Source organism: Neobacillus kokaensis (genome assembly GCF_014656545.1).
Lineage (GTDB): Bacteria > Bacillota > Bacilli > Bacillales > Cytobacillaceae > Neobacillus > Neobacillus kokaensis.
Window position 1 is genome coordinate 70,288 of sequence record NZ_BNDS01000002.1, and the last position, 57,671, is coordinate 127,958.

General features: G+C 38.9%; 58 protein-coding genes and 4 pseudogenes (1 of these 62 running past the window's edge). 10 read left to right on the top strand and 52 right to left on the bottom strand.

Translation table 11 applies throughout. The annotated features are described in order from the left end of the window. Positions 1–22: 22 nt before the first annotated feature. From IE222_RS02815 to rpsU, 25 genes and pseudogenes are all read right to left on the bottom strand, one after another. Positions 23–406 (bottom strand): annotated as a pseudogene (locus IE222_RS02815) (transposase); the annotation flags it as partial. A gap of 246 nt (positions 407–652) precedes the next feature. Continuing rightward, entirely contained in the window at positions 653–1,768 is a 1,116-nt protein-coding gene (locus IE222_RS02820) for a Nif3-like dinuclear metal center hexameric protein (RefSeq protein ID WP_191269503.1), read from the bottom strand. Further along, positions 1,755–2,477 carry a tRNA (adenine(22)-N(1))-methyltransferase gene (locus IE222_RS02825; RefSeq protein ID WP_191269504.1) on the bottom strand — a complete coding sequence of 241 codons (723 nt, stop codon included), beginning with the start codon at positions 2,475–2,477 and terminating at the stop codon, positions 1,755–1,757. The genes IE222_RS02820 and IE222_RS02825 overlap by 14 nt, the downstream gene beginning before the upstream one ends. A 132-nt stretch (positions 2,478–2,609) precedes the next feature. Further along, complete coding sequence (gene cccA / locus IE222_RS02830; protein WP_191269505.1) at positions 2,610–2,978, bottom strand: cytochrome c550; 369 nt, start codon at positions 2,976–2,978, stop codon at positions 2,610–2,612. A 192-nt stretch (positions 2,979–3,170) separates the two neighbouring features. Beyond that, positions 3,171–4,310 carry an acyl-CoA dehydrogenase family protein gene (locus IE222_RS02835; RefSeq protein ID WP_191269506.1) on the bottom strand — a complete coding sequence of 380 codons (1,140 nt, stop codon included), beginning with the start codon at positions 4,308–4,310 and terminating at the stop codon, positions 3,171–3,173. A 307-nt stretch (positions 4,311–4,617) separates the two neighbouring features. Further along, positions 4,618–5,748 (bottom strand): RNA polymerase sigma factor RpoD, encoded by a 1,131-nt coding sequence (gene rpoD, locus IE222_RS02840; protein WP_191269507.1) that lies wholly within the window; start codon positions 5,746–5,748, stop codon positions 4,618–4,620. A 39-nt stretch (positions 5,749–5,787) separates the two neighbouring features. Then, positions 5,788–7,596 (bottom strand): DNA primase, encoded by a 1,809-nt coding sequence (gene dnaG / locus IE222_RS02845; protein WP_191269508.1) that lies wholly within the window; start codon positions 7,594–7,596, stop codon positions 5,788–5,790. A 689-nt stretch (positions 7,597–8,285) separates the two neighbouring features. Then, positions 8,286–9,095, bottom strand: coding sequence for a pyruvate, water dikinase regulatory protein (locus IE222_RS02850; RefSeq protein WP_191269509.1), 810 nt, complete (start codon positions 9,093–9,095; stop codon positions 8,286–8,288). A gap of 34 nt (positions 9,096–9,129) precedes the next feature. After that, a complete protein-coding gene (gene ccpN, locus IE222_RS02855; RefSeq protein ID WP_275671424.1) occupies positions 9,130–9,762 on the bottom strand; it encodes a transcriptional regulator CcpN in 633 nt (210 codons plus the stop codon). Between the two features lie 27 nt (positions 9,763–9,789). Further along, positions 9,790–11,172, bottom strand: coding sequence for a glycine--tRNA ligase (locus tag IE222_RS02860; RefSeq protein ID WP_191269512.1), 1,383 nt, complete (start codon positions 11,170–11,172; stop codon positions 9,790–9,792). A 277-nt stretch (positions 11,173–11,449) separates the two neighbouring features. After that, positions 11,450–12,202, bottom strand: a complete 753-nt coding sequence (gene recO, locus IE222_RS02865; RefSeq protein ID WP_191269513.1) for a DNA repair protein RecO — start codon at positions 12,200–12,202, stop codon at positions 11,450–11,452. 190 nt (positions 12,203–12,392) lie between these two features. Continuing rightward, a complete protein-coding gene (locus IE222_RS02870; RefSeq protein WP_191269514.1) occupies positions 12,393–12,536 on the bottom strand; it encodes a YqzL family protein in 144 nt (47 codons plus the stop codon). 160 nt (positions 12,537–12,696) lie between these two features. Further along, on the bottom strand, positions 12,697–13,620 hold the full coding sequence (gene era / locus IE222_RS02875; RefSeq protein WP_240009756.1) for a GTPase Era: 924 nt from the start codon (positions 13,618–13,620) through the stop codon (positions 12,697–12,699). Then, the gene (locus IE222_RS02880) at positions 13,610–14,011 is read right to left on the bottom strand and encodes a cytidine deaminase (RefSeq protein WP_191269515.1); all 402 of its coding nucleotides are present in this window, start codon (positions 14,009–14,011) and stop codon (positions 13,610–13,612) included. The genes era and IE222_RS02880 overlap by 11 nt, the downstream gene beginning before the upstream one ends. Positions 14,012–14,184: 173 nt before the next feature. Then, positions 14,185–14,580, bottom strand: a complete 396-nt coding sequence (locus IE222_RS02885) for a diacylglycerol kinase family protein (protein ID WP_191269516.1) — start codon at positions 14,578–14,580, stop codon at positions 14,185–14,187. Then, positions 14,558–15,028 carry an rRNA maturation RNase YbeY gene (gene ybeY, locus IE222_RS02890; RefSeq protein WP_191269517.1) on the bottom strand — a complete coding sequence of 157 codons (471 nt, stop codon included), beginning with the start codon at positions 15,026–15,028 and terminating at the stop codon, positions 14,558–14,560. Before ybeY ends, IE222_RS02885 begins: the two co-directional genes overlap by 23 nt. After that, on the bottom strand, positions 15,012–17,177 hold the full coding sequence (locus IE222_RS02895; protein ID WP_191269518.1) for an HD family phosphohydrolase: 2,166 nt from the start codon (positions 17,175–17,177) through the stop codon (positions 15,012–15,014). Before IE222_RS02895 ends, ybeY begins: the two co-directional genes overlap by 17 nt. A gap of 188 nt (positions 17,178–17,365) precedes the next feature. Next, complete coding sequence (locus tag IE222_RS02900; protein WP_191269519.1) at positions 17,366–18,328, bottom strand: PhoH family protein; 963 nt, start codon at positions 18,326–18,328, stop codon at positions 17,366–17,368. Next, on the bottom strand, positions 18,325–19,521 hold the full coding sequence (yqfD, locus tag IE222_RS02905; protein WP_191269520.1) for a sporulation protein YqfD: 1,197 nt from the start codon (positions 19,519–19,521) through the stop codon (positions 18,325–18,327). Before yqfD ends, IE222_RS02900 begins: the two co-directional genes overlap by 4 nt. Then, the gene (gene yqfC, locus IE222_RS02910; RefSeq protein WP_191269522.1) at positions 19,518–19,820 is read right to left on the bottom strand and encodes a sporulation protein YqfC; all 303 of its coding nucleotides are present in this window, start codon (positions 19,818–19,820) and stop codon (positions 19,518–19,520) included. Before yqfC ends, yqfD begins: the two co-directional genes overlap by 4 nt. Positions 19,821–19,916: 96 nt before the next feature. Next, entirely contained in the window at positions 19,917–20,369 is a 453-nt protein-coding gene (locus tag IE222_RS02915) for a YqfB family membrane protein (protein ID WP_191269524.1), read from the bottom strand. A gap of 36 nt (positions 20,370–20,405) precedes the next feature. Continuing rightward, positions 20,406–21,401 carry a flotillin-like protein FloA gene (gene floA / locus IE222_RS02920; RefSeq protein ID WP_191269526.1) on the bottom strand — a complete coding sequence of 332 codons (996 nt, stop codon included), beginning with the start codon at positions 21,399–21,401 and terminating at the stop codon, positions 20,406–20,408. A 24-nt stretch (positions 21,402–21,425) separates the two neighbouring features. Further along, entirely contained in the window at positions 21,426–22,061 is a 636-nt protein-coding gene (locus IE222_RS02925) for an NfeD family protein (RefSeq protein WP_191269528.1), read from the bottom strand. Positions 22,062–22,183: 122 nt separating this feature from the next. Next, complete coding sequence (locus IE222_RS02930; protein WP_191269529.1) at positions 22,184–22,630, bottom strand: GatB/YqeY domain-containing protein; 447 nt, start codon at positions 22,628–22,630, stop codon at positions 22,184–22,186. 13 nt (positions 22,631–22,643) lie between these two features. Then, entirely contained in the window at positions 22,644–22,817 is a 174-nt protein-coding gene (gene rpsU, locus IE222_RS02935) for a 30S ribosomal protein S21 (protein ID WP_003152957.1), read from the bottom strand. 229 nt (positions 22,818–23,046) lie between these two features. Here rpsU and IE222_RS02940 point away from each other — a divergent pair, with 229 nt between their 5' ends. Beyond that, positions 23,047–23,994: a Na/Pi symporter gene (locus IE222_RS02940; protein ID WP_191269531.1), complete on the top strand. Its 948-nt coding sequence runs from the start codon at positions 23,047–23,049 to the stop codon at positions 23,992–23,994. A 226-nt stretch (positions 23,995–24,220) separates the two neighbouring features. Here IE222_RS02940 and mtaB read toward each other — a convergent pair whose 3' ends face one another. The 12 genes from mtaB to gpr all read right to left on the bottom strand — a co-directional run bounded on the left by mtaB (position 24,221) and on the right by gpr (position 38,398). Then, a complete protein-coding gene (gene mtaB / locus IE222_RS02945; RefSeq protein ID WP_191269533.1) occupies positions 24,221–25,594 on the bottom strand; it encodes a tRNA (N(6)-L-threonylcarbamoyladenosine(37)-C(2))-methylthiotransferase MtaB in 1,374 nt (457 codons plus the stop codon). Positions 25,595–25,601: 7 nt separating this feature from the next. Next, entirely contained in the window at positions 25,602–26,351 is a 750-nt protein-coding gene (locus IE222_RS02950; RefSeq protein WP_191269535.1) for a 16S rRNA (uracil(1498)-N(3))-methyltransferase, read from the bottom strand. Between the two features lie 122 nt (positions 26,352–26,473). Beyond that, a complete protein-coding gene (gene prmA, locus IE222_RS02955; protein ID WP_191269537.1) occupies positions 26,474–27,415 on the bottom strand; it encodes a 50S ribosomal protein L11 methyltransferase in 942 nt (313 codons plus the stop codon). 17 nt (positions 27,416–27,432) lie between these two features. Then, complete coding sequence (gene dnaJ / locus IE222_RS02960; protein WP_191269539.1) at positions 27,433–28,569, bottom strand: molecular chaperone DnaJ; 1,137 nt, start codon at positions 28,567–28,569, stop codon at positions 27,433–27,435. Positions 28,570–28,744: 175 nt separating this feature from the next. Continuing rightward, positions 28,745–30,574: a molecular chaperone DnaK gene (dnaK, locus tag IE222_RS02965; RefSeq protein WP_191269541.1), complete on the bottom strand. Its 1,830-nt coding sequence runs from the start codon at positions 30,572–30,574 to the stop codon at positions 28,745–28,747. A 29-nt stretch (positions 30,575–30,603) separates the two neighbouring features. After that, positions 30,604–31,218, bottom strand: coding sequence for a nucleotide exchange factor GrpE (grpE, locus tag IE222_RS02970; protein ID WP_191270177.1), 615 nt, complete (start codon positions 31,216–31,218; stop codon positions 30,604–30,606). 106 nt (positions 31,219–31,324) lie between these two features. Continuing rightward, positions 31,325–32,356 carry a heat-inducible transcriptional repressor HrcA gene (hrcA, locus tag IE222_RS02975; protein WP_191269542.1) on the bottom strand — a complete coding sequence of 344 codons (1,032 nt, stop codon included), beginning with the start codon at positions 32,354–32,356 and terminating at the stop codon, positions 31,325–31,327. Between the two features lie 78 nt (positions 32,357–32,434). Further along, a complete protein-coding gene (gene hemW, locus IE222_RS02980) occupies positions 32,435–33,577 on the bottom strand; it encodes a radical SAM family heme chaperone HemW (RefSeq protein ID WP_191269543.1) in 1,143 nt (380 codons plus the stop codon). A gap of 103 nt (positions 33,578–33,680) precedes the next feature. Beyond that, on the bottom strand, positions 33,681–35,516 hold the full coding sequence (lepA, locus tag IE222_RS02985) for a translation elongation factor 4 (protein ID WP_191269545.1): 1,836 nt from the start codon (positions 35,514–35,516) through the stop codon (positions 33,681–33,683). A gap of 117 nt (positions 35,517–35,633) precedes the next feature. Next, positions 35,634–35,960: a DUF3679 domain-containing protein gene (locus IE222_RS02990; RefSeq protein ID WP_191269547.1), complete on the bottom strand. Its 327-nt coding sequence runs from the start codon at positions 35,958–35,960 to the stop codon at positions 35,634–35,636. A gap of 17 nt (positions 35,961–35,977) precedes the next feature. Then, entirely contained in the window at positions 35,978–37,177 is a 1,200-nt protein-coding gene (gene spoIIP, locus IE222_RS02995; protein WP_191269549.1) for a stage II sporulation protein P, read from the bottom strand. 102 nt (positions 37,178–37,279) lie between these two features. Then, entirely contained in the window at positions 37,280–38,398 is a 1,119-nt protein-coding gene (gene gpr / locus IE222_RS03000; protein ID WP_191269551.1) for a GPR endopeptidase, read from the bottom strand. A gap of 203 nt (positions 38,399–38,601) precedes the next feature. Between gpr and rpsT the strand changes: the two genes are divergently transcribed. Further along, entirely contained in the window at positions 38,602–38,862 is a 261-nt protein-coding gene (rpsT, locus tag IE222_RS03005) for a 30S ribosomal protein S20 (RefSeq protein ID WP_191269553.1), read from the top strand. Between the two features lie 275 nt (positions 38,863–39,137). Here rpsT and holA read toward each other — a convergent pair whose 3' ends face one another. Continuing rightward, complete coding sequence (gene holA / locus IE222_RS03010; RefSeq protein ID WP_191269555.1) at positions 39,138–40,154, bottom strand: DNA polymerase III subunit delta; 1,017 nt, start codon at positions 40,152–40,154, stop codon at positions 39,138–39,140. Between the two features lie 342 nt (positions 40,155–40,496). Between holA and IE222_RS03015 the strand changes: the two genes are divergently transcribed. After that, positions 40,497–40,631, top strand: coding sequence for a YqzM family protein (locus IE222_RS03015; RefSeq protein WP_191269557.1), 135 nt, complete (start codon positions 40,497–40,499; stop codon positions 40,629–40,631). A 62-nt stretch (positions 40,632–40,693) separates the two neighbouring features. On the opposite strand, the gene IE222_RS03020 is transcribed toward IE222_RS03015, so the two are convergent. The 3 genes and pseudogenes from IE222_RS03020 to IE222_RS03030 form a co-directional block, all read right to left on the bottom strand. Continuing rightward, positions 40,694–43,018 (bottom strand): DNA internalization-related competence protein ComEC/Rec2, encoded by a 2,325-nt coding sequence (locus tag IE222_RS03020; protein ID WP_191269559.1) that lies wholly within the window; start codon positions 43,016–43,018, stop codon positions 40,694–40,696. 91 nt (positions 43,019–43,109) lie between these two features. Beyond that, positions 43,110–43,556: pseudogene (locus IE222_RS03025) on the bottom strand (ComE operon protein 2); the annotation flags it as partial. A 72-nt stretch (positions 43,557–43,628) separates the two neighbouring features. After that, a complete protein-coding gene (locus IE222_RS03030) occupies positions 43,629–44,276 on the bottom strand; it encodes a helix-hairpin-helix domain-containing protein (RefSeq protein ID WP_191269563.1) in 648 nt (215 codons plus the stop codon). Between the two features lie 88 nt (positions 44,277–44,364). Here IE222_RS03030 and comER point away from each other — a divergent pair, with 88 nt between their 5' ends. Then, positions 44,365–45,195, top strand: coding sequence for a late competence protein ComER (gene comER / locus IE222_RS03035; RefSeq protein ID WP_191269565.1), 831 nt, complete (start codon positions 44,365–44,367; stop codon positions 45,193–45,195). A gap of 366 nt (positions 45,196–45,561) precedes the next feature. Next, positions 45,562–46,075 (top strand): annotated as a pseudogene (locus IE222_RS26295) (transposase); the annotation flags it as partial. 208 nt (positions 46,076–46,283) lie between these two features. Here IE222_RS26295 and IE222_RS03050 read toward each other — a convergent pair. From IE222_RS03050 to IE222_RS03085, 8 genes are read right to left on the bottom strand one after another with little or no spacing between them, the layout of a single operon-like run. Continuing rightward, positions 46,284–47,051, bottom strand: coding sequence for a class I SAM-dependent DNA methyltransferase (locus tag IE222_RS03050; RefSeq protein WP_191269569.1), 768 nt, complete (start codon positions 47,049–47,051; stop codon positions 46,284–46,286). Beyond that, positions 47,048–47,404, bottom strand: coding sequence for a ribosome silencing factor (rsfS, locus tag IE222_RS03055; RefSeq protein ID WP_191269570.1), 357 nt, complete (start codon positions 47,402–47,404; stop codon positions 47,048–47,050). The genes IE222_RS03050 and rsfS overlap by 4 nt, the downstream gene beginning before the upstream one ends. Before the next feature lie 3 nt (positions 47,405–47,407). Next, complete coding sequence (gene yqeK, locus IE222_RS03060; RefSeq protein WP_191269572.1) at positions 47,408–47,974, bottom strand: bis(5'-nucleosyl)-tetraphosphatase (symmetrical) YqeK; 567 nt, start codon at positions 47,972–47,974, stop codon at positions 47,408–47,410. Continuing rightward, complete coding sequence (locus IE222_RS03065; RefSeq protein WP_191269574.1) at positions 47,964–48,533, bottom strand: nicotinate-nucleotide adenylyltransferase; 570 nt, start codon at positions 48,531–48,533, stop codon at positions 47,964–47,966. The genes yqeK and IE222_RS03065 overlap by 11 nt, the downstream gene beginning before the upstream one ends. Positions 48,534–48,546: 13 nt before the next feature. Continuing rightward, entirely contained in the window at positions 48,547–48,837 is a 291-nt protein-coding gene (gene yhbY, locus IE222_RS03070; protein ID WP_191269576.1) for a ribosome assembly RNA-binding protein YhbY, read from the bottom strand. After that, positions 48,824–49,669 carry a shikimate dehydrogenase gene (gene aroE / locus IE222_RS03075; protein WP_191269578.1) on the bottom strand — a complete coding sequence of 282 codons (846 nt, stop codon included), beginning with the start codon at positions 49,667–49,669 and terminating at the stop codon, positions 48,824–48,826. The genes yhbY and aroE overlap by 14 nt, the downstream gene beginning before the upstream one ends. A 24-nt stretch (positions 49,670–49,693) precedes the next feature. Next, the gene (yqeH, locus tag IE222_RS03080; RefSeq protein WP_191269580.1) at positions 49,694–50,806 is read right to left on the bottom strand and encodes a ribosome biogenesis GTPase YqeH; all 1,113 of its coding nucleotides are present in this window, start codon (positions 50,804–50,806) and stop codon (positions 49,694–49,696) included. Between the two features lie 3 nt (positions 50,807–50,809). Then, positions 50,810–51,325, bottom strand: a complete 516-nt coding sequence (locus tag IE222_RS03085) for a YqeG family HAD IIIA-type phosphatase (RefSeq protein ID WP_191269582.1) — start codon at positions 51,323–51,325, stop codon at positions 50,810–50,812. A 454-nt stretch (positions 51,326–51,779) separates the two neighbouring features. Here IE222_RS03085 and IE222_RS03090 point away from each other — a divergent pair, with 454 nt between their 5' ends. After that, on the top strand, positions 51,780–51,920 hold the full coding sequence (locus tag IE222_RS03090; protein ID WP_191269584.1) for a sporulation histidine kinase inhibitor Sda: 141 nt from the start codon (positions 51,780–51,782) through the stop codon (positions 51,918–51,920). A gap of 66 nt (positions 51,921–51,986) precedes the next feature. Here the strand turns inward: IE222_RS03090 and IE222_RS03095 are convergent, their stop codons facing one another. Further along, positions 51,987–52,775 carry a phosphatidylserine decarboxylase gene (locus tag IE222_RS03095; protein ID WP_191269586.1) on the bottom strand — a complete coding sequence of 263 codons (789 nt, stop codon included), beginning with the start codon at positions 52,773–52,775 and terminating at the stop codon, positions 51,987–51,989. A 124-nt stretch (positions 52,776–52,899) separates the two neighbouring features. Between IE222_RS03095 and pssA the strand changes: the two genes are divergently transcribed. Both pssA and sigK read left to right on the top strand, forming a co-directional pair. Next, positions 52,900–53,439 carry a CDP-diacylglycerol--serine O-phosphatidyltransferase gene (gene pssA, locus IE222_RS03100; protein ID WP_191269588.1) on the top strand — a complete coding sequence of 180 codons (540 nt, stop codon included), beginning with the start codon at positions 52,900–52,902 and terminating at the stop codon, positions 53,437–53,439. 179 nt (positions 53,440–53,618) lie between these two features. Further along, complete coding sequence (sigK, locus tag IE222_RS03105) at positions 53,619–54,335, top strand: RNA polymerase sporulation sigma factor SigK (protein WP_007087829.1); 717 nt, start codon at positions 53,619–53,621, stop codon at positions 54,333–54,335. A gap of 38 nt (positions 54,336–54,373) precedes the next feature. On the opposite strand, the gene IE222_RS03110 is transcribed toward sigK, so the two are convergent. After that, a complete protein-coding gene (locus tag IE222_RS03110; protein WP_191269590.1) occupies positions 54,374–55,345 on the bottom strand; it encodes a F510_1955 family glycosylhydrolase in 972 nt (323 codons plus the stop codon). 160 nt (positions 55,346–55,505) lie between these two features. On the opposite strand from IE222_RS03110, the gene IE222_RS03115 reads away from it, so the two are divergent. Both IE222_RS03115 and IE222_RS03120 read left to right on the top strand, forming a co-directional pair. Next, the gene (locus IE222_RS03115; RefSeq protein ID WP_191270227.1) at positions 55,506–55,673 is read left to right on the top strand and encodes a hypothetical protein; all 168 of its coding nucleotides are present in this window, start codon (positions 55,506–55,508) and stop codon (positions 55,671–55,673) included. A gap of 110 nt (positions 55,674–55,783) precedes the next feature. Continuing rightward, positions 55,784–57,583: pseudogene (locus IE222_RS03120) on the top strand (M3 family oligoendopeptidase). A 40-nt stretch (positions 57,584–57,623) separates the two neighbouring features. Here IE222_RS03120 and IE222_RS03125 read toward each other — a convergent pair. Next, positions 57,624–57,671 carry the 3' portion of a PaaI family thioesterase gene (locus IE222_RS03125; protein ID WP_191269592.1) on the bottom strand. It continues 375 nt past the right edge of the window, so only the last 48 of its 423 coding nucleotides appear in the window; its start codon lies off the right edge, out of view; it ends in the stop codon at positions 57,624–57,626.

Below are 57,671 nucleotides of genomic sequence, written 5' to 3' on the forward strand. Positions count from 1 at the left end.
TATATTTATTGGCATTGGCTTAAATTTTGGTTCCATCGAAAAAGTAATCTTCGAGTTTTACGAGCACTTCTTAGCAAAGTAAATCGACAAGGGAAAAAAACGTCTCGTAAGTAACGTCCTTAATACGTTTAGAACGGAAACGATTTATTGTACGAAAATCTGGAGTTTGGCTGCCAGATAGCCACATAAAATAAATTTTTTCACGCAGTTGTTTTGCCATTTGGCGAGATGAATCAATACGATTGATATAGGAATAGAGGACCACTTTTAACATCATTTTGGGATGGTAGGGAGGACGGCCTCCACCTGGATGAAGAGAGCTAAGGATGTTTGGATTCATCTTTTCAACAGCCAAGTCAACGATTCGGCAAAGATGGTGTTCGGGGATCAAGACTTCAATATCCATAGGTAGAACTAATTGGCCGGTCGTGGTATATTCATGTACATAAGAAAATCATTCCTTTTAGTTAATGTGGTGTGGTAACTTCATTATACCAAATGGGATGATTTTCTTATTTTTTTGTACAAAGAATAATGACTTATTTTTTCCACTCTGTTGATTGGAGCGGAAATCAACAGACCAATTTTAGAGTACATAAACAAAAGAGGGAATGTCCCTAAAAGTTATCTACTTTTGGGACACACCCTCTTTTTATATAAATTGAAACGGATTTGTCTCTGCTTCGGAAGGGAAAATTTCTATTTCATACCCTGCATTCCTACACATATTCTGCAATGTTTTCGTTAACCCCTTCTTCATGACCTTTTCAACATTGTGGCCCGGGTCAACAATATTTAAGCCTTGCATCATTGCGTCATGTGCAGTGTGATAATAAATATCACCTGTTACATACACATCTGCTCCCTTAATTTTAGCAGTGCTGAAATACTTGTTGCCGTCTCCTCCTAACACCGCCACCTTTTTAATCTTTGCTGTTAAATCGCCAACAACACGGACTCTGTCTACCTCTAGGTCTGTTTTTACCTTCTCAGCAAACTCCGCTAAAGTCATTTCAGCAATTTTTCCAATTCTGCCTAGTCCTAAGACTTCTCCTTTATTATCTATAGGATAGATATCATAGGCTACCTCTTCGTACGGGTGGGCTTTGATCATTAAGGATAGTGTTTTTTTCAACAACGGTTCAGGCACAATTGTTTCAATCCGAACCTCATCCACTGCCTCCAGCTCTCCAGACTTCCCGATATAAGGGTTTGTTTCTTCCCCAGGCATAAACCTGCCTGTACCCTCTGCAGTGAACGAGCAATGGCTGTAACCGCCGATAAATCCAGCCCCTGCATCCCCTAGAACTTGTCGAATTTGATTAGCATGGCTGGCAGGTACAAAAACAACCAGTTTCTTAAGCTTTGTATCATATGTTGGCACCAATACTTCAGCACCTTCGAGCCCCAATGCTTCAGCCAGCCAATCGTTCACTCCGCCTTTAGCCACATCAAGATTTGTATGGGCAGCGTAAACCGCAATATCATGTTTTAACAATTTTTCAATCATCCGTCCCTGCGTCGTGTCCGTGACAATATTTTTTAACGGCCGGAAAATCGGCGGATGGTGGGCAATGATTAACTGAACATCTTTTTCAATCGCTTCATCGATGACATTTTCAAGAACATCAAGTGCAATCATTACCCGCTCGATCTTCTTGTTTAAGCGTCCAATCTGCAGGCCGATTTTATCCCCTTCCATTGCCAATCCTTTTGGTGCAAACTGTTCAAATAATTGAATGACTTCATGACCGTTAGGTATTTTCAACTTTAAGAACCTCCCCTACTAATTGCATTTTATGTATTAGTTCTTGCTTTTTTTCCATGGCATCAGTCGTCTCAGCCGCGTTTTCAAGCTGTTGATAAATACGCTCCCAGTTTTTCTTTTCATGGAGCCACTTTTTTTTAAAAACAGCATTTTGCTCTTTTACAAGATATGGGCCTAACAATAAACCAGCTTCAATATCAGAATCATACGGCATCAATGGCGATTCGCCTTTTTCACCGACTAACACCTCATAAATTTTTCCATCTTCTTCAAGGATCTCTTCTGCTGTCAGCATCCAGCCGTTATCCAAAAACCACTTTCGTATTGAAACAGCACTAATATTTGGTTGTAAAATCAGTCTTTTTACCGAGCCCAGCTTATCCTTACCGTTCTCTAAAATACTTGCGATTAAGGCTCCGCCCATTCCGGAAATTGTTATACAGTCAACCTCTCCAGGCCGCACAACTTCAAGTCCGTCACCTAAACGGACAGAAATAGTTTCTGATAACCCTTCTGCCGAAACATTCCGTACAGCAGATTGGAACGGGCCAGCTGCTACTTCCCCAGCAATAGCAAAAGCTATTCCTTTGTTTTTCGCCAGATAGCAGGGTAAATAGGCATGATCTGAACCGATATCCGCAACTTTTGCATTTTTTGGGACATATTGTGCTACTTTCGCCAGCCTGGCTGATAATTTATCAGTATTCAAGAAATACACCACTCTTTTTACTTCTATTATAAAAAAGGTCCTTTACAGATGCAAAGGACCTCGGGTAGTAAAATATTTTTTACATGTAAAACTGAATAGAAACAGAGCACAAAGGCACTATTTAGCTTGATCTTATTTAAGTTTGGAAATCCAATCTGCCATTGCATCAGCTTGTTCTGGTTTTACAAGACCTGGCGGCATGTTTCCTTTACCATTTTGAATAACATCTTTGATTTCGCCTTTTGAAACCTTGCTGCCAATTCCTTTTAATGCAGGACCTACTCCGCCTTGATATTGATCGCCATGACAACCAATACAAGTAGATTTATAAATATCTTCTGGGTTTGTTGCAGCTACTTCTGTCTTTTCTGCACCCTTACCCTCACCTTGATCCTTTGCCATTTCTTTCATATCGCCAACACCTTTGAAGGACAAAATGAAGATTAGTCCAATTCCAAATACCATAACGAGAATGAAAGGAATAACCGGATTTCGTTTCATGATAAAACCTCCCTTATGTACGTAAACATGTTATTTAAATAAAAATCATCCCACAAACAACTTCTATTTTACTTGAAAATCAACAGAAGGAAAAGCCCTAAACTTATTTTATTACGATAATCTTTTAAAAAAGATAAAAGAGACTAAATTACTTAAGTTTAGTCTCCTCTTATCTTCCCCATTTTCAATTTTTTAACAACCTATTAAACGTGAAATCACTACTCTTTGTACTTCTGATGTCCCTTCTCCAATTTCAAGCAGCTTGGCATCACGCATCATTCTCTCCACATGATAATCCTTCATATAGCCATTTCCTCCATGGATTTGTACTGCCTGACTCGTAACCTCCATACAAATTTCAGAGGCATATAGTTTACACATGGCCGCTTCCTTAGAAAAAACCCTTCCTTGATCTTTTAACCAAGCCGCTTTATAAACCATATTCCGTGCTAATTCTATTTTCATCGCCATATCCGCGAGCTTAAATTGAATCGACTGAAAAGATGAAATAGATCTTCCAAACTGTTTTCGCTCTTTAGCATAGATAAGAGCCTTCTCATAAGCTCCCTGAGCAATCCCTACAGCCATTGCACCGATTCCAATACGACCGCCGTCAAGAGTTATTAAAAATTGTTTAAACCCCTCCCCTGCCTTTCCTAAAAGGTTTCCGAGCGGCACTTTCACATCCTCTAATACCAGCTCTGTTGTATTAGAGGAATGCAGCCCCATTTTTTCATAATTATCAAATATCGAAAAGCCCATTGCATTAGTTGGAACAATAATAGCGCTAATCTCTTTCTTCCCGTCCTTTTCCCCAGTTATAGCTGTCAAAGCTAAATATTTAGCATAGCTGGCATTTGTAATAAAGCATTTATTCCCGTTAATGACGTATTCACCGTTTACTTCTTTAGCTGTTGTTTTTGTCCCACCGGCATCCGACCCGGCATTTGGTTCTGTCAGTCCGAATGCACCAAATGATTCACCGGTACAAATTGGGGTTAGATATTTCTGCTTTTGTTCTTCGGACCCAAACAAGTATAATGGTGCCCCGCCCAAAGAAATGTGGGCAGAATATGTAATCCCAGTTGAACCGCAGAATCGGCTTAATTCCTCTACTACAATCGCAAAGCTAACCGTATCTGCACCGCCCCCGCCATATTCCTCCGGAAATGGAAGCCCCATCATCCCCATATCAGCTAATTTCTTAAAAATATCTAAAGGAAATTGTTTTGTTCTGTCACGCTCGATTGCACCGGGTGCCACCTCTTCCTCGGCAAATTCACGAATGGTCCGTTTGATCATTTCCTGTTCAGTCGTTAAATCAAAATTCATTTCCATCCTCCTCGAGCCTTTGTATACGCTTACATTTATATTATAAAAGGATTAGAATAAAATTCTCAACATTTAAAAATTTCTTAAAACAAAACGCTATTTAAATATATTTATTTAAATTTAATAACACAATCATATGAAGCAACTAGCTTAAAAATTCCTTTATTTAAAAACCAAATTTCCAAAAAAAGTTTATTAGACCATTTGCAAAGTGAGAGACAATTCAGTAAAATAATTAAAAAGCAGGATAAAGAAACAAAAAAATAGTTTACTCCTTTATGGAATAAACTATTTTGTAAAATCCGATTTATTCTAAGAAATCCTTTAAGCGTTTGCTGCGGCTAGGATGACGCAGTTTCCGTAATGCTTTTGCTTCAATTTGACGAATTCGCTCGCGGGTTACACCAAACACCTTGCCGACTTCCTCTAAAGTTCGAGTCCGGCCGTCGTCAAGTCCAAAGCGCAGGCGAAGGACGTTTTCTTCACGGTCTGTTAACGTGTCAAGAACATCTTCAAGCTGCTCTTTTAATAATTCATAAGCAGCATGTTCAGAAGGTGATGTGGCATCTTGGTCTTCAATGAAATCTCCAAGGTGTGAGTCATCCTCTTCACCAATTGGTGTTTCTAATGATACAGGTTCTTGTGCAATTTTTAAGATTTCTCGAACCTTATCCGGAGTTAAATCCATATCTTCGGCAATTTCTTCCGGTGTTGGTTCGCGCCCAAGGTCTTGAAGCAGCTGCCTTTGAACACGAATAAGTTTATTAATTGTTTCAACCATGTGCACTGGAATACGGATTGTTCGCGCCTGGTCTGCAATTGCACGGGTAATTGCTTGGCGAATCCACCAAGTAGCATACGTACTAAATTTGAAACCCTTTCGATAATCAAATTTCTCAACAGCTTTAATCAGACCCATATTTCCTTCTTGGATCAAGTCAAGAAATAGCATTCCTCGCCCTACATAACGTTTTGCGATACTTACGACAAGTCGGAGGTTTGCTTCAGCCAGACGACGCTTGGCTTCTTCATCCCCTTGTTCAATACGATGGGCCAAGTCGATTTCCTCTTCAGCAGAGAGCAGGTCAACACGGCCAATTTCTTTAAGGTACATACGAACAGGGTCGTTAATCTTAACCCCTGGTGGAACACTCAAATCGTTTAAATCAAACTCATCATCGTCTTCCTTGGATAAATCCTTAATACTCGGATCTTCCTCTTCACTATCGCCAACCAATTCGATTCCTTGGTCACCAAGAAACTCATAGAATTCATCCATTTGATGAGAATCTAAATCAAAATGCCCCATTTTTTCAGCGATATCATCATAGGCAAGAACACCGACTTTCTTTCCTACCTCTGTTAATTGGTGTTTCACCTGTTCTAAGGTCAATTCATTTTCGACCTCCTGTGACCGTGCTGATTTTTCAGCAGCCATAGGAAACCCTCCTTCCAGAATCAAAAACAATAAATTAATCTATAATGACTTACGTAATTGAATAATCTCGTTTGCAATGCCTGCAGCCTTTAAAAAATCTTTTAGCCGCTCTGCCTCTTTTTGTTCTTCCTCTTTTTCCTTTATCTTTAACAACTTTTTGTAATTCAACACCTGTTTGATATAATCTGATAATTCCTGATTGTTTAATTCATCATTAATCGATTGCATTTCAATATTTGCAACCATTCTTCTCAGATTTTCATCTTGTACATAGGTTAAAAATGCTGCAGAATCAGGTTCCAAATGGTCTTCATAAAATTCGATTAGATATGTTAGTATTGCCTGATGTTCATCAATATTAAACATATTCCCCGCGAGCAGCTCTTGGACTTTATAAGCTAAATCTCTGTCCTTTAGCATATGCGCTATCAAATATCGTTCTGCAGTATAATACGCAGGCTTTAATTCATTTGCTGGTTTTGCAATGATAACAGGCTTTTGATAATCCTCATTCTTCCCTTTCGATTTTCTTTTTTCAGCAAAATAAAACTCCTTTTGCTGCTGCTTAAGAGCATCTAGTGAAAGTGAAAATTCGGCTGCCAGCTGCCGCAAGTAATGATCTCTTTCGACTGCCATAGGTAATTTGCTTATTTCTTTAATTATTTCTTCGATATAGTTCAGCCTATCTCCTTCATTCTGAAGGTTTTTTCCTCTCCGAAAATAAAGAAATTTAAATCCCATCCACGTTAAGCTGGCATCAATTACTTCATGTCGGAATTTCTCCGGACCATATTTTTTAATGTACTCGTCTGGATCCATCCCATCAGGCATCATCGCTACTTTTAATTCAAATCCCGCATCTTGCAAAAGATTTCCAGAACGATAAGCAGCTTGAACCCCAGCATTATCTGAATCATAGCAGATAACAATCGATTGAACGCTTTGACGTAATAACGCAATATGTTCATCCGTTAAGGATGTACCCATTGTGGCTATGCCATTTTCTATACCGGCACGATCTGCTGCAATTACATCGGCAAAACCTTCAAATAATACAGCATACTGTAATTTTTTTATACTGGACTTCGCTTGATGATAATTATATAAGATTTTACTTTTATTAAAGATTGCTGTTTCGGGACTGTTTAAATATTTTGGGTCTTCACCCCCGAGTGATCTCCCTGAAAAAGCAATCGTACTCCCGTTACGGTCAAATATCGGAAACATAATTCGATCTCTAAAACGATCAAAATACGTTCCATCTCTTTCGCGTTGAATAATTAGACCGGCTTTTTCCATCCATTCTGGGATAAAATTTCTCTTTGAAAGAAATTTCACGACAAAATCCCATGATGCTAAGGAATAGCCAATTTGAAATTTATCAATCGATTCCTGACTAAAACCTCTCCCATATAGATACTCTAGAGCATGCTGACCTTCTTTTGTATTTACCAGCAAATGGTGGTAAAATTTACGTAACAGCTCATGAGCATCTTTCATGGCTTGAAATTCTTTTGGAACTTTTTTCTCTTGTTGATGGATATTAATATCTATATCGAGATCAATATTTACCTTTGCAGCTAATTTAATTGCTGCTTCTTGAAACGAAATTCCTTCTAGGTCCATTAAAAAAGAAAAAACATTTCCTCCAGCATGACAGCCAAAACAATGGAAAATCTGTTTATCAGGTGATACCGAAAAAGATGGGGTACTTTCTCCATGGAATGGGCATAAGCCGAAGTAATTTCGTCCCTGTTTTTTTAATTGCACATAATCACTGATTATTTCAACAATATCAACAGCGTGGCGAATTTCGTTTATTTTATCTTCGGCAATACGTTCAGCCATGAAAAAACAACTCCAGTTTACTATAGGTATTCAACATGCACCGACTAATTTCCTTCAAAATTCGACAAATTTTTAATTATCATTCTATCTTTTAGAAATTTTGTTCAAGTTACCTTCCTAGAATCAACATATTTCCAGTTGGGATATGTATGCTCTTCTTTTAAAATGATGATCTTAGGAAGCAATAAATGAATCTGTGTGTTGAATGCAGAAACAATTTCGACAATTTCCGTTTTCAGCGGGCAAGAATCCGCATCAGTATAAATTGTCGGAACTCCGTTTATATTTTTATAAATTCTACATCATTCCGCATATTCCTTCTTTAATGCCTTAATTTCTCTAAGAAACAATAATAGAACAGTTTTACAAAGAATTGCTTACACTAGACAGATCAACGCATTTGTTATCTCATCAAAATAGAAAAAAAATATGTCGAATTTTTTTGGAACAATAAGGACTAGTTCACTTGACATCTAACAGTAAATAGTTTATTCGTTCACATGCAAGTCTAAACCTAAAAGATTCATTTTTATCACAATTTTTTATTATAGTATATTTAATGTCATTTCGCCATAACTTTTTTCTTATTTTAAGTTAATAATTTTTTAAAAATAAATAGAATGTACTATTCATTTTGCAAGACTATGATCTTTCTCATAAAAAAGAACACATAATCAGAAGATTATGTGTCAGGCTCTCCCTTTATAAATATAATTCAGAATCACATTTGCCGTTTCTTCAACTGCTTTATTTGTAACATCAATAATAGGACAATTGATTTTTCCGACAACCTGTTCAAAAAAGGTTAATTCCTCTTTAATCCGATCTATATTGGCATAGCTTGCTTGATCATTTAAGCCTAAAGAAATTAAACGTTCTCTTCTGATATGATTTAGTTTTTCAGGACTGATTTTTAGTCCAAAGCATCGTTCTTTTGGGACTTTATAAAGTTCTTCGGGCGGGTCAACCTCAGGAACAAGTGGAACGTTAGCAACCTTTATACGCTTATGTGCTAAATACTGGGATAAAGGGGTTTTGGACGTTCTCGACACACCTATTAAAACAATATCTGCTTTCAATATACCACGAGGATCCCTGCCATCATCATATTTTACTGCAAATTCAATTGCTTCGATTTTTTTGAAATAATCCTCGTCGAGTTTTCTAACAAGTCCAGGTTCGAACAAAGGTGTTTTTCCAGAAAAGGCTTGAATCTCATCAATGATTGGACCAATGAGGTCGACAGCCAAAATCCCTTCTTTTTCTGCCTGCACCTTCATATAGGTGCGCATTTCCGGCTTCACTAGTGTAAAAGCTACCATCCCTTTATCCAAGGCAGCAAGGGACAATACTTCCTCAATATGCTCCTTGTCTTCCACATAAGGAAAACGTTTAAGCGTCATTCCGGAGCCATTAAACTGGCTGATTGCGGCCTTTGTTACTAATTCTGCCGTTTCCCCTACTGAATCGGAAACGACATAAATAATTGGCGAGTTCATTCCTGTTCCTCATCTCCTCTGCAAGCCTACTCTTTTATTCTTCGCCTAAAGCAACAAATGCCTTAGTAATATTCGTTTTTGTAATCCTTCCAATTACTTCATAACCTTTATCTGACTGTTTTACTATCGGCAAAGCATCAATTTGTTTTTCAATTAATTTTTTCGCCACATCTATCAAGAGGTCATCTCGTTCACACATCGTTATATTAGGCATCCGCGTCATAATGATATGTACAGGAATCGTTGAGAGTTCCTGTTTTCCAATACTGGCTCGAAGAAGATCCTTTCTTGATAAAACCCCAACCAGCTGCGAGCTTTGGTCTACTACAAATAGTGTTCCTACATCTTCAAGAAACATGGTACAAATGGCATCATAAACCGAAACATTTTCATTTATGACAACCGGTATTGATTGATACTCTTTTACATAAATTTTTTGCAGATTTTCAGTTAATAATTGAGTTCCGGACTTTCCAGTGTAAAAATAGCCAACCCGCGGTCTGGCGTCTAAATAGCCAGCCATTGTTAATATCGCAAGATCGGGCCTTAGCGTGGCCCTTGTAAGGTTTAATTGGTCGGCAATCTGTTCACCTGTAATGGGGCCATTGTCCTTGACAATTTGCAGTATTTGCTCTTGACGTTTTGTTAGTTCTATTGTACTCACCACCTATTAATTGACCATTGGCAGTTCATTTTAAAAGCGAATTTTTTCTTGTAAGAAACTGACTAATTCATTGATTGGCAGCCTTGTTTGTTCCATTGTATCCCGGTCTCTTACTGTTACCATTTTATCTTCAACTGAATCAAAGTCATATGTGATACAGAAAGGTGTCCCGATTTCATCATGACGACGGTAACGTTTTCCGATAGAACCTGCCTCATCATAGTCCACATTAAAATGCTCGGCCAAGGATGCAAAAACTTCTTTAGCGCCTTCAGACAGTTTTTTCGATAATGGCAGTACAGCAGCTTTGAACGGTGCTAGGGCAGGATGGAAATGCATTACTGTCCTTGATGTTCCGTCTTCAAGCTGTTCCTCATCATAGGCATCAATTAAAAATGCTAATGTAACACGATCTGCCCCAAGCGAGGGCTCAATACAGAATGGGACATACTTTTCATTTGTTTCTGGATCAAGATAGTGGAAATCCTCACCCGAATATTCCATATGCTGCTTTAAATCATAATCGGTTCTTGAGGCAACACCCCAAAGCTCGCCCCAGCCAAACGGGAACTTATATTCAAAATCAGTAGTAGCATTACTGTAATGGGAAAGCTCTTCCTCAGAATGATCTCGAAGTCTTAAGTTTTGTTGTTTTAACCCTAATGACATCAACCACTTTTCTGCAAAGTCCTTCCAGTATTCAAACCATTTCAGTTCTTCACCTGGCTTGCAGAAAAACTCAAGCTCCATTTGTTCAAACTCTCTTGTTCTAAAAGTGAAATTACCTGGTGTAATCTCGTTTCTAAAGCTTTTACCAATTTGTGCAATCCCAAAAGGCAGTTTCTTTCTCATTGTTCTTTGGACATTTTTAAAATTCACAAAAATACCTTGCGCTGTTTCAGGACGAAGAAAAATTTCATTTGTGCTTGTTTCGGTTACCCCCTGGAACGTTTTAAACATTAGATTAAATTGACGGATACCGGTAAAGTCATGGCTGCCGCAATCCGGGCAGGCAATGTCATATTCTTTAATCAGCTCTTCCATTTTTTCAAATGGGAGACCGTCAACTACCATTTCCATCCCTTTTTCCTCAAGAGCATTTTCGATTAATTTATCTGCACGGTGGCGTGCCTTACAATTCTTACAATCAATCATTGGGTCATTAAAGTTTCCGATATGACCGGAAGCTTCCCATGTTCTTGGGTTCATTAGGATGCTGGCGTCCAAGCCGACATTGTATGGCGACTGCTGAACGAATTTCTTCCACCATGCCTTTTTAATATTATTCTTAAATTCAACCCCTAAAGGACCGTAGTCCCATGTGTTCGCAAGGCCTCCATAAATTTCAGAGCCAGGGAATATAAAACCCCTATGCTTTGCATGAGAAACAATTTGTTCCATTGATACTGTCATAATTATTAACTCCTTTTTTATATCTTCAATTAAAAAACTCCCGTCTCTATGCCTATGGCATAGGGACGAGAGTTAACCCGCGGTTCCACCCTATTTGCTGTGCAATTGCCAGCCTCTTTTATACGTTTGCTCCAGAACGCCTTCCTTAGTTTTCTATACCCTAGCTCACACCATCCTAGGTTCGCTTTTACAGAAACTTTCTAAGTACTACTTTCCTTCACGGCAATTATTAATTTAATGAAAATATAACCAAAACAAGAAGTATTGTCAACTAATACTATAAAAGATTTCGAAAATGTGTCATTGAATCGAGAAATTTCTTAGATTTTAAATGCAATCCTGAATATTCGTCATAATAGGCATCAATCACTTTCTTGAGCTCAGCCTTCGTAGAATCTTTCACAGAGATGTTTCCCAAGCGTGATAAATCAAAATAGTAAAACAACCGTAACAATTTAACAGCAGCTGGTGAGAGTTTATAATGATATGGGTCCTTATCTAAACAACGGTGGCAGATAAGCCCGCCTTCGCGGATGGAAAAAGAAAAATGCCCGGTTGACTGACCGCAAACGGAACATTGATTTAATACTGGGTATAATCCTAACACATTCAGCATTTTCATCTCATAAATATTCATAAGAATATCGGGATCGTACCCTTCATTCATTAAATGTAATGTCTGAAATAATAATTCAAAATGGTAAGGATTTGGTTTCTTCTCGTCAGTGCATTTATCAGTAAGTTCCACAATAAAACTTGCAAAAGCTGTCAAAAAAATATCTTCACCAATAGTACGAAAAGAAGTGTTGATTTCTCCTTGCTGCAGACCGCTTATACCGGACCCTTTTTGTATCAGAAAATATCCGTATGTAAAAAGCTGGGTAACGGAGGAAAGCCGGCTGTTTGGCTTTTTTGCTCCCCTAGCCATAACGCCAATCTTCCCCCATTCCCTTGTATACAAAGTTACAATTTTATTTGTTTCACCATAATCTGTTGTTCTAATGACGATGCCTTCACATTTTTGAAGCATAATGTCACCTTCCAAAACTATATAGCCGGCACGCCACCATTTAAAACCACACCTTGCCAAAAAAGTGGGTGTGAGCAGAGCTAAACTACACTACTTTCAAATTAGAAAATGTTTATTTAATATCTACAACTGGTTAAAATGAATTTCTTAACGCGCGCTCCGCCCCTTTTTAATTAGAACGTGCGGCCAGCTAGAAAGCAGGAAAATCAATTTGTGCTAGCTCGTCATTCGAATTACCGGGTATTTCTTGGTTTTCCTTCTCAAGCTCTTTAAAGAGAAGATATGTGTCAATACTACCTGTTTCGGTAAATACTTTCCACGTTAAATCCAACACGAAAACCCCACCTCTCAATTTTTAGACTAGCGTAAATTCAGGTCCTAAGCCTTACAATTATCATAGCCTGCCCACGTTAAAATCATAAGACGTAAATATTGTTAATGTTGTCCATGCATAAACTTAATACTCGCATAATATTCTAGTTAGGGTGGATTGGTTAGTACTCATCCTCATTAAAGCCATATTCACGCAGCTGTGACATTTTATTACGCCAATCCTTTTGAACCTTTACCCAAAGCTCTAAAAACACTTTAGAGCCCAGCAAGTTTTCAATATCAACCCGGGCACGTTTGCCGATTTCTTTCAACATACTGCCTTTTTTTCCAATAATAATTCCTTTTTGCGAATCACGTTCAACAATTACTGTTGCCATTACATCAATGATATCCTTGCCTTGCTGCCGCTCTATTTTATCAATCCTTACAGCGAGCGAATGAGGGATTTCCTCCCTTGTTAAATGCAGGGCTTTTTCTCTAATTAACTCAGAAATAATAAACCTTTCTGGATGATCAGTTACTTGGTCTGCAGGATAATATTGCGGTCCTTCCGGCAAATATAATTTAATTTGCGAAAGCAGACGCTCAACATTATTTCCTTCCAAAGCAGAGATTGGAACTATTTCTTTAAATGAATATTTTTCTTTATAAGAATCAATAATGGAAAGCAATTCATCTGGATGAACTTTGTCAATTTTATTAATGATAAGAAAGATTGGTGTGTTTACAGTTTGGAATTTTTCTATTATAAATTCTTCACCACGTCCAAATCCTTCTTCAGCGTTTACCATAAATAGAATTAAATCCACTTCTTTTAATGTGTTTTGGGCCACCTTCATCATAAAATCGCCCAATTTATGCTTTGGCTTATGGATACCTGGTGTGTCAATAAAAATCATTTGTGCATCATCTTGAGTTAGGACACCTTGAACTTTATTACGGGTTGTTTGCGGTTTATCGCTCATGATTGCAATTTTTTGACCTATTACTCGATTTAGAAAAGTTGACTTTCCAACATTCGGTCTGCCAATTATAGAAATAAAACCTGATTTGTAAATATTGTTTGTAATGGTATTATTTTGCATGTAAATCCTCCGCTGTAAACGCACCTGGAAGCAGTTCTTCAACTGTCAACTCTAAGATATCGCCTTTAAGATTTGTCAGAACCACTTTCATATTGCTAGGACATAATTCTGCAATTACTTGCCGGCAGGCACCACATGGCGAGCAAGGACGGTCAGTATCAGCAACAACAGCCAGCATTTGAAAATCACGATCCCCTTCTGAAACCGCTTTAAAAATGGCAGTCCGCTCTCCGCAATTACACATACTATAGGCAGCATTTTCAATATTACAGCCATGATATACTTTTCCGTCTGTTGTTAAAAGAGCAGCCCCTACTCCAAATTTAGAATAAGGAACATAGGCTTTTTCTCTTGCTTTTTTTGCTTCATCGATTAATTGCTCAATCTTCAATAGTCTTCTTCCCTTCCAGCAGTTAGCTGCTGTGTCTTTATTTTACATGAAAAACAGAATTAAATCATTACTTGTAGCAAAAAAGTAATAAAGAAATAAGAATTTTCACAAAAGTTAAATTGAGTTAAAAAATAGTTGCAATTATATTACCTGTTTTTAAATCTCATTTCAATTTAACCGTACTTTAGAAGCTTAAGAATATAAGGAAAATAAATTAGAACCCCTGCTGCAAAAGATAATACAGCGAACACGAACACAGCCCCTGCCGCGAGGTCTTTAGCCTGTTTTGCCAGGGGATGAATTTCGGGGCTCGCTAGATCCACGACCCTTTCAATTGCACTATTTATTAATTCTAGAGAAAACATACCGCCAATCGCAAACAAAATGATGAGCCACTCCGTTTTTGTAATTGAAAAGTAAAAAGAAATAATGAGTACAACTCCCGCACTTAACAAATGTATCCGCATATTTCTTTCCTGCTTAATGGCGGTAAGAATTCCAGTTAGTGCAAATGAAAATGAAATTAAAAGTGAATGTGATTTACGCTTATCGTGTAAGTCCATATTCATTCAAAATTTCCTTCTGCAGCGTAAACATTTCTTTTTCGTCGTCTTCTGTCATATGATCATAACCTAGAAGATGGAGAAATCCATGTACTGCTAAGAAACCAAGCTCTCTTTCAAATGCATGGCCATATTCCTCCGCCTGCTCTCTGGCTTTCGGGACTGAAATAATAATATCCCCCAATACGCGCGGCTGCTCGGCACCGATTAATTCCACTTCACCTTCCCCGAGCTCCTCCATAGCAAATGAAATTACATCTGTAGGGGCGTCTTTTTTACGATATTCCAGGTTAATTTCGTGAATTCTTTCATTCGTAACATACGTAACAGAAAGCTCACTGTGGTCTTCAATATTCTGCTTTTGAGCTGCAAAATTAAGAAGACGCTCAATCTCAAGCATTTGCTGCTCTGTTATTTCTTTCGTTTCATCCATGCTGTCAATTAGTAATGTCATGCTCCTTCACCTTCTTCGTCATTTCCGGATACTCAATCCTTGAATGAAATATCCCTTTTAATGTCTCGCATAATGTATGAGTAACAATTTCTATTTCTTTTAATGTTAATTCACATTCATTTAACTGACCATCAGAAAGCCGATCTGCCACAATTTTTCTAATCAGTGATTCAATTAACTCCGGGGTAGGCCTCGATAAAGACCTGACTGCCGCTTCAACACTATCTGCTATACCGACTATCGCCGATTCTTTTGATTGCGCCTTTGAACCAGGATAACGAAAATCCTCTTCCTTAACCTCTGGGTTCTCCTGCAGTGCCTTATGAAAAAAGAATTTTAACAGGGTTGTCCCATGATGTTGTTCGGCAATCTCGACTATTTCCTTCGGCATATGGTGTTTCCTTAAAATTTGAGAACCATCAGTGACATGGGCAATAATAATACTCGCGCTCCTTTCAGGAGGCAGTTTGTCGTGAGGATTATCCCCATGCATTTGGTTCTCAATAAAAAAGTTTGGCCGCTTTGTTTTTCCAATATCATGATAATAGCTGCCAACCCTTGCTAACAGTCCATTTGCCCCGATGGCCTCACAAGCAGCTTCCGATAAATTTGCCACCATTACGCTATGATGATATGTACCAGGTGCCTCCATTAAAATCTTCCTTAATAAAGGATGGTTTGGATTAGATAGTTCAATCAACCTGATCGTCGAAAGGATGCCAAAGCTAGCCTCAAGAAACGGCAAGAGCCCAATTGTTAAAACCGCAGATCCAATTCCTGAGGCAAGAGCTGTAATGAAATAATACCCAAACTCGATCCCAGAAAATTGCCCGTTTGGTAAAAATACTATAACTACAATGGTTAAAATATTAACCACGGCTGAAAACGAACCAGCCTGTAAAATCTTTAACCGTTGATTTTGTTTACTAAGGAACAGAACTCCGGCTAAACCACTGAAAAGAATATAAATTCCTTCCGCAAAATTTAAAGAGCCCGCTACCCCTTCATTAAATAGTATACTTCCACATACCGCTAAGACAAGTGATGTGAGAATGGCAAGCTTTTCATCGATTAAAACTTTAATTAGCATTCCACCCATCGCAGCCGGGAACAAATAACCAATCCACGAATAATTAAAAGCCTGCAGTAAACTGATTATTTTCATAATAAAAATCGATAAAATAAAGATTATCCCAAACAATAATAAATTAGTTTGTCTTTTTTCTGGCTGAGAATTTGAGTGGTAAAAATAAAAATAAATACCCGACAGGATAATAGTAATCAAAACAATTAAGCCTATGAATGGCCGAAAGGATTTTTCATTTTGCAAAAGACCGACAAGTTTCAGCTGACGGTAAATTTCTTGATTGATTAATTTCCCTTCTTCCACAATAATCTGGCCTTGAAGAATTTTTACCGGTTCGACACTCTCTGCAGCCTGTCTCCGTAATTCTTCAGTAGCGGCTGGATCATAAAATTCATTCTGAATAACGGCATATCTTCCAAGATTAATGGCAGCTAGTCTTAAATTATCATTCAATGTAGTATATTTTAATTCTTCTTCCACTTGCTTCTTGGCATTTTCCACTTCATCAGTGGAAATCCTTTTTGTCATGACATTATTAATCGCTGTTACCGTTAGATCCTTCGCAATTGCTAACTCCTCATTGCTCGCTTGAACTAGGGCAGAAAAAACTTGGTGTGAAAGATCGTTGTTGACAGTTGAGGTTAGTTTACCTTTTAACCTTTCCACCTTATCTGAAACACTTGGTTCTTTTAAATCTTCGTCATTTTGTTTGTCCAGCTCTTCTTTTACTTCATCATTAACTTCAACCGCTGTTTCAAAAATAGAGGTGATTAAATCCACGCGGTTTTGCGTGTATTCTTTCTTAACGGCATAAACATCCTGAACCTGATCACGCGCCTCTTTCCGTTTGATTTCTGTGCTTTTTTTATCTTCTACAGTACCTGGCGAGCGAATGGTCTTTTCAGCAATTGAAAACAGGCTTAAATTCAGTTTTTCCGGTTTAACATTCCCATACGTGGCTGTAAATAAAACAATCCCTAAAATTAAAAAAAACAGTACCCGAAAAAAAGTAATATCAAGAAGTTTTCGTATCCGTATGAAGTGCTGCTGCAGCAATTCCAACTAAATCCCCCCAACCCCGGCCATAACTATCAAAGCATGTTTACTCTATGTAAAATGATAACAGTTTTTTCAACAAGTTTCATCCTCCTATTCAAATTAATGACACTGCCGATTGGCGGTTTCCTTAGGTTAACCTAAAAAAGGGATCCCATATAATAGGCAATCCCTTCCCTACATTTGCTATAAGGTTAACTATCTGCTTCCCCATAAGCTTGAATAATTTTAGCGACCAGCGGGTGCCGGACAACATCGCTTTGCTCTAGAAAAACAAAGGTGATGCCATTTACATTTTGCAAGATTTCCTCTGCTTCCACTAAACCGGATTTAGCCCCTTTGGGCAGATCGATCTGGGTTCGGTCCCCAGTAATCACCATTTTTGAACCAAAACCAAGCCTTGTTAAAAACATTTTCATTTGCTTGTTAGTCGTATTTTGCGCTTCATCTAATATAACAAAGGCATCGTCTAATGTTCGCCCTCTCATATAGGCAAGCGGTGCAATTTCAATTGTCCCCCGCTCAATCAGACGCTGTGTATGCTCTGCACCTAATACATCATGTAAGGCATCATACAACGGTCTTAAATAAGGGTCCACTTTCTCTTTTAAATCTCCGGGTAAAAACCCAAGACTTTCACCTGCTTCTACAGCTGGTCTTGTTAAAATAATCTTATTCACCTGGCCATTTTTAAGAGCATTTACCGCCATCACAACTGCGAGATAGGTTTTTCCTGTCCCGGCCGGTCCGATTCCAAACACAAGATCTTTGCTCCTAATTGCCATTACATACTGCCTTTGACCAAGCGTCTTGATCCGAATCGTTTTCCCTTTAACGTTTTTGCCAATTTCCTCATCATACAAATTTACAAAATAATCAAGTGTCCCTTTTTGTGCCATCTGAATCGCATAAAGAACATCTCTGCCGCTGATGGTAATCCCTTTTCTAATCACGTGCACCAGCTTATCAAGAACCTGCTCCGCCATTGTCACCTTCTCTTGGTCCCCTGACAAGCTGACAGACTCTCCTCTTGTGACGATGGAAACATCAAGCTCCTGCTCAATCATTTTAATGTTTTGATCAGAATTCCCTAGCAAAGAAATGGCCTCTGCCGGATTTACAAGCTGTACATTAATGGTCGTTAACTTTTCTGTCATTCATGAATCTCCTTGGTAATCGGCTGCCCGATTGCAATGTTTTCGATGATTTTAAAATGAATATCTAGTATAACCTTACCATTTTTTATAACTTTGTGTAAAATTTTTTCATCTTTAAAGATAGCATCCTCATCTACTTTCTTTTTTATGTCATTTTTCGCCAGCTCTATCGCTTTTTCTTCTGCCTCTTGATCTGTATAAGTTCGAATGAATTTCTCTTGTTCGCGGATGGTTTTATCTACATAAGAAATGGGCAATTTCCATTTTAGAAAATGGAGTTTATGAATATTCTTTTCCATTTTATAGTCTTTAAACTCATGTTTGCCGAAGCCCCAAACAGGGATTTCGAAACTTCCGAGCAATAGGGAATACTTTCGTTTTTCTTTCCCGTTATAAACAAAAAATGTAGACTTTATCGGCAGCTCCACATGGCCTTTGTACCACGTTTCTCCCCAAACATCCCCTTTTGCCGCTACGAGTTCCGGCTCCTTCCCCTCTTGTCCAATTTGACCGGACACCAGCAATTGACCTCGTTCAACATAATCATTAACATCGACAACCTTTTGACCATCATCAATATCCATCCTAACAATCACCGCCTTCTTTTTTGCTATCAGATTCCTTGGCGTGAGCTTTACAGGCTGTTTTGGCTCATTTTTCTCCACTACCTGCAGATGATAGGTTGTCCCCTTTAATTCCACACCAACCCACGTCAGCTCACCAACATTGTCAGTTAAACGCCTTTGGATACCTTCCGCATTATCTACAAAAAACTGAAACTTTCCAATTTTAACGCCCATCTTGTCCAATTCCTGGCGAATTTGATATTCTGTTGCAGGCTTTGCACCTTTTACTTCGATTCCCCAAATCACGTTTGATAATAGAAATACAATAACAACAAAAAATACAGCTCCAATCAAAAAACCACTGTTTTTTAATAAACGCATTAACAAAAACGGTGCACCGCTTTTTCCAAGAAAGGAAATGCGGCAGCCGCTTTTTCTTACAAAATGTCTTATTTTCAGGGCATCACTAAGTTTTATTTTAAAGGTAATAGTGTCCGTCCCATGCCTCTTTACATTCCATATATGAATTTCATTCCGTATTAAAACGTTTAATAAACGCTCAATTCCTTTGCCGGTAACCTTTACAGTAACCTTGCCAAATAAAAAAACGGTCCATTGATTCTTCATTTTGATCCCCCTGGATTTTCATTTATATAGATAACCTGATCGATTTTACCTTCAAGTAAGATTTCTTCAGGTAAAATGGTTTTAATCACAAAGGATTTCCCTTTAATCAATAATTGCCCCTGCTTTAACAACAGTCGGAGTTCTTTGTCGGTAAAAGCAAGTAAGCCGCGATGATTCTCGATATAAATGTGAATTTGTCCTATCATTGTTATTCGGGGTAAATCCATCATGACATCTTGTGGAAGATCCATATTTTTTGCCATCCAGCTGCGAACTCGCCCAACCCAACTTTTTGCCATAAAAAAAAGAACCCCCTTTCATCTCATGTTTATGAAATGACGCAGGGTTCTAGCACATCTTTTTCCATTTGCTTCATTGTTTTCGCTGAAAAAAACTTACCTTCTTCTCGTGAAATGAGGGTTTTTGGAGCGTGGTTCACCAAGGATTTCGGACCAAATGATGCCGTTAAGAATCATATTAGTTTCAAGATTATCTCGATGCCGGCTTCCTTCCTCAGTAAGTTCAGTATATAGCGGCTCCTTATCCTCTACAATTTCCTCTTTCACTTTATTTCTGGGTCTACTTTGTACCCGCTCTCTGGCCTCAATATTCTGATTTACCTGTTTATATTGTTCAATTACATCTTTTTTTGCAGGCTGTAGCTGCTCGAATTCATTCTGGATCGTTTTTGTTCTCTTTTTCGTTTCATTTTGCATAAATGTCTTAATTTCCTCAAAAGTTTCCAAGGAAACAGGTCTATTCCTGTGATTTTGTTTATTTTTTGTCTGGCCTTTACCAAAAATACTTGAGAGGATCCCTATTATAATGATAATAAATAGAATTTCCATTAGCCACCTCTTTCTGTTTACAGACCGGCAACTGGTTTACTTGTCTTCCTTCTTATCACCTGTTATTCTACCAATTGATCCTCTCATATCTGTATCCGCTGAAATATTTTTAAAGTTTAGATAATCCATTACCCCAATATTTCCAGTTTTAAGTGCATCCGCCATTGCCAAAGGAACAGTAGCTTCCGCTTCTACGACCTTGGCTCTCATTTCCTGTACTTTCGCCTTCATTTCCTGCTCTTGAGCAACTGCCATCGCACGTCGTTCCTCAGCTTTTGCCTGTGCAATCCGCTTATCCGCTTCCGCTTGTTCGGTCTGCAGTTCAGCTCCGATATTCTTACCGATATCAACATCGGCAATGTCAATCGAAAGAATTTCAAATGCTGTACCCGCATCAAGACCCTTTGCTAATACTGTTTGTGAAATCAAATCAGGATTTTCTAATACTTTGCTATGGCTTTCAGATGAACCTATGGTAGATACAACCCCTTCACCAACACGGGCCACTACCGTTTCTTCACCTGCACCACCCACAAGCCGGTCAATATTGGCACGAACAGTAATTCTTGCTTTAGCTTTTACTTCAATACCATTTTTTGCAACACCAGCGATAAACGGCGTTTCGATTACCTTCGGATTAACACTCATTTGTACAGCTTCTAATACATCGCGACCAGCAAGGTCAATTGCAGCACAGCGTTCAAAGGTTAATTCAATGTTTGCTCGGTGTGCGGCAATCAGAGCATTTACTACGCGGTCAACATTACCGCCGGCAAGATAATGGCTTTCAAGCTGATTAATCGTTACACTTAAACCAGCTTTATGCGCCTTAATTAACGGATTAACCACTCTCCCAGGAATTACCCTTCTAAGCCTCATACCAACAAGGGTAAAAATACTAATTCTTACCCCGGCAGCAAGCGCTGAAATCCAGAGCATCACTGGAATAAATGATAACAGGATACCTAAGAAGATTACTGCAACCACTACAATTGCTACAATAAAAAACGTTCCTCCCGCAATAAAGTCCATATTACATAAACCTCCTGAAAAAAATTATTTTATTTCGCGGACAACAATTCGAGCACCTTCTACTTTGATTACTTTTACTCTTGCATTTTTTTCAATAAAGCTTCCTTCACTGATAACATCAATTCTTTCATTATTGATCTCCATTGTACCTGCAGGACGCAAAATAGTTAACGTAACACCGACTTGGTCCAGTAACTCAGTACGGTTTATATTTGAAACATAGCCATCTTCCTTTCTGGCTATATCAAACAATACCATTTTATTAAACAGAACCAGTTTCTTTCCTAATACCCTGATCATTAAAAAGAAAACGGTAATCGAAACAATGATCGCAATCAGAATCGAAACCCCCATTTGCACCGGGTTTTCTCCCGCCAGGAAAAAGCTGAAGATCAATGCTGCTGTACCGAGTGTCCCCGCCACTGCGCCAGGAAGAAACAATTCAAAAAAGATTAACAGAATTCCAACAACAAATAAGGTTAAAGTTCCGAATCCTGCAAGCCCTGCTTGGAAATGTCCGAAAAAGAATAAAACAAGTGCAAATAAGCCAATGAATCCTGCTATCCCGAATTTTGGTGAAAATAGTTCAAGTACCATCCCAACCCCCGCAATGATTAAGAGAACGGTTACAACAATTGGATCCGTAAGAAATGCTGCCATTCTTGTGAAAGCCCCCTTTCTATGTTCGATACTAATTAATACGTTTTAACAAGCAATTTAGTTTCATTTATAAAATAATAAAAGACCGCAGACAAATTATCTGCGGTCCCGATGTCAGAATACTATGAAAGGTGTTGTTGTACAAATTTATTTACAAGCGATCCGTCTGCTTTACCCTTTACTTTAGGCATGATAGCAGCCATCACTTTTCCCATATCTGCTTTTGATTTTGCGCCAGCCTCAAGAATCGTTTGTTTGACGATTTCAGACACTTCTTCTTCAGAAAGCTGTTTCGGCATGTACACCTCGACAATTGAAATCTCTGTACGCAATTTTTCAACTAGGTCTTCTCGACCAGCTTTATCAAACTCATGGAGGGAGTCTTTGCGTTGTTTAAGTTCGCGAGTTAGGACTGTTAACTCTTGGTCATCGGAAAGTTCTTTTACTCCAAGCTTAATGGCTTCATTTTGCATGGAAGCTTTAACCATCCGAATGACTGAGAGTTTGTCTTTTTCCTTACTTTTCATCGCTTGTTTCATGTCATTATTTAAACGCTCTAGAAGACTCATTTAATACACCCTCTTAAAACTTACGTTTTCTAGCTGCTTCAGACTTTTTCTTACGTTTTACACTTGGTTTTTCATAAAATTCGCGCTTTCTTGCCTCTTGCAAAGTACCAGTTTTTGATACAGAACGTTTGAAGCGACGAAGAGCATCTTCAAGCGATTCGTTTTTACGAACGACGGTTTTAGACATCCTCTTTCCCTCCCTCCGAAACACAACACACTAACATCAATCCATGTACCTTGCAATTATAATATATCCTGGATGCTAGGTCAACTGAAATTCGTCTAATCTTAAGACAGATATTTTCATTTTTATACACGGTATTCACCATTTCATATAACACGTCTAATTTATTACTATTTAGGAGGCATGTCCCTTCATAGCAAACCATACAATGGATAAAAGGGGGGCGTTAGACATGCTGTACATATTATTATTTGTCCTTTGTATTTTATTATTTATTTTTGGTATGACCATCATACGTTTCGGCTTGTTTAATTTGTCTGCAAATAAATTAAAAACTTGGCTGATTAAACTGACAAGCTCGCCTTTAAAAGGGATGTTAACTGGTACATTCATTACTGCCCTTATACAAAGCAGCTCGGCAGTAATGGTCATTACAATTGGATTAATTTCCGCAAGAATCATGACCTTTCCGCAATCAATTGGCATCATTCTTGGAACAAATATCGGTACCACATTTAAAACCGAGCTGATTACCTTTAACCTCGATGCTGTCTTAGTACCTTTTGCGGTCATGGGTGCGGTAATGATCTTATTCCCTAATAAAAAATTTAGGAGTATCGGGATGCTGTTTTTCGGGATTGCTTCCGTTTTTACGGCAATGAAAGGGTTTGAGATGTTAGCTCATCCGCTTACTTCCATGAAAGCAATTCATCATTTTATCGTTTCCATTAATGATAATATCCTTTTAAGTCTGCTTACAGGTACAATTATTACATCAATTATTCAATCTAGTACAGCAATGACAGGAATCGCAATGGGATTTTTATCAGCTGGCCTGCTTCAGCTCGATGCAGGAATAGCGATCGTCTTTGGGGCAAATATCGGCACTTGTGTTACCGCTCTAATCGCAGCGATTGGGGGAGGAAACGAGTCACGGCTGGCCGCCTATGCCCATGTCTGGCTCAATGTATTTGGGGTATTGCTTTTTATCCCGCTAATCCCATGGCTGACGGAATACGCCCCATTAATGGCCAGCAAAAAAGACGTGCAGCTGGCACATATTAGTGTCATATTTAACGTCGTAACCTCATTACTTGTTTTGCCATTTGCCGTAAAATTTGGCGAAATGATATTATTTTTGCATGACAAAAAGCCGAAAACTCCTATTATAAAAGATTAAGGGGTGCTTGGCGGCTCTTGGTGGCAAAACTTAATGCACAATTAGGAAAAGTGTTTCCAAGCGAGGCCATTGGCGACTAAACCTTACGCATAATCGAGAAAACTATTTCCAATCAAGCCTTTTGGCGACTAAACCCTATGCATAATCGAGAAAACTGTATCCAATCAAGCCTATTGGAAGCTAAATGAAAAAGAGGGGTCCCAATGGATTTCGGGACACCCTCGTGTTAGATTGCTGCTTCCTCTTGTGAAAGGATTTCTTCCTTTATTGACACATGTTCTTCCATTACCTTTACAAATTGACCTTCATTATACGGGTAGCCTGCTTTTGTAATTTTAACCTTAACTATTTTACCAACCATTTCTTCCATTGCTGGGAAGACAACTTTCAAATAATTATCGGTATAGCCTTCGTATAAGCCTGAATTTGGGTCTTCCTTGTATTTCTCTTCAGGAATGACTTCAAGTACTTCCCCTTCAAATTGTGAGGCGTATTCTTTAGCCAGCTGGTCTGAAAGAGTGATTAACCGGTGGACACGCTCATTTTTAACCTCTTCATCCACTTGGTCTTCCATTCTGGCAGCAGGTGTACCTGTCCGTTTCGAATATGGAAATACGTGAAGCTCTGAGAATTTATGTTCTTTAATGAAATTATATGTCTCCATAAATTCTTCTTCCGTTTCACCAGGGAATCCAACGATTACATCAGACGTAACCGCTAAACCTGGCAGCACTTCTTTCAGACGATCGAGCCTTTCTGCAAAGAATTCCATTGTATATTTACGGCGCATTCTTTTCAGAACTGTATTTGAACCGGATTGAATTGGAATGTGTAAATGACGGACAACAAGATTAGAATGTTTGATCACTTCAATTACTTCATCCGTAATTTGACTTGCCTCAATCGAAGATATCCGCAGGCGTTCCAATCCCTTCACACTTGATTCCAAATCACTCAAAAGCATGGCAAGATTATAGTCCTTCATGTCTTCACCGTAACCACCAGTATGAATACCAGTTAAGACAATTTCCTTATATCCGGCATCGACAAGCTGCTGGGCTTGACGGATTACTTCTTTTGGATCACGGGATCTCATTAAGCCGCGGGCCCATGGAATAATACAGAAGGTACAAAAATTGTTACAGCCTTCTTGGATTTTTAAGGAAGCTCTTGTTCGGTCTGTAAATGCAGGAACATCAAGCTCCTCGTAGACCCGATTTTTCATAATATTACCAACACCATTTATTGGCTGGCGTTCATTTTTATACTGCTCTATATATTCAAGCATTTTTACTCGGTCCTGTGTTCCAACAACAATATCGACTCCAGGAATTGCCATTATTTCGGCAGGAGAGGTTTGTGCATAACAACCAGTTACACAAATAACGGCATCAGGATTTTTCCGAACCGCACGGCGGATTACCTGACGGCTTTTTTTATCACCGGTATTGGTTACCGTACAAGTGTTAATAACATATACATCCGAAGTTGATTCAAATTCAACCCGTTCGTAGCCTTCCTGCTTAAACAACTGCCAGATTGCTTCAGTCTCATAATGATTAACTTTACACCCAAGTGTATGAAAAGCGACTGTTGGCATTGTAAACTCACCTCAGTAATTCAAAATGATAGGAAACCGCCGCCAGTGTATATAGCGGAGCTGTTTCCGTTCTTAAAATCCGCGGACCTAAACCGCAAAGGATAAATCCAGTGCTTTCTAATTTCTTAACCTCTTCATCAGCTAAACCGCCTTCGGGACCAAATACGATCAACAGTGAATCCCCCGGCTGCATCTGTTTAAGAACAGCAGAAAAGTTGGATGCTTCTCCGTCCCTGCTTTCCTCTTCATAAGCTGCTAATTTATATTGGAAATCCTTACTTTTTTCCAGCATAGCATTAAAACTCATGGGACTTATCATATCGGGTACCATCGTCCGATGTGATTGTTCAGCAGCTTCTTTAGCAATTTTTTGCCATCTTTCTATCTTTTTCGCTGCTTTTTTATCGTCCCACTTGACGACCGAGCGTGCCGCAGAGAATGGAAGGAACTGATGGGCCCCTAATTCAGTACCCTTTTGAATAATCCATTCAAGCTTGTCCCCTTTTGGCAGACCGCTGGCGATTGTAATTGAAATCGGAAGCTCCGAGTTTCCTTCTAACCATTGTACAACGTCTGCAACGACTGTTTCATCGGTAATTTCTGCAAGCCTGCATATAGCCTGCTTTCTTTCTTGATCTACACAAATGATTTCATCATCTATTTGCATACGCATCACTTTAACAATATGATGGCGATCGTCTCCTTTAATGATAAAGCGATCATCATTTGCTCGATGATTAACAAAGTAGCGTTGCACACTTTTGCACCCTCTCTAAAACGTTTTACTCCTTATTTTACTAAAGATTAATCAATAAGGAAAGCTGTAATCTCAACCAAATGGTTCAAGGGTCCCCTGTAGGGGGACCCCATTTTCTCGGATTATTTTTTTACTGCGATAAGTGCCACCCAATCCTCCATAAGGATCGTTTCCGAAATTTCAAACCCTGAGGCAAGCAGTGCTTCCTTTACTTGGTCTTTTTTCGGCTGGATAATTCCAGAAGCGATGAATGACCCACCAGGTTTTAGTACTCTTGCAACATCATCGGTAAATCTTAAGATTACCTCCGCTAAAATGTTGGCAACAATGACATCTGCTGAATTTTCCTCAACACCATCGAGCAAATTGTTTTGATTAACCATGACGATGTCGTTAACCTTATTTAACTTAATATTTAATCTTGCCTGCGTAACAGCAACCTCATCAAGATCATATGCTCTAATATCTTCGGCACCTAACATCGCTGCAGCAATACTTAAAACCCCAGACCCTGTTCCTACATCAATCACTCGATCACCAGGACGCACTGTTCTTTCAAGCGCTTGAATGCACATTACCGTTGTCGGGTGTGTGCCTGTTCCAAAAGCCATGCCTGGGTCCAATTCGATGATTAATTCATCGCTGCTAACCGGATGATAAATCTCCCAAGTTGGAACAATCGTGAACCGCTCTGAAATTTTCACCGGGTTATAGTACTTTTTCCAAGCGGTAGCCCACTCTTCTTCATTTACTTCACTGATTGTCACTTTATTAAGTCCGATATCAATATTGTATATAATTAGGTTATTAATTGACTCCTTGATGGCTTCGACTGTTTCACCTAAAAAACTATTAACCGGCAAGTACGCTTTTACAATAACGCCTTCTTCTGGATAATCACCTGGATTGAGTTGGTAGATTTCCCCGAATTGATCTTCCCTTTCTTTTGTCAATTCAAATGGATCTTCTATGACGACTCCGCTCGCTCCAGCCTCATGCAAGATATTAGAAATAGGCTCGACCGCTTCGTTTGTTGTATGGATACTAATTTCAGACCATTTCATTCTACCAACTCCAATCCTCACTCACCTTTAAAGGCACGTTTTACTTTTGAGAAAAAGCTCTCTTCGTGATCACCAAGCGGTGCTGAGCCGCTAATGTCTGCAAACTCACGCAGCAGCTGTTTTTGTTTATCTGATAGTTTTGTTGGTGTAATAATCCGTACTTGGATATGCTGATCTCCGACCCCATAACCACGGACATTAGGCACCCCTTTACCTCTTAAACGGAATTTAGTACCTGTTTGTGTTCCTGCAGGAATTTTCAATTTTACTTTACCATGCAGAGTTGGCACTTCAATTTCGTCCCCTAAAGAAGCCTGAACAAAAGTAATCGGCATCTCACAGTATATATCATCGCCATCTCTTTCAAAGAATTCATGCGGGCGGACATGGAAAACAACATAAAGGTCGCCAGCTGGACCACCGTTAATCCCTGCTTCCCCTTGTCCAGCCATTCTTAATTGCTGGCCATCATCAATACCAGCAGGGATTTTCACATGAATAATTTTACGTTTTTTCACCTTGCCGTCGCCGCCGCAGGTTGAACATTTTTGTTTAATTTCCTTACCTGTCCCATTACAGTAATGACAGGTACGGCGATTAACAATTCTTCCAAACGGAGTATTTTGCTCAACACTTACCTGTCCAGAACCATTACAATGCTTACAGGTTTCAGGATTGGTTCCTGGCTTTGCTCCAGAACCATGACAAGTCTCACATGTCTCTTCCCTTGGTATTTCAATGTCTGTTTCCTTTCCAAAAGCTGCTTCTTCAAAGGAAACCGTCATTGTATACTGCAAATCCGCCCCCTGTCTTGGTGCGTTCGGATCCCGTCTTCGCGAACCGCCGCCGCCGCCAAAGAAGGTATTAAAGATATCTTCAAAACCGCCAAAGCCGCCAAAATCTGAACCACCGCCGAAACCGCCAAAGCCCTGGTTTGGGTCTGTATGTCCAAACTGGTCATAATGCGCCTTTTTCTGGTCATCACTTAAAACCTCGTAAGCCTCAGCAATTTCTTTAAATTTCTCAGCTGCATCCGGCTCTTTATTTATATCTGGATGGTACTTTTTTGAAAGCTTACGATAAGCCTTTTTTATTTCATCCTTTGAAGCACTTTTGCTAACACCAAGCACCTCATAGTAATCCCGTTTGCTCATGATTACCACTCCCGAATCTGTCACATAAAGCTTATTTTAACACCGTAAAGAAGTAGAAAGCAATAAAAATACATATGAATATTGCTTGCACAGTCCTTTACTCAATGAAAAAGCCAAAGTCTAGGAATCTGACTTTGACTTTTTCACCTTCAGATGCACAATTTAGCTTTTCTGCTTATTTGTCATCCTTTACTTCTTCAAACTCTGCATCAACGACATTGTCATCTTTACCAGAAGCGCTGCCTGCATCTTGAGCGCCTTGCTGTGCCTGCTGTGTAGCTTGCTCGTAAAGTTTAACGGATAGTTCTTGAACAATTTGTTGTAATGCATCCTTTTTAGCACGCATTTCAGTTAAATCATTCTTCTCAATCGCTTGTTTTAAAGCATCTTTGGCTTCATTAGCTTTTGCCACTTCAGCTGCGTCCACTTTGCCTTCAAGATCCTTTAACGTTTTTTCAGTTGTAAAAACTAGCTGATCTGCTTCGTTTCGAAGTTCAGCTTCCTCTTTACGAGATTTATCTGCCTCAGCATTTTCTTCGGCTTCTCGAACCATTTTTTGAATTTCTTCATCTGACAGACCAGTTGAAGATTTGATTGTAATTTGCTGTTCTTTATTCGTACCGAGGTCTTTTGCACGAACATTAACAATTCCGTTTTTATCGATATCAAATGTTACTTCAATTTGTGGAATTCCTCGTGGTGCCGGTGGAATATCAGATAATTGGAAACGACCAAGTGTTTTGTTATCTGCGGCCATCGGACGCTCCCCTTGCAAAACATGAATATCAACGGCTGTTTGATTATCTGCAGCTGTTGAGAAAACCTGTGATTTTGAAGTAGGGATGGTAGTATTGCGATCAATCAACTTCGTAAATACACCGCCCATTGTTTCGATACCAAGGGAAAGCGGAGTTACGTCAAGTAAAACAACATCTTTTACATCTCCCGTAATAACACCGCCTTGGATGGCTGCACCCATGGCTACAACTTCATCAGGGTTTACACCGCGGTGAGGTTCTTTTCCAGTTGCTTTTTTAATTGCTTCTTGCACGGCTGGGATACGAGTAGAACCACCAACAAGAATAACTTTATCAATTTCAGATGCTGATAGACCTGCATCGCTAAGTGCCTGACGAGTTGGTCCCATTGTACGCTCTACAAGATGTGCTGTTAGTTCATCAAATTTTGCTCTAGAAAGTGATACTTCAAGATGAAGCGGACCCGCAGGACCGGCAGTGATAAATGGTAAAGAAATTTGTGTTGACGTTACACCGGAAAGATCTTTCTTGGCTTTTTCAGCAGCATCCTTTAGGCGCTGTACAGCCATTTTATCTTGAGAAAGATCAATGCCGTTTTCCTTTTTGAATTGATCTACTAAATAATCAATAATCACTTGGTCAAAATCATCACCGCCAAGACGATTATCGCCGGCAGTTGCCTTTACTTCGAATACGCCGTCACCAAGTTCAAGAATAGATACGTCGAAAGTACCGCCGCCAAGGTCATATACTAAAATGGTTTGGTCCTGATCCGTCTTATCAAGGCCATAAGCAAGAGCCGCAGCAGTCGGTTCGTTGATAATCCGTTCTACTTCTAGACCGGCAATTTTACCCGCATCCTTTGTTGCTTGACGCTCAGCATCATTAAAGTAAGCTGGAACAGTAATAACTGCTTTTGTAACAGGTTCTCCAAGATAGTCCTCAGCATAGGATTTTAAATATTGTAGAATAACAGCAGAAAGTTCTTGAGGTGTATATTGTTTGCCCTCAACTTCTTCCTTATAGGCTGTACCCATATGGCGTTTAATTGACATAACTGTATTCGGATTTGTAATCGCCTGGCGCTTTGCCACTTCCCCAACCTGACGTTCCCCATTTTTGAAGGCAACAACAGATGGAGTTGTACGGTTTCCTTCTGGATTTGGAATTACTTTTGGTTCGCCGCCTTCAAGTACAGCCACACATGAGTTCGTTGTACCAAGGTCAATACCAATTATTTTACTCATTCCCTTTTCCTCCTTGAATTTTATGTAGATTACTGATTGACTTTCACCATTGATGGACGGATAACACGGTCCTTTAAAATATAGCCTTTTTGGAATTCCGCAATCACAGTGTTAGGTCCAAAGTTTTCATCTTCCCCCTGCATTACTGCATGGTGCTGATGTGGATCAAACTCTTTTCCTACTGCATCAATCGGTTCCACGCCTTCCTTTTTCAAAGCTTCTAATAAGCCGCGGTAAACCATATCCATTCCTTGAAGCAATGACTTTGTTTGTTCATTATCAGCTTCGATTTGAAGCGCTCTTTCAAAGTTATCTAAGACAGAAAGTAAGTCTGTCACAATATTTTGAGCTCTATATTTTTCATTCGCCTCTTGATCTAATCTGGTACGGCGGCGAAAATTATCGAAATCAGCTTGAAGGCGTAAATAGCGGTTATCCGCTTCCTCAAGCTTACTCTTTAACTGCCCGATTTCCTTTTGGAGTTCTTCTATCTGTTCAGCCGGATTTATCTCGGCAGCAATATTTTCTTCCTTGTTTTCTGCATTAGTTTCAGCTTGAGTAGAAACATTGTCTTCGGAAAGATTATCATTTTCATTTATCATTTCTTCTGTTTCTTGATTCATTGTCTGGTTTTTTTCATTCATCAACATGCTCACCTCCCTTAAAGCATTATCATATATTTAGAATATTTATTTCATGGTAAAAGGGGTGAAACCATTGGATCTTTCACCCTTACTCAATATACCCGCGCTAATTATTTTGATACAGCTTCGTTAATACCGCTGTTAAATCCTTACTTAACAATTGTAATAAACTGATGACCCGCGAATATTCCATTCTTGTAGGACCTAGAATTGCTATAGAACCTAATTTTTCTTCGCCTACTGAATAAGTCGCAGTAATTAAGCTGCAGTCATCCATGATTTTATTATTGTTTTCACTGCCAATTTTCACATGGATTCCTTTTGAATTATTTCTAATAATATTTGAAATCCATTCTTCTTGATCAATCATCGTCATTAAGTCACGGATTTTTGTTAAATCATGAAATTCAGGCTGACTTAACATGTTTGTTTTACCTGCAAAGAACAGCTTCTCTGTGATTGGCATTTTTAGCAGCTGGGCGAACGTATGCAGCATTAAATCATAATTATGAATATGCTGCCTTAACAGCATGGCTACCTCCTTATAAATTTTATCATTCAAATCCTCAAGGGGAACACCATTTAATCTGTCATTTAAAATATTGACTGTCTTCTCAAGATCGCCAGCATGGACTGATGGCGGCAATGAAAACAACCTGTTTTCAACATGACCTGTATCAGTAACAAAAATTGCAACCGCAGTTTCTTTATTTAAAGGTATAATTTGGATTTTCTTAAGTTTATTTACACTAACAGCTGGTCCAAGAACAATTGATGTATAATTGGTTAATTCAGAAAGAATACTTGCTGACCTTTGGATAATCTTTTCAAATTCAAAAATTTTCTCAGCAAATATTGATTGAATAATCGATATATCGTGCTGAGTCAAGTCCTGAGGTGATAGCAAATGATCAACATAGTACCGATAACCTTTTTCGGACGGAACTCTCCCTGAAGAAGTATGTGTCTTTTCAATAAACCCCAATTCCTCTAGGTCAGCCATCTCATTGCGTATGGTAGCCGAACTCAGCGAAATTCCATCCTTTTTCGACAAGCTTCTAGAACCAACTGGCTGCGCAGAACGAATAAAGTCATCAACAATCACCTGAAGAATTAATAATTGACGATCTGTTAACAACATTCATCACCTCTGTTAGCACTCATTAATCTTGAGTGCTAATTATACTAATAAATTATCAAAAAAGGGAGGATGGTGTCAATCAATCACACCTAAAAACATTTGGAAAACTTCATTTCCTAAGAGCCGCCCTTGTTTTGTTAAATATATATTATCATCGTTCACTTCTATCCATTTTTTTGATGCTAATTCGTTTATTTCATTTGAAAACAACTCGAGTGGGTCACGATTAAATTTTTCATTAAATTTGGATATAGACACTCCAGCAGTCTTGCGTAACCCTAGAAACATTTCTTCTTCCATTTGTTCGGAAGGTGTAACTTGATGATTTTCTCGAATTGGAAGTTCTTCATTGTTTATACAATCAATATATTTTTTTAACGGTCCAATATTGGAGCGCCTAATTCCATTTACATAACTATGAGCACCGGCACCAAAACCATAATATGACTCATTATTCCAGTACACTAAATTATGCCTGCTTTCATAGCCATATTTGGAGAAATTACTGATTTCGTACTGATGCAGCCCACGACTTTCCATTTTCTCCATTAAAACCTCATACATTCGTGCCTCAATATCTTCCCCAGGTGTTGGGAGCTTACCTTTTCTTAGTAAATTATAAAAGACTGTCTTTGGCTCAATAATTAAGGAATAAGCAGAATAATGCGGCAGGTCTAGAGAGAATGCTTCGTTTAATGATTCTTCAAAGTCCTTCAGCGTTTGTGTCGGCAAACTATAGATTAAGTCAATACTAATATTATCAAATCCAATTGATTTAATATTATCAACTGTTTGATAAACATCCTTTGCCCGATGAGCGCGGCCGATTTTGGTCAGCAGATGATCGTTAAAGGTTTGTACACCGAGGCTTATTCTATTTACCCCGGCATCTTTTAATATTTGTAATTTTTCCTTAGATAAGTCCCCTGGATTTGCTTCAAATGTAAATTCAACATCTGCTGCTTTTGGTAGATTCTTATTGATACCTTCACAAAAACGGTCAAGCTGCTGTTCATTTAGTGATGTCGGTGTACCTCCTCCGACAAATATCGTTTCCAGCTTATCTGATGGAAATTCTCGTAAAGTCAATTTCATTTCCTGCTCAATAGCCTGTATATAGTCGTCGACTGGCTGACCTTGCAAATACACTTTATTAAAATCGCAATAATAGCAAATATGTTCACAAAACGGGATATGAAGATAGGCTGCTTTAATCATTCGTTTCACCTTCCCCCAAGCAGAAACACATTACTTGCTTGGATTCATTTTAATTAAAAAGAGGCCAGATTCACCATCATGGCTCGTCCAACCTCCCTTAAGTTTATTTCTTTTGATTGTTATCGTCCATTTTTAAGACGGCCATAAACGCTTCTTGCGGTACCTCGACTGAACCTACCTGCTTCATCCGTTTTTTACCTTCTTTTTGTTTTTCAAGAAGCTTTCGTTTACGGGAAATGTCACCGCCGTAGCATTTCGCCAATACGTTTTTGCGCATGGCTTTAATGGATGAGCGCGCAACGATTTTCGTGCCGATGGCTGCCTGTACTGGAACCTCGAATTGTTGCCTTGGAATTAACTCTTTAAGCTTTTCAACAATTACTTTTCCACGTTCATAAGCAAAATCCTTATGAACAATAAAGCTTAAAGCATCTACTTTTTCTGCATTTAACAATATATCCATTTTAACCAGTTTGGATGGCTTATAACCAATCAACTCATAGTCAAATGAAGCGTATCCTCTAGTATTTGACTTTAATTGGTCAAAGAAATCATAGACAATTTCAGCTAAGGGTATTTCATAAATAATGCTGACTCTATTTTCATCTAGATACTGCATATCCACAAAAATACCACGCTTTTGCTGACAGAGCTCCATAATCGCTCCCACGTAATCATTTGGCGACATCATCGTAGCTTTTACATACGGCTCCTCGACGCGGTCGATTTTTTGCGGATCCGGCATATTCGAAGGATTATCTACTTTTAGTTCAGTACCATCTGTCATGTGTACATGATAGATAACACTCGGTGCGGTGGTAATTAAATCAATTTTAAATTCTCGTTCAATCCGCTCTTGAATAATCTCCATATGAAGCAGTCCTAAAAATCCACAGCGAAAACCAAATCCTAATGCTTGAGATGTTTCTGGTTCAAATTGAAGAGCAGAGTCGTTTAGCTGAAGCTTCTCTAGTGCTTCACGGAGATCGTTAAATTTGGCAGTATCAATTGGATACAGCCCGCAATAAACCATTGGGTTTAATTTTCGATAACCTGGAAGCGGCTCAGTGGCACCTTTTTTGGCGTTTGTAATCGTATCCCCAACCCTTGTGTCACCAACATGTTTAATCGCTGCTGCCAAATAACCAACATCACCGACTGTTAATTCATCACGAGGCACTGCTTTTGGATTATGAACACCAACTTCAGTCACTTCAAATTCTGCCCCAGTCGCCATCATTTTTATTTTATCGCCGACCTTAACCGTTCCATCGACAACACGAATGTAGACGATTACGCCGCGATAGGCGTCATATAATGAATCGAAAATTAACGCTTTAAGTGGTGCATCCGGATCTCCTTCAGGAGCTGGAACGGTATGCACTACCTGCTCGAGGATCTCTTCAATTCCAATACCGGCTTTAGCGGAAGCTAATACAGCCTCAGAAGCATCTAAACCTATTACATCTTCAATTTCAGCACGAACTCTTTCAGGGTCGGCACTTGGCAAATCGATCTTATTAATGACCGGTAAAATTTCCAGATCATTATCAAGCGCCAAATAAACATTGGCGAGCGTTTGAGCTTCGATACCCTGCGCTGCGTCTACGACTAAAATAGCTCCTTCACAGGCAGCAAGACTGCGGGAAACCTCATACGTAAAATCGACGTGACCTGGTGTATCAATTAAATGAAAAGTATATTCTTCCCCATCCTTAGCTTTGTAGCTTAACTGGACGGCATTTAACTTAATTGTAATACCGCGTTCTCTTTCCAGATCCATCGAATCTAGCAGCTGCTCTTTCATTTCACGGGAAGTTAAGGCATTAGTTTTTTCCAAAATTCGATCCGCCAATGTTGATTTTCCATGATCAATATGGGCAATAATCGAGAAATTTCTGATTTTAGATTGTCTTTTAAGTCTATCTTCTCTGTTCATGTCGTTCACTCCTACTATACACGCCACACGTAAACTATTTTTGATTATATCAGCCAGACTTTCAACATTCAATTAAATTTGAATAGCGGCACCATTTTTTGGTGCCGCCCGAAGGGTCTATTCCGTAATTTTACGAATTAGTTTTTCCGAACCATTCGTCAAACCGTCTGACACTTTTTTGCCCATAGAAGAAAAAAAATTAAAGGCGTTCATCTCTTCAAGCTTCTTCTTTTTGGATTCGAGGTCATGGCTTGATAGTTCTTTTCCTAAAAAGGTCGCATTGAAATCTTTATCGTGTTCATTGATGGAAACCGCATTTTGAAAGTTCGGGTCATCGTAACCTTTCATTTTATGAATACCGTTATTTGCAATCTCCATCCCGGTTAACACAGAGATAAACATTAATGCGGCTACGATAAAACTTTTCAGCATGAACATCTTCATATATCTATCCCTTATTTCTATTGTTTATTGGTTGACTGCTCTATATCCTTATTAACTTTTTCTGCCTGCCAGTAGTAATCACTAAAAACTTCTGCAAGAGCATCTGCCGAACGGTTTAACTCTTCGAATGTGTTATCTACACCGCCAAATTCAATTAAAATGGCATTTTCAGATAAGTTTTGGTTATAGATCGCGTTTCCTGTACCTGCTGGCTTTACAAAAATCCCTCGGCTCAATCCCTTATACTTTTCCTGTAACCGTTTATGAAGCTCCCTGGCGAATTTTTCATTTTTTTCGTAATTAGGGTTTTTTCCACCTATAACAAAGGCCAGCTTTGCGTAGGATTTATTGTTAATTGTTACTGTTGTTTTCCCTCTGCGCTGCGAGTCACGGTGAATATCAATAAAATACTGTAAGTTTTGATTTGAAGCCATAGCTTCTTGAACAATAATCCGCGATTCTTGATAGGATTGCGTATATTTCCAGTTCTTCTTATTCAGGTTCCCCTGAACATCAGTTTTATCAACATATGTTCCAATTCCCCGATCTTCAAGACTGGCTTTTAATGGGTCGCCAATAATATTGGTCACGTTTATTTTCGAATGTTGTGCCAAATCAGGGTTCGTAACACCTTTTAAATATGGTAAATAAGATTCGCGATTATGCGTGAAATAAAGATAAACAACCTTTCGCTTTCCCGTTGTTTGTCCCGGAGCAGTATGAGATTTTCCTTCAGAAGATTTTTCTAAATCCTCTAAGTTCTGCAGTGCAGCCTCTTGCTCCGCTTTCATGATCTCGATCGGTGGTGCCGATTCCATTGGCATATTTGTATAATTGGTCCCTTCACCAGCAACGAGTATTTGTCCGTCAAATTGGAAAAACCCGGGCAATTCACGACCCAGCAGACTGCGCGGGTCATCCAAATTAATATTACTTGCGAGCTTAAATACTAAATTTGTCAATTTTGGATACTCTGCATCAGGCTTTACTGTTAGGAAATGGTGATTTTCCCAGCCCATTAATTGATATAATAGTTGGCTATTTACATTAGTTGCTGCTTGATTTACAGAGGTTGATGTTAGTCTATATTGTGGCTTTAACGAGGTTAATAACCCACTAATAGAGAAAATCAATAGCATAAATAGAAGTAACAACGCTGCAGATTTTAGTAAGCTTGTCCCTTGAACGATTACAAATGTTCCTGAAGCTCTTTTCATGGTTCCACCTCGCAAAACAGATTCTAGTAAATCCTATGACATTACTAGAATTGATAGAACCAGTTTTATTTTTTGTTTTGCGAGGATATTAAACTTTACATCTTATCGTGTGTAATAACCGGCATTGCCCTGATTTACCGTGCTATGCAGGGAGGCATTTAAGCCATTGGCAAGTAAGTTAGCCATGTCTTCAATAAAAACATCCACTTCCTTTGGCGTAACCATCAGATTATGACCAAGCGGTGATAATACTTCATAAATTAGCTTTCTTTTTTCATCCTCTTCTAATGTCCCAATGATTCCAAGGAATGTTTTTCGATGCTGCTCATCTGGCAAATCTTCATCCGTGAGCTTGCGGCGTTCTCCAAAGCTCATTCCTGCCGGGGCAAGTGCTCTTGATGGACGATCGTTTTCTTTCATTTCTTTCCCAAAATGCTTAAGAATAAAATCAATCGTATCACTCGTAATCGAAACCGCATCTACGACCGTTGGTACACCGATGGCAATAACAGGCACCCCCAGCGTGTCTTTACTAAGTTCCTTACGCTTATTTCCTACTCCCGAACCCGGATGAATCCCCGTATCAGAAATTTGGATAGTGGAATTTACCCGTTCAATCGACCTTGACGCCAAAGCATCGATGGCAATCACAAAATCAGGCTTCGTTTTTTCTACCACCCCAAAAATAATATCGCTTGTTTCGATCCCCGTAAGCCCCATTACTCCCGGAGATAATGCACTAACGGGACGGTAACCCTCTTCAACATTTTCCGGCTGAAGCTGAAATAAATGGCGGGTAACAAGCAAATTTTCACAAACCATTGGTCCAAGAGCATCTGGAGTTACATTCCAGTTGCCAAGTCCGACCACCAGGCAGGAGTCAGTTTTCTTAATCCCAATACTCTCTAAGAAATGAGCAAATTCCCGGGCAAAAACTTCACCTGTCTTTTGCTGCACATCTGTATTTTGTTCCCGAATCCCTTGCACTTCGAGCGTAAGATACCTTCCCGCTTTTTTCCCCAGTGCTTCCTCACCCTGTTTCGTTACCTCCACTAAAGAAATTTTTATATTGTCCACATCTTTTTCTTTAATAATGACACCTTCAATATGAGAGAGGTTTTCCTCTTGGTCGACAGAATTTTGGGCAATCACCATTTCCCTTGCTTCAATCGCCAAATCTGTCCTTACCGAATATTTACTTAAGTCAATTGACTCTTTCATTCACGAATCACTCCCATTAGTTAGAAACTATTTCCTATTTTTCCCCTGTTTTAATAAAAACATGCAAGTTTATCTTGGAAAGCCGATGAATTCTGTATTGCAATATGGGTTCCCGTTTGATAAAATATCTCTTGTTGCCAATAAGTTTATGAATGTTTAAGTCGAGTTCATATAGTCTCGATTCTTTACAGGAGGTGAATGTAATGCCTAATATTAAATCTGCTATTAAGCGTGTAAAAACTAGCGAAGCTCGTAATGCTCAAAATACAATGGCGAAATCTGCAATGCGTACTGCTGTTAAAAAAGTAGAAGCTGCAGTTACTGTAAACGATGCTGCTGTTGCGAAAGAAGCACTTGTTGCTGCTGCAAGCAAATTAGACAAGGCTGCTGCTAAAGGTTTAATCCACAAAAACGCTGCTGCTCGTAAGAAAGCTCGTCTAATGAAAAAAATTAATGCTATGTAATAATAAAAAAACGATTCCTTTATAAGGAATCGTTTTTTTATTTTTTGGCTGTGTTAAACTTGGCTGTTGATTTCCACTACAGGCGCATCACTTTCCGCTGGCGTACCAGCGACCCTCCCCGGCGCTTAGGCGCCTGTGGGGTCTCCCCTGCCCGTACTCCAGCAGGACCGAACCGCCCACGCACGAAGGAAATGCGCCAGCATTTTCGAGGAGTCTGCGCCCCTTCCACTCCAATTTAACCGAGTTAAAAAATCAACAATGACCTTTAACACAGCCTATTTTTTTAAGCGGAACAGCAGCATTTCAATTAACAGAGATTTATTCATGCCGCCCGTTTTCATCTGATAATCAGCATTTGCGAGAAGACCGATTAAATGTACTAATTCCTCATCAGTAAATCCAGAAGCTTGTCCAAGCGCCAGTTTTACCCGAAATGGATGGGTTTTAAGAAAACCAGCAATTTGCTGCTGCCCATATCCTCTGCGAGCCAATTCCTTAACTTGATAAATTAAACGAAATTGTCCTGCTAAAAGTGCAAGAATTTTAATTGGTTCTTCATTTTGCTTTAATAAATCGTAATAAATCCTTAATGCTTCATCAAGTCTACGCTGAACTACCTTTTCAATAAGCGTAAAAATATTCTGCTCTAGCGATTTAGCCACTAATTTTTCCACGAGTGAACGGTTTATTCTTTTTTCCTCTGCTGCATATAAGGAGATCTTTTCCAATTCACTTGTTATCATAAACATATTCGTTCCTACAAGAGTTAACAAACGTTCCACGGCATCATCATCAATCTCGAACCCTTTGGTCTTTACTTGGTTTTTAATCCAAGTTTTTAGTTCATGTTCATTTAATTTCTTGGCTTCGACAACTTCTGCTTTTCGCTTCAGCTCTTTTGTAATTTTTTTACGTTCATCTAATTTTTCATATGAGGCCGAGATCACCATTACCGTATATGGTGCTGGCTCCTGTAAGTAGGCTTCAAACTGCGAAAGATTATGATTAACTTTATCTTTTGATTTTTCGGCTGTTAAGAATGCCGGATTATGTAGGAAAATTACTTTTCTTTCTCCGAAAAAAGGAAAGGTTTCTGCATCTTCTACAGCAGCTTCAATTGGTGTTTCTTCCAGGTCGTAGACCGCAAAATTAAAATCCTTTTCCTCTTCCGTTAAAATCTGATTTAAAATCAGGTTTTTCGTTTCATTGATTAAGAAGGCTTCCGTTCCATATAATAAATAGACAGGAGCTATAGTATTTTGTTTTATTTTCCGCCAAGCTTCTATTACCATTATCCAGCGCTCCCCTTCACTTCACTCTATACTATCGTAATGAAGCACGGACAATTTGACAAGTCATATAAATGAGAAAATGTCACATCAAAGATCACATTTAAAAGGGAATTGACATCTTCTCTTGAGGTGCCAATTCCCGATCTATAATGAACGCCTGGGGTAGCAGCCCTAGGTACTGCCATTGTCAGGCGGAAGTTAAAACTAAGTAATCTTATTGTAGCCGGATCAGTGTCAAGCTATTATGACAACTCTTGTCAGTATAGGAAAATGGGTTAAAGGCAGGCTGGATTTTTTAAACTAAATCGCTTATACTATAATGTGAAATAGGAGGGGTAGACTGTGAACGAATTTGAAAAGAATCCGCAAAGTACACGTAATGATGCTATTGATTCTGGGGTTGGATTTGGCGTATCTTTTGGTTTTTTTGCCACCATGTTTATTATTGCAACAGTCATTAAGCTAATCGGTTCTTAATGATTGGCTACATAGTGTTACAAAAGAGACTGTTACTTGGTCTCTTTTTTCTTTGTTTTATACTATGGTAAATAGGTTGAAAAGGTTCCTGTGCCACGAAAAAAACGATAGGTAATAGCTCCATTTGCATCTGTTCTTAAGATTTTTGTATGCCGTTGTTCTAACCGCTCCAGCACTTCCTTATGCGGGTGGCCAAAACGATTATTTTCCCCTGCCGAGATTAACGCAATTTTTGGCTTGATTTGCATAATAAAGCCTTCAGCACTGGATGTTTTACTGCCATGATGCCCTGCTTTCAAGACGTCCACAGTTAAATTAGGATAGGTTTTTATGATGTTTTCTTCACCTTTTTGATCCAGATCTCCACCAAAAAACCAGCTCAGTCCACCGATATCGGCAAAAATTGTTAATGATCCCCTATTCCGCTCACCAGAAAAATGTTTTTCAGGTCCTAGAATGTAAAATTCACTTTCCCCTGAGCTCCATTTATCTCCCGCAGATACCCTTATAACGGAAATTCTCTTCCTTTTAGATGCCCGCAGGATCTCCTGCTCTGTTTCCGAAGAATCTACAACTGATGGAAGTAAAATTTCCTTTACACGTATTTCATTAATGACCGATAGTGCCCCTCCAATATGATCCATATCGCCATGAGTCAAAATTAATTTATCAATTTTCGTAATACCTTTTCCTTTTAAGTAGGGCACAACAACGTCGTTTCCCACCTCATATGGTTTAGCCCTCTTCCGCCAAGCTTCCTCCTGAAATACGATACTTCCTCCAGTATCAATAAGATAGTTGCCCCGGCTAAACGGGAGGTGAATGAAAATACTGTCTCCCTGCCCAACATCAAGCATTGTTACTTCACCGTAAGGACTTAAGTTATTCCAGACAGGCTGAAAGGCAAACAAGATAATTATTGCCATAACGATGTGCTTCTTCTTTTTCGAATTTTTAATTTCCCAAAGATAAAAAATACTGATGATTAACCCAATATAAATCATTAACTGCATTACATTCGGCTTCCCCGGAATGAATGAGAAAAAAGAAAAATCTGCAAGGAATGCAATTACATTGTTCGATAGGCTGATCGTTTTTAAAAAAAATTGAAGTATGAAAATCGGTGTTGTTCCCAAAAAGATTTGGATCATAAACAATAAATAAAGGCCCGGAAGATAGATAAATGAAAATAGCGGTATATATAACATGTTGGCAAGTATCCCGATGAGTGATAATTCAAAGTAATGGAACAGTAAACATGGCAGTGCTGCTAATTGTGCCGTAACAGATGTAACCAACATTTTCATTCCATATCTTTGGTATCGTGGGAGGATATGCACTGCAGTTAGGATGATGGCAGCACTTACTGTAAAAGAAAGCTGGAAACCTACGTCAAATATCACCATTGGACTAACAAACAAATACAGCAGAAACGCCAAACTAATCGCATCGATCGGCATTAGCTTTAAGTATGCTTTCCATTTTATCATCAGCAGCACTAGAAAAATCATTATGGCAGCTCTAATGACCGATGGAGACGCCCCGGTTAGAATTACATAGAAAGGTAATAACAAAAGCAGAAAATTCGTCATAAACTCTCTAGTCATTCCACAACGAATACCAAGATAAAAAAACATTCCAACAAGTAATGAAACATGTAAACCTGAAATAGCGAGCAAATGGACTATACCTGTCCTTTGGTAATCAGCAAGTAAATTAGGATCAAGCATGCTTCTGTCACCAAAGATTACGGCCGCTGAAAGTGAAGCAATTTCTACTGGAAAATGATTTTCTAAATAGCGGATGCCGGAAAACCGAAGCTGTTTCAATTTCAGTAATAAAGAAGATTTCATCGGAGTACAACCTTGAAGCGGATTCCCTTGAATTTCAACAATCCAAAATATTTTTCTCGTCGCTAAATATTCCCGGTAATCAAAACCATTTGGATTTTTAGCAAGCTTTGGTTCCGACATGGTACCTGACACCAAGCATACAAGTTGAAAGAAATTCTGCTGTTTCAAATTTTCCTTTTCAAGTTCCGATTTTATTTGGTAACGGATTAATAGCTTTTCATTATAGGTAGTTTCAAGTGCTTCAATTTGGAAAAGGTCGCCATCGATTTTTGGAAGCTGGGTATATTCGAGGGTAAATGTGGGTGTTGATGGTAGCAAGGTGGTTTTATTCTGTAACACAGCCATATATCCAAGTACCAAATAAATCATTGAGATAAAAATGGAAATTACAATTTGAATTTTTGTAAAGCGTTTGTATTTATACAGTACGTAATAATAAAGTATCGACAATAGCAGGAAAGGGATAAACTTAAGGAGCGCTGCTAACACCCCTAATAGGGCTGCGAGCGCAAAATAAAGATATTTTCCGTTCATGTTCTCTTTTCTCCAGTGTTTTTGGTTATAAATCAAAAAGGGGAAGCGATGGTGCTGCCCCGGCTTTATAAAAAATTTATTGATTTATCTTTCGAAAATCAATGACCTGCTCAGTGAGTTCAACCTTCTCAACTTTAACATCTGCCTGTTCAAACAGTTCGATTGCATGGGGGTGATTTTTATAATCCTCAGCATAATAAACTGTTTTAATACCGGCCTGAATTAGCGCCTTACAGCATTGCAGACATGGAAAATGAGTGACATAAATTTCAGCATTTTCGGTAGGTACACCAAATTTGGCGCACTGCAATAACGCATTCATTTCAGCATGTATTGTCCTTACACAATGATTATCAATCACATAACAGCCTTTATCGATACAATGATCCCCGCCTGCAATTGAACCATTGTAGCCTCCGGCAATTATACGTTTATCTCTAACAACTGTCGCCCCAACCGTCAGCCGGGTACATGTACTCCTTAGTGCAAGCAAATGGCTTTGAGCCATAAAATATTGATCCCAGGATATACGATTCATGATTTTCCCACTCTCATAAGTATTTTCATTTCTAGTTTAATGTCCTTTGTCCTAAATGGTCAATGGAAACAATCAGTGGATATCGACTAAATCCTTTAATTTTTCAAACGTTTTATCGCCAATCCCGCTAATATTCTTTAAATCTTCCACCGTCTTAAAACCGCCGCTTGTTTCTCGAAATTCAATAATAGCCGCTGCCTTCGCCGGGCCAATGCCAGGAAGGTTCTGCAGTTCGACGGCATCTGCTTTATTCAGATTAATCCTCCCTTGCTGATTACCTGAGCTTCCTGCATTCATTCCGCCGCTTCCTGCTGGTCCTGGTACAGCAAGCCCGTCCTCTCCTTTTGCTGGTATGTAAATGACCATTTCATCCTGTACATGTTCCGCAAAATTCACTTGTGTTTGGTCAGCCTTTTCGGTCAGCCCGCCTGCCCGGCCGATGACATCAATAACCCGTTCGCTAGAACTTGCCTGATACACTCCAGGCAGCTTTACCTGACCTTTTACATCAACCATAATTGTTTCTGAAGGCTTTAACTCTCCCCCTCCCTTTTCCTTTTCCTGTGCCCCCACAGCAGCTTGAAGTTTATTTTCTACTGTGGCAGCTTGGAACGACTGCCGAGGCGCTGCACTGTTTTCATAAAAATAAAAAATCCCGCCAAGCATCAATAATATTGCCGCAATAACATAAAGCTTGTGTTCAATCAACCATTCCTTCATTTGAAACCATCCTTTCTAAAGGTATATTTTACAAAAGGGAATCATATGGATATAAAAGAAACTTGCCACGTGAAGGAGGGTGGGAATCATGAATATAGGTATCATCGGTACCGGTAATATGGGGAGAATCCTGGTGGAAGCTTTACTCGATGGAAAGGCGATATCCCCTTCTTCTATGATGATTACAAATAGAACAATAGGAAAAGCAATGGTGCTGAAAGATAAATATAAGGAACTAAAGGTTGGAGCAAATGCCATTGAGGTAGCAAGTGAATCTGATTTAATTTTTGTATGTGTAAAACCATTAGATGTTTTTAAAATCATTGATCAGATTAATCCCTATTTAACCGAGGAAAAATGTCTCATTTCTATCACAAGTCCTATTAGTACAAATCAAATTGAATCTAAAGTAACCTGTTCAGTTGCCAGGGTAATTCCAAGTATAACCAATCGGGCATTAACTGGTATTTCTTTGATTACTTATGGTGAAAATTGCCACATGGAATGGAAATTAAAAATTGAACAAATGATGTCAAACATTTCTACACCGCTGTTAATTGATGAAAAAATAACCAGGGTTGCATCAGATATTGTCAGCTGCGGACCTGCCTTTTTCAGCTATTTACTGCAGCGCTTTATTTTAGCCGCTGTTCAAGAAACCGATATTGATACAAAAACCGCAACCGCATTAGCTAGTGAAATGACTGTCGGTCTTGGTGAATTATTAAGACAAGGGCATTATACCCTTCCATCACTACAGGAAAAAGTTTGTGTAAAAGGCGGCATTACCGGTGAAGGAATAAAAGTACTGGAGAACGAGCTTGGGGAAGTATTTGAACATTTATTCCAAGCAACCCATGAGAAATTTAAAGAAGACCTTGAAAAAGTTGAAATGCAATTCTCTAACTCAAATCTATAATTCGACTTATTCTGCTAATTTCCTGCAAAAAAAATCTTAAAAAGCCATCTTTTTTTAAAAGATGGCTCAGGCTGTCGAAAAACTTTCGATAGCCTTTTATTTTATACAGATTCTTTATTAATTAACCGCGTTAAAATGAATAAGCTGTTCAATAGGTCTGTTGATTTCCGCTCCAGGCGGCTTCGCTTTCCGCGGGCGGTTCGGGGAGCCGCCTCGGCGCTAAAGCGCCTGCGGGGTCTCCCCTGCCCCGTACTCCCGCAGGAGTCTTCGCCGCCTTCCGCTCCAATCAACAGTGTGTTATTTAATAAAGACCTTCCGCTCAACTAATAAATAATAATAATAATAATAATAATAATAAGTGGTGAAATCAATGTACAAGCCAAAAGAGTTAGCCAAAGTGAATATAAATTTGTGTCTATTGATGAATTAGTTCCAGACGACCACCTTCTTCGCTTGATTGAGAAATATATAGATTTTTCATTTCTTCTAGAAAAAGTTCGTCCTTATTATAGTGATGGTAATGGCCGCCCTTCTGATCCTCTTATTCTTTTTAAAATGATGTTTATTGGCTATATTTACGGAATTCATTCCGCACGACAATTAAAAAGAGAGATAAAAATGAACATCACCTATCGTTGGTTCTTGGGTCTAAAATTTCATGAACCAGTTCCACATCACTCTACAATTAGTTGGAATCGCCAACATCGTTTTTAAAGGAACTAATATTTTTCAGGAGATTTCTAATGAAATTGTTCTTCCGGCAATGAATCATAAAATGGTCGGTTGTCGTGTTTTATTTATTGATTCTACACATTTAAAGGCTAATGCAAATAAACATAAATTTACGAAGGAAGAGGTGGAGGTGAAGACTCGTGAATATAAAAAAAAATTTGCAACACACTTGGCAAGATTAGAAAAAGTGTGTTGCAATTCTTTATGTTGATTGCCTTCCTGTTGATTGGAGCGGAAATCAACAGGCCTGTTAGCAGGGACAATCTGTTAATAAATATCGGTTTTATGTTCAAAAAATTGCCGAGAAAAATACCTTTACTCGACAATCTGAGCCATCTTTTTTAAAAAAGATGGCTTTATTTTTTCTCTGCTATATAAAAAATTCTTTCAGAATCAGCTTGTGGCGCAATGTGTTCGAAGTCCGCATTTACCTCTAACAGCTTAAAACCAGCCTCTTCAAGCCACCCCGAATATTGTTCTACCGAATAAGTGCGCTGGTAATGAAGCTCATCGATCCTGTCATATTTACCCGTTTTTTCATCCAAAACAAAAAAACTAAGCTCATGTTCCACACTATTTGGATCATCACCAGGAAAGCTGTTCCAAATATAAGAAATTGGGTCGTCGCTAAAAGCATACGTTTGCTCAAGGAAAACCTCATTTACTTTATAAAGCGAATGGACATCAAAAATGAGCAGCCCACCTTGCTGAAGGTGAGCAGCTGCACGAGAAAAAGTGTCCCTCACCTGCTGCTCAGATTTCAGATAATTTAATGAATCACAAAAAATACCGATCACATCAAATTGCCCTAACCCTTCAAGTTCCACCATATCCTGCTGATAAAACGGAATGGCTAATCCCTCTGTGTCTGCTTTTTTCTTAGCAACCATCAGCATGTCCTCAGACAAATCGACACCTATAACTTGAAATTCTTCTTTAGCAAAACGAACCGACAGCTCACCAGTGCCACATGCTAAATCTAGGATGCGCAGCGGCTCCGTGGGGCTTGAGTCATTCAAGCTGCTATAACTAACAAGCTTTTCTTTAACAAACCGAACCCATTCGTCATATGGGGCCTCACTCATAAGTTCGTCGTAAAGATAAGCAAATTGTTTATAGCTCATGAATTGGACCCGCTAAGGATATCCACCCTAGGTGCATCGCCCCAAAGCCGTTCCAAATTATAATAAACTCTTTCATCACGGTGGAAGACATGGGCCACTACATCGCCAAGATCAATTAACACCCAGCGTCCTTCATCAAAACCTTCCATTCGTTTCACTTCAAAGCCATTCTCTTGAGCTTTTTCACGGATTTCCCGCGCAATCGCCTGAACTTGTTTATCAGAATTTCCGTGGCAGATAATAAAATAATCGGCAATTAGAGAAATCCCCTGCATGTTCAGCGCAGTAATATTTTCCGCGCGTTTGTCATCTGCAGCTTTTACGGTAAGATTAAGTAACTCTTGATTTGTCATTCATCAAGCCTCCTGATTTTTAATTAAATCATTATACGTATGAAATGTTTCTGGGTAGACCATTTGATTCTTTTTTAATAAAAATAAAATCGTATTTTGCACCGACTTAATCAATGCTTTTTCTAAGCTTTCCTTAGCTAGGCCGCGGACTTCGTCAACACCAGGGAAATGCCGGCCAGGCTCAATATAATCGGCTAAGTAAACAACCTTCTCAAGTATGCTCATTCCCGGTCTTCCGGACGTATGATATCTTATGGCTGCAAGAATTTCCTGATCTGTAATTCCTGCCTCTTTTTCCGTTAAGTATGCTCCAACAGGTGCATGCCACAGTTCGGCATTATATTCAAGCAGATCTTGAGGAAATCCTTGTTCGATTATAGTTTGCTTCATTTCTTCTTTTGGCCTAAATTTAGCATAGTCATGAAAAATAGCTGCCAGCTCTGCCTTTTTTTCATCAGCGCCATATCGTCTTGCTAAGTCAATTGCTGTTTCCATAACACCTAACGTATGCTGATAACGATGTTCGGTTAATTGTTCTTTTACAAGTTTTAATGCTTTTTCACGTTCCATATAAATGATTCTCCTCAATATAAGAGATGATATCATCCGGCAGAAGATATTTAACCGTCTTTCCGTCCTTAAATCTATCTCTGATCATACTTGATGATACATCAATTGCCGGTATGTCGACATATATAACCGGATAATCCGTTTGATGGCTGTAGGACGGCCGCTTAACCCCGACAAATCGGACAAGCTTGACGAGTTCATCAATCTGATGCCAATGTGGTAAATATTCAATCATATCTGCACCGATAATAAAGAAGAATTGATGATCTTTATATGTTTCATTAAGCAATTTCATCGTGTCAATCGTATAGGATGGCCCTTCCCTGTTCAGTTCAATCAGCTGCAGGCGAAAGGCTGGATTGCTGCCAACAGCGAGCTTCAGCATTTCAACCCGCTCATGATCTTTCACTGAGTCCAGTTTCTTTTTATGCGGCGGCTCATGATTTGGCATAAACCAAATTTCATCAAGTTCAAGAGTTTCCAGAACCTCATTGGCAATCAAAAGATGTCCGAAATGGGGCGGATTAAAGGTACCGCCCAAAATCCCGACTTTCTTCATCAAAGTCTCCCCTTTATGGAAGAGTTATTTGTTTATTTTCAACTGATTCCTTGTAAAGAACAATTGTATTCCCGATTATCTGGGCAATCTCTGCCCCAGTGCCGGAAGCTAGTTCTTCAGCAACCACGGTTTTATCTTCTTCACAGTTTTGTAAAATACTTATCTTTAATAGTTCCCGAGCTTCAAGGGCATCCGCAATTTGTTTAACCATATTTTCATTTACGCCGCCTTTTCCTACTTGAAAAATTGGATCCAAGTGATGGGCTTTAGAACGTAAAAATCTTTTTTGTTTACCTGTTAACATGTTGTCCTCCTAGTTGATTTAATACATTTTCTCTCATTCTTTCAACATCCGGGAAAATGCCTGTCCATTTTTCAAATGCAAGGGCTCCCTGATACACAAACATCTCAATCCCGTTTTGAATATTTGCTCCCCTGTCACTGGCATCTTGCAAAAATTTTGTCTGCAATGGATTGTAAATAATATCACAAACCAATGCCTGTTTCCTAACATTAGTCAGGTCAATCGGCTGTTCCGCCATTTTAGGAGCCATTCCGATCAGTGTAGTTTGTACAATTAAATCGTAAACAGCTAAATTTCCCTCTGCTTCTGCTAATGTCCAAGCCGAGGATGTAACGGAATAAGGACATTCAGCAATTAAGCTTTCTGCTTTTTCAACTGTCCGATTAGCAATATCAACAGCTGCCGGCTTTTCCTTCGCTAAGGTAAAATAGATAGCTCGGGCAGCACCCCCAGCGCCGACAATTAATATTTTTTTGCCGGCTGTGCTTGGCATGTAGACTTGAAGGCCTTTTAAAAAGCCTGGCCCATCTGTATTATAACCCTTTAGTCTGCCATTTTCATTGACCACTGTATTAACAGCTCCAATGCATGCAGCAAATTCATCCACTTCATCAAGCAAAGGGATAATATCTGTTTTATGGGGCACTGTTACATTAAATCCGCCTATGCCAATTGCTTTAAACCCGTTAACCGCATCCTTCAGGTTCTCACTTTTTATCTGAAAAGGAAGATAGCTGGCATCAATTTGATAAAATGAAAATAAATCGTTATGCATAATTGGAGACATCGAGTGTCCAATTGGGTTTCCGATTACCGCATATAGTTTCTTCATCCGTTCTCCTATCCCCTATTTAACTTAGATTAATGATTTTCGTAAAACTGTTTCCACACCCTTAGGCACATAGGCTGCTACTTTTACACCCGGCTCATTTACCGTTACCCAGCCGAGCCCTGAAAAGACAATATCTGTTTTAGCTTCCTTGATGACGTATTCCTGTTTGACCAGCTCAGGAAACGACTTCACTTGTTCCGGTCTTGGCGGTGCCAGTAATTCTCCTAGATGATTTTCATAAAGCTCAGCGGCCTTTTCAGTTTTCGTCCGGTGGATTGCCAGTTCATTGGCTAAATAACAAACAAACGAGCGTTTCTCGCTGCCGCTGATGTAATCAAACCGTGCCAATCCGCCGAAAAATAACGTCTGACCTTCATTTAACTGATACACTTTTGGCTTAATTTCCTTTTTCGGAGTAATCAATTTTAAATCGCCTTTATCAACGAAATGAGCCATTTGATGGTGATTAATGATTCCCGGAGTATCGATTAACGCTTTCCCATCATCAAGCGGGATTCGAATCATATCTAATGTCGTTCCGGGAAAATGGGAAGTGGTAATCACATCGCCTTCTCCGGTTACTTCCTTAATTATTCGATTAATAAAGGTAGATTTCCCTACATTTGTACAGCCTACCACATAGACATCCTTGCCATTTCGCAACTCATCAATGGCTGCAGCCGTTTCCTTCATCATCCAGCCTTTTCCGGCACTTACCAAAAAGACTTCTTCTGGTCTTAAGCCAAGATCTCTGGCCTCTTGCTTCATCCAATGGATTAGCTTATTATGCTTGACAGACTTCGGCAAGAGATCCACCTTGTTGCCTACAAGAACAACTTTATTGTTTCCGGCAAAACGATGGATGCCCGGAAGCCAGCTTCCGTTAAAATCAAAAATATCTACAACCATCACTATCAGCGCATCCGTCTGACTAATTCCATTTAAGATTTTTAAAAAATCATCATCCGTTAAGCTTACGTCCTGAATCTCATTATAATGTTTTAACCGGTAACAGCGTTGGCAAATAATTGTTTCTTTCTCTAATGCAGAGGCAGGAGCATAACCGATTATATCCGGATTTTCTGTCTGAACGGTTACTCCACAGCCGATACAAATTTGTTGTTTTGGGTCACTCACTGATTAATCCTCCCACTGAAGCATACCTTTTTTTCGGAACCAGTTCATAATTCTTCGTTCCACAAAGCGGTTAAATTTTGTTGCTAATCCGTCCGTCTGGGCAACCGGCACAACAAGAATCGTTTGAAAGCCGCTGCGGTTTCCGCCCAGTACATCGGTTAGTAATTGATCGCCAATCACGACGGCCTCTTCTTTTTTAATTCCCATTTGCCCTAAAGCCTGATTAAATGCCCTTGACAACGGCTTCCGCGCCCGAAAAATAAATGGAATATTGAGAGGGTCGGCAAACGCCTTCACCCTTTGTTCATTATTATTAGAAACGATGGTAACTAAAATATTTTGCTTCTTTATATCTTCGAACCATTGGACAAGCTGAGGCGTGGCACTTGGACGATCCCACTCCACGAGCGTATTGTCCAAATCTGTAATAATCCCTTTAATCCCCCTTGCCTTTAATTGTTCGGGGGATATTTCAAGAACGCTCTTGAAATGTTCATTTGGTAAAAATTGTTTCAACACTAAGATAACACCCCATTAAGTAAAATCAAACTTTCACTTTCCTTGTACCATTCTAACCAATTATATCCTTCGTTTCAAAGAATATATGTTGTTCCTATTGTTCATCAAAATATTACAATACATGAGGGTTTTCAAATAAAAAAGAACAATGAGAAGTGTAATTCCACATAAATATGAACTTTTTTAGAAAGTTTTAAAAAAGTTTTCGACAAATTCCCCCATCTTTATCGTCTGTGGATAAAGTTATTAACATTATACCCATTGAATCAGCCACTTTTCCTCACCTTATAAACAAATTAACCACAAGTTATCCACCTGTATTTGTGGACAACTAGAACGATTGTTCTAAAGGATTAAATTTGGTAGATTAAGGGTACACCTAAGAACATACTATTCTATGGATCCTTTTAGGCAAATAGAACATAAAATTTCATAATTGGAGGTGGAGCCTTACATGCGCAAACTGTCCGATGAGTTATTAATTGAATCCTATTATAAAGCAATTGAATTAAACTTAAGTGAAGATTTTATTAATCTTATTGAATCAGAAATCCGCCGTCGTTCATTATACAATAAAATCAAATTATCTTCCTAAACACCGCCCTTTAAGGGCCTTCTTTTTTATTGGCCACATATAATAACGGCGCCTTTTTAGCGCCGTTTATTCTTTTACTCTGAGAGTACCAATTTGTTCTCCCATTTTAATTTCTTTTGGAGTAAGAATGGATGGATCCACTTGAAAGATTTCCTTTTCGAATAACAAGACAACCGTAGAGCCGAAAGTGAAAAAGGCCATCTCCTCGCCCTTTTTTAATTCCTCCCCTTTAAAGGTAGTTTCAATTGAATTTACAAACATTGCTCCTACCTTAACAACTGACACATTCCCAAATTTTGTTTTAATCTCAGTAATGACCCGATAGTTTTTTGCAAGCGTACGGACCCCGTATTTTAACCCCCACTTATTAACCGGATAAGATTTGGAGCCGAGCGTCCACTGCTTTTTAACAATTCCATCAACAGGGCTATGTATTCGATGATAATGACTTGGGCTTAAATAAAGAATCATATAAGTTCCATTAAGATACTTTGTTAAAACATCACGGTCCCCAAGCATTTCTTCAATGGAATATACCTTTTCTTTAACTATGATTTCACTTTGTTCTGTAATCGAACCAATATCCTCTATTACAGCATCAACCGGACTGACAACAGAATTTCTACCTTGATGAATGTTTCTTGCATCCTTTTTTAACTGTCTGACAAATAAATCATGTAAAGTCGGATACTCACTTATACCTTTCTCCATTTCTTCCTGCTTTAAATGGTAGACCTTTGCAAATGACGGTACCATCATCCTGCTGACTCGAGAACGGGCAAATTTCTGTAAAATGGACGATGACCACCTGCCATTTGTTAATTCAATTAGCATACGATACAACAGCTGAAGCATGAAATGACCCCCAAAAAGTGTAAAAATACTCTTTACGAATAGACATAAAAACATTACAATTAAATATTATAGATTAACTGACAAAAACAAAACACCTATTATTTGAAAGGGGTGGTAAGGAAAAGTGTTTTTATTGGATGTACTTGACCAAACCATTAAAAAGCTGAAAGCACAAACTGCCAATGTAATGACATTAACCAACTTATCATTAGGCGGATTTGCGATTGTTTTTGGTTTAGATGGAAATTTACGATTAAGCTTGCTCCTCATTTTTATCGCTGCATTAGCCGACCGGTTTGATGGAATGATTGCCCGCAAATTTAATATTGAATCCGAACTTGGCAAACAATTGGATTCCATGAGTGATATTATATCATTTGGAGTGGCTCCAGCACTATTACTATATCAAGGAATTTTACATGAATTCGGCGGACCAGGTTCATTCTTTACCGTTTTCTATATTGGATGCGGGGCATTTAGACTAGCAAGATTTAATATTTCAGAAAGCAACGGCTATTTTACCGGACTTCCGATCACTGCTGCAGGATGTCTGGCAACGCTAAGTTATTTAGCAATTCCTTACCTGCCATCACAAACGTTCTTATTTACTATTATTATTTTATCCTTCCTAATGGTAAGTACCTTTAAACTAAAAAAGGTCTAATTTTCATTCCTATTTTCAACATATTATTAAAAAAGGCTTATTTCGGCACTTAGCCGGGTAGGTCTTTTTTTTTATTCTCGACTTCCTGCCAAATAAAATTATTTGGACAGACACAATTTCTCGTTTTTTTCATAGGAATTAATAATAGGCTATAGTCCAAAGTTTCGGGGGGGATATGGATGTCTGGAATCTTAACAGCTCTTGGTTATTTAATGAAGGAGTTTTTATTTCTTGTATCTTATGTAAAGAACAACGCCTTTCCTCAACCCCTTTCCGCTGCAGATGAAAGAAAGTATTTGCGGTTAATGGCTGAAGGGGACCCGCATGCACGTAATATGCTGATTGAACACAATTTACGCCTAGTCGCACATATTGTAAAAAAATTCGAAAACACCGGAGAGGATTCTGAGGACCTCATCTCCATTGGAACCATTGGTCTCATTAAAGCGATTGAAAGCTATTCCGAAGGTAAAGGAACAAAGCTTGCGACTTATGCAGCCCGCTGTATTGAAAATGAAATTCTCATGCACCTAAGAGCGTTAAAAAAAACGAAAAAAGATGTTTCGTTGCATGATCCAATTGGTCAGGATAAAGAAGGAAATGAAATTTCTTTAATCGACGTTCTGAAATCTGAATCAGAGGACGTCATCGATACAATCCAGCTTAATATGGAGCTTGAAAAAATCAAAAAATATATTGAGGTTTTGGATAATCGTGAGAAGGAAGTAATCATTGGCCGATTCGGCCTTGATTTACAAAAGGAAAAAACACAGCGGGAAATTGCTAAAGAGCTGGGCATTTCAAGAAGCTATGTATCAAGAATTGAAAAGCGGGCATTAATGAAAATGTTCCATGAATTTTATCGCGCTGAAAAAGAACGGAAAAAGAAAAGTTAATAAAAACGATAGCTAGAACAAAGAAAGAGCGGGATTTATTAATCCCGCCCTTTTTTACCTTCTTGAAGCACATTTACCCATTTATTCCCGCTATCCGTTGACTCATATACGTCATTTTTATAGGTTGTAAACGCCAATTGTTTATTGTTCTTTGGATTAACCGCTAAATATGTAATCGGGTTATCATAATCAAGAAAAGGAAAGTTATACGCTGCTTGTTTTCCTGTTTTCAGATTTAAGCTCTTTAACATAATTTTCTCATTTTCTACACTAGAAAATAACAGAGTATCATCCATGAACGTCAATGCCGTTACCATTAATGGCTCCGTTACAAGCTTCATTGTATTCCCATTGTCATTGGAGTAATAAATACCTGATCTTGTCGCCATTGCTAAGGAATCAGCATTGCGTGGATGCACAGCAATCATCCCTAGGGAATCAGCGTTAAACCCTTTAAGCTCACTTTTTTTCCAGCTTTCACCGAAATCTTTTGTATAATTCACACCTAGACTTAATTTCTCACTTGGTTCTTCGCTAATCACATAAAGTGCGGGTCCATTATAGGCTGCTGCCATAAAGTGAAAATTAGCTTTCCCGTAGAAAGCTATTTTTTCAAGACTTTTTCCTTTATCCTGACTCTTCACAATGCCAAGCGGATTCTTAAAATCGGTTCCATTCTGCGGCTTGCCGCTAGCTATAAAACCTTCCTCAATAGCCTGGAATCCCATATACTGATGGCGATTCGAGGTTGATTCATACCATTTACCTTCCTGGTATATTTTCAAGCCTTTATTTGACGCGATATAAAGACCATGATCATTACCTGGATAGCCAATGCCAAAAATCCGGCTTACTTTAAGCGACTTAGCTTCCTTTATTTCGTAAGGAACATTAGCATTATTCTCTTTATTTTCATTACTAATCTTTGATTCCTTTTTAGTGTTATTTGTGCAGCCAGCAGCAATTAATAAAATTATTGTTAAAATACTTAATAAAGCGCTTTTCTTCAATGCTATCTCCTCCGGAAATCCTTATCCCTCCACTTATACCCCAGTATCGTTACGAATGTCAAATTATATAGACTGATTCCCCGCTTCTTCCGCTTCTGCCTATTCAACTGAAAAAATGTCTACATATCTTAATAATAAAAGATGAGAGGGGGTATATCGTATGCCTACTGGTTATCCATATCCTTCATACGGTTATCCATCACCATATAGCTATTCTCCGTATGGCGGGCGTAGAGGCTGGGGGGGAATATGGATTGCGATCATCATCGTTTTATTTATCCTGTTAGCGATCTTTGGAGCTTGGTGGTGGTATGCATCCTTTTATTGATTTATCCATAGCTTATGCTAATTGGCATAGGCTTTTTATAATTCAGGTATTAGATTTTTTCGAATATTAAATATAAAATAGTATTGGATATATTTAAAGGAGGTATTTTTATGACAGCGGTTACATATTCAGATGTTTGGAATCTTGATGTATTTTTTAAAGGCGGCAGCGATTCACAGGAGTTCAAAGACCATCTGGTACAAACAGAAGAAGTAATTAAACAGTTTCATGCAAAAGTAAATTCCTGGACGCCAAAGAACTCACCTTTAGACAGTCAATACTAAAAAGAACTGCTCACTGATTTCGAGACTGCGGCCAAAAAGCTTCGTCAAGCAGGAGCTTTTGTCGGCTGTTTGCAAGCTGAAAATACCGATGATAAAAAAGCTTATACACTTGATTCGATTGTTACTAGTTTAAGTGCAGCTTTCCAAACTGCCATTGGTACTTTTGATAATACATTAACAACCATAGAAGATGAGATTTGGAACAAGCTTTTTACTGACGAATCTTTAAACGAGCTTTCCTTCGTATTAACAGAGCGCCGGGATCGGGCAAAGGATAAACTGTCAAAAGAGGAGGAAGCTCTAATCAGCGCTCTAGGTGTTGATGGCTATCATAGCTGGGGACAATTGTATGATCTTATCGTTAGTAAAATAAAAGTTCCGTTTATCGAAAATGACCAGGAACAGCTGCTTTCTGTCGGCCAGGCATTTAATAAATTCTCAAGCCCCGATCGTGAAATTCGGGCGAACATTTTCAATAACTGGGAAAAAGCTTGGGGTGAACAAGCTGACTTTTTAGGTAAAACATTGAACCATTTATCCGGTTTCCGATTAAGTGTCTATAACAAAAGAGGCTGGGAAAATGTTTTAGATGAGCCGCTAAAAATCAACCGCATGAAACAGGAAACCCTTGATACAATGTGGGCGGTGATTTCGGAAAACAAGCAAAAACTTGTAGAATATTTGGAGCGAAAGGCTAAGCTTTTAGGACTTAAGAAATTAAGCTGGTTTGATTTAGATGCCCCATATGGCAAAACGGAAACAAAAATGTCCTATCAAGAAGGAGCCGAATTTATTGAGCAAAATTTTTCTTTATTCGGTGAGAAAATGGCTTCTTTTGCGAAAAAGGCTTTCGAAGAACAGTGGATTGAGGCTGCTGACCGCACGGGGAAGGCACCAGGAGGCTTTTGTACCTTCTTCCCTGAAAATGAACAATCACGGATTTTCATGACTTATTCAGGAACGCCATCAAATGTCTCGACCCTAGCCCATGAGCTTGGCCACGGATTTCATACGTACTCCATGAGAGGAATTCACAATTTAAATCGCATGTATGCGATGAATGTTGCTGAAACAGCTTCGACCTTTGCCGAAATGATTGTAGCTGACGCAGCTGTGAAAAATGCCAAGGACGAAGAAGAAAAGCTTGTACTACTTGATGATAAAATTCAAAGAACAGTTGCGCTGCTCATGAATATCCATGCCCGCTTCTTGTTTGAAACACGTTTTTACGAAGAAAGAAAACGAGGACCAGTGGCTGTGGAGCGTTTAAATGAATTAATGCTTCAAGCGCAAAAGGATGCTTACTGCAACGCCTTAGAAGAGTACCATCCACTGTTCTGGGCTTCTAAACTGCACTTTTTTATCACAGGTGTGCCTTTCTATAACTTCCCATATACATTTGGCTACCTTTTCTCCTTAGGAATCTATGCTCAGGCGCTTCAGGAAGGAAAAGGTTATGAGGAAAAATATATTGCCCTATTAAGGGATACGGCATCTATGACTGTTGAAGACCTTGCGAAGAAACATCTTAGTGTTGATATTACACAAAAAGATTTCTGGGAAAAAGCGGTCAACATCTGTCTTGATGATATTAATGAATTTTTAGAGATTACTAAAAATATATAAGTTCAAAAAAGGGGGACGGTTAGAACTCCCCCTTTAACCCCTATTCACCGATAATCATTACAGATGAGACCACGCTGGCTGTTTTCTT

Bases quoted from the DNA above. Each gene is read 5' to 3' on its own strand.
- spoIIP (WP_191269549.1), bottom strand. From the start codon at position 37,177: ATGAAAAGAGCTTCAGGAACATTTGTAATCGTTCAAGGGACAAGCTTA.
- sigK (WP_007087829.1), top strand. From the start codon at position 53,619: ATGTCTGGAATCTTAACAGCTCTTGGTTATTTAATGAAGGAGTTTTTA.
- IE222_RS03030 (WP_191269563.1), bottom strand. From the start codon at position 44,276: ATGAAGGAATGGTTGATTGAACACAAGCTTTATGTTATTGCGGCAATA.
- holA (WP_191269555.1), bottom strand. From the start codon at position 40,154: ATGGTAATAGAAGCTTGGCGGAAAATAAAACAAAATACTATAGCTCCT.
- IE222_RS02915 (WP_191269524.1), bottom strand. From the start codon at position 20,369: ATGGAAATTCTATTTATTATCATTATAATAGGGATCCTCTCAAGTATT.
- rpsU (WP_003152957.1), bottom strand. From the start codon at position 22,817: ATGTCTAAAACCGTCGTTCGTAAAAACGAATCGCTTGAAGATGCTCTT.
- IE222_RS02835 (WP_191269506.1), bottom strand. From the start codon at position 4,310: ATGAATTTTGATTTAACGACTGAACAGGAAATGATCAAACGGACCATT.
- grpE (WP_191270177.1), bottom strand. From the start codon at position 31,218: ATGAATGAAAAAAACCAGACAATGAATCAAGAAACAGAAGAAATGATA.
- floA (WP_191269526.1), bottom strand. From the start codon at position 21,401: ATGGACTTTATTGCGGGAGGAACGTTTTTTATTGTAGCAATTGTAGTG.
- dnaJ (WP_191269539.1), bottom strand. From the start codon at position 28,569: ATGAGCAAACGGGATTACTATGAGGTGCTTGGTGTTAGCAAAAGTGCT.
- dnaG (WP_191269508.1), bottom strand. From the start codon at position 7,596: ATGGCTGAACGTATTGCCGAAGATAAAATAAACGAAATTCGCCACGCT.
- ybeY (WP_191269517.1), bottom strand. From the start codon at position 15,028: ATGACATTACTAATTGACAGCATGGATGAAACGAAAGAAATAACAGAG.
- IE222_RS03065 (WP_191269574.1), bottom strand. From the start codon at position 48,533: ATGAAGAAAGTCGGGATTTTGGGCGGTACCTTTAATCCGCCCCATTTC.
- dnaK (WP_191269541.1), bottom strand. From the start codon at position 30,574: ATGAGTAAAATAATTGGTATTGACCTTGGTACAACGAACTCATGTGTG.
- yqfD (WP_191269520.1), bottom strand. From the start codon at position 19,521: ATGAAGAATCAATGGACCGTTTTTTTATTTGGCAAGGTTACTGTAAAG.
- IE222_RS03050 (WP_191269569.1), bottom strand. From the start codon at position 47,051: ATGAGCTATAAACAATTTGCTTATCTTTACGACGAACTTATGAGTGAG.
- gpr (WP_191269551.1), bottom strand. From the start codon at position 38,398: ATGAAAGAGTCAATTGACTTAAGTAAATATTCGGTAAGGACAGATTTG.
- IE222_RS02860 (WP_191269512.1), bottom strand. From the start codon at position 11,172: ATGACAGTATCAATGGAACAAATTGTTTCTCATGCAAAGCATAGGGGT.
- IE222_RS03095 (WP_191269586.1), bottom strand. From the start codon at position 52,775: ATGCTTCAGCTGTTGTATCGTATGCTAATTGAATTAACAAATGGCAGG.
- IE222_RS02925 (WP_191269528.1), bottom strand. From the start codon at position 22,061: ATGGCAGCATTTCTTACGGATCCAATTGTTGTAACCGTTCTCTTAATC.
- IE222_RS02930 (WP_191269529.1), bottom strand. From the start codon at position 22,630: ATGAGTCTTCTAGAGCGTTTAAATAATGACATGAAACAAGCGATGAAA.
- IE222_RS02940 (WP_191269531.1), top strand. From the start codon at position 23,047: ATGCTGTACATATTATTATTTGTCCTTTGTATTTTATTATTTATTTTT.
- rsfS (WP_191269570.1), bottom strand. From the start codon at position 47,404: ATGACAAATCAAGAGTTACTTAATCTTACCGTAAAAGCTGCAGATGAC.
- IE222_RS03115 (WP_191270227.1), top strand. From the start codon at position 55,506: ATGCCTACTGGTTATCCATATCCTTCATACGGTTATCCATCACCATAT.
- lepA (WP_191269545.1), bottom strand. From the start codon at position 35,516: ATGAACAGAGAAGATAGACTTAAAAGACAATCTAAAATCAGAAATTTC.
- IE222_RS02885 (WP_191269516.1), bottom strand. From the start codon at position 14,580: ATGAATATGGACTTACACGATAAGCGTAAATCACATTCACTTTTAATT.
- cccA (WP_191269505.1), bottom strand. From the start codon at position 2,978: ATGAAACGAAATCCGGTTATTCCTTTCATTCTCGTTATGGTATTTGGA.
- hemW (WP_191269543.1), bottom strand. From the start codon at position 33,577: ATGATTAAAGCAGCCTATCTTCATATCCCGTTTTGTGAACATATTTGC.
- mtaB (WP_191269533.1), bottom strand. From the start codon at position 25,594: ATGCCAACAGTCGCTTTTCATACACTTGGGTGTAAAGTTAATCATTAT.
- IE222_RS02850 (WP_191269509.1), bottom strand. From the start codon at position 9,095: ATGAACTCGCCAATTATTTATGTCGTTTCCGATTCAGTAGGGGAAACG.
- comER (WP_191269565.1), top strand. From the start codon at position 44,365: ATGAATATAGGTATCATCGGTACCGGTAATATGGGGAGAATCCTGGTG.
- aroE (WP_191269578.1), bottom strand. From the start codon at position 49,669: ATGAAGAAACTATATGCGGTAATCGGAAACCCAATTGGACACTCGATG.
- era (WP_240009756.1), bottom strand. From the start codon at position 13,620: ATGCAAAATAATACCATTACAAACAATATTTACAAATCAGGTTTTATT.
- yqfC (WP_191269522.1), bottom strand. From the start codon at position 19,820: ATGGCAAAAAGTTGGGTTGGGCGAGTTCGCAGCTGGATGGCAAAAAAT.
- yhbY (WP_191269576.1), bottom strand. From the start codon at position 48,837: ATGTTAACAGGTAAACAAAAAAGATTTTTACGTTCTAAAGCCCATCAC.
- IE222_RS03020 (WP_191269559.1), bottom strand. From the start codon at position 43,018: ATGAACGGAAAATATCTTTATTTTGCGCTCGCAGCCCTATTAGGGGTG.
- prmA (WP_191269537.1), bottom strand. From the start codon at position 27,415: ATGAAATGGTCTGAAATTAGTATCCATACAACAAACGAAGCGGTCGAG.
- IE222_RS02990 (WP_191269547.1), bottom strand. From the start codon at position 35,960: ATGAAGATGTTCATGCTGAAAAGTTTTATCGTAGCCGCATTAATGTTT.
- rpoD (WP_191269507.1), bottom strand. From the start codon at position 5,748: ATGGCTGCTGAAAAATCAGCACGGTCACAGGAGGTCGAAAATGAATTG.
- yqeK (WP_191269572.1), bottom strand. From the start codon at position 47,974: ATGGAACGTGAAAAAGCATTAAAACTTGTAAAAGAACAATTAACCGAA.
- IE222_RS02900 (WP_191269519.1), bottom strand. From the start codon at position 18,328: ATGACAGAAAAGTTAACGACCATTAATGTACAGCTTGTAAATCCGGCA.
- recO (WP_191269513.1), bottom strand. From the start codon at position 12,202: ATGCTTCAAAAATGTGAAGGCATCGTCATTAGAACAACAGATTATGGT.
- rpsT (WP_191269553.1), top strand. From the start codon at position 38,602: ATGCCTAATATTAAATCTGCTATTAAGCGTGTAAAAACTAGCGAAGCT.
- IE222_RS03090 (WP_191269584.1), top strand. From the start codon at position 51,780: ATGCGCAAACTGTCCGATGAGTTATTAATTGAATCCTATTATAAAGCA.